Genomic DNA, 57,404 nt, shown 5'->3' on the forward strand with positions numbered 1-57,404 from the left:
ATATTGTCCGCAAAGTTCCCGCTATAAAACGGGTCTGGAAACGGAACGCCTGATGGAAGTGGAACAGGTACTGGACTCGGCGCGTAAAGCGAAGCAGGCCGGTTCAACGCGGTTTTGCATGGGGGCGGCGTGGAAGAATCCGCACGAGCGCGATATGCCTTACCTGGAACAGATGGTTCAGGGCGTGAAAGAGTTGGGGCTGGAAGCCTGCATGACGCTGGGCACGCTCAACGAAACCCAGGCCCAGCGTCTGGCTGATGCGGGTCTGGACTACTACAACCACAACCTCGACACCTCGCCGGAATTTTACGGCAATATCATCACCACCCGGTCTTATCAGGAACGTCTGGATACGCTGGATAAAGTGCGCGAAGCCGGGATTAAAGTCTGTTCAGGCGGTATTGTCGGATTAGGCGAAACGGTCACCGATCGCGCAGGTCTGCTGCTGCAATTAGCCAATCTGCCGACGCCGCCGGAAAGCGTGCCGATCAACATGCTGGTGAAAGTGAAGGGCACGCCGCTGGCGGATAACGACGACGTCGACGCGTTTGATTTCATCCGTACCATCGCCGTGGCGCGCATCATGATGCCAACCTCTTACGTGCGTCTTTCTGCCGGGCGCGAGCAGATGAACGAGCAAACCCAGGCGATGTGCTTTATGGCCGGGGCTAACTCGATTTTCTACGGCTGCAAACTGCTGACCACGCCGAACCCGAACGAAGATAAAGATTTGCTGTTGTTCCGCAAGCTGGGCCTCAACCCGCAGCAAACGGCGGTGCTGGCGGGGGATAACGAACAGCAACAACGTCTGGAGCAGGCGCTGCGTACCCCGGATACCGACGATTACTACAACGCGGCAACCGTATGACCTGGCAGCAAAAAATTGACGATGCGCTTACGGCGCGTCGTCGCGCTGATGCGTGGCGTCGGCGCTATGCGGTGACCCAGGGCGCCGGTCGCTGGCTGCAGGCCGACGGCCGCCAGTATCTTAACTTCTCCAGCAACGACTACCTTGGCTTAAGCCACCATCCGCAGATTATCTGCGCGTGGCAGCAGGGAGCTGAACGTTTTGGCGTCGGCAGCGGCGGGTCAGGTCATGTCAGCGGTTATTCCGTGGCTCACCAGGCGCTGGAAGAAGAGCTGGCGCAGTGGCTGGGCTATTCGCGGGCGCTGTTATTTATCTCCGGTTTTGCCGCTAATCAGGCGGTGATAGCCGCACTGATGGAAAAAGACGATCGCATTGTCGCCGACAGGCTTAGCCATGCCTCGCTGTTGGAGGCTGCCAGCCTTAACCCTGCTATTTTACGTCGCTTTACCCATAACGATCCGCAACATCTGGAGCGTCTGCTGACTTCCCCCTGTCCGGGGCAGCAGCTCGTGGTCACTGAAGGCGTTTTCAGCATGGATGGCGACAGCGCGCCGCTCGCTGAAATCCACGCGGCAGCGGAACGACACGGTGCGTGGCTGCTGGTGGACGATGCGCACGGCGTTGGCGTAACCGGTGCAGAAGGGCGCGGCTCCTGCTGGCGACAGCAGGTGAAACCCGAACTGTTAGTGGTAACGTTTGGCAAAGGATTTGGCGTCAGCGGCGCGGCAATCCTGTGTTCTGACAGCGTGGCCGACTATCTGTTGCAGTACGCCCGCCATCTGATCTACAGCACCAGTATGCCTCCGGCGCAGGCTCAGGCCCTGCGCGCCGCGCTGGCGGTGATCCGCAGCCGTGAAGGTGATGAACGCCGGGAAAAGTTAGCGATGCTGATCCAGCGTTTTCGCGCTGGGGTGAATACACCAGGCTTAACGCTGGCGAATTCTTCCAGTGCTATTCAGCCACTGATCGTTGGCGATAACCATAAAGCCCTGCAGCTGGCGGATGCGCTACGGCAACAAGGATGCTGGGTGACGGCAATTCGCCCACCGACGGTGCCCATCGGTACGGCCAGATTACGGCTGACGCTGACCCAGGCGCATGAGGTGCAGGATATCGATCGTCTACTGGAGGTGCTGCATGGCGCAGGTCAATAAACAGGCGATTGCCGCCGCATTTGGCCGCGCTGCCACCCACTATGAGCAACACGCAGAGCTACAGCGTCAGAGTGCCGATGCGTTACTGGCGCTCCTGGATGGCCGCACGTTCTCACAGGTATTGGATGCGGGCTGTGGGCCGGGGCGTATGAGTCGTTACTGGCGTGAGCAGGGGAGCGAGGTCTGCGCGCTGGATCTGTCGCCGCAAATGCTGGCTGAAGCGCAGCGTCATGAGGTCGCCCACCGCTATCTGCTGGCGGATATCGAAGCCATCCCACAGGCAACCGCGAGCTTTGATCTGGCCTGGAGTAATCTGGCCGTACAGTGGTGTGGCGATCTGCGCGGCGCGTTAAGCGAGCTTTACCGGGTAGTGCGTCCTGGCGGGACGGTGGCGTTTAGTACCCTGGCACAGGGTTCGATGCCGGAACTTCGTCAGGCCTGGCAGGCGGTTGACGATCGGGAGCATGCCAACCGTTTTTTACCCGTGGCGCAACTGGAAAACGCCCTGTATGGCTGGGATGTCGAATACCAGTCTCATGCCGTCACGCTGTGGTTTGACGATGCGCTGAGCGCCATGCGTTCGCTGAAAGGCATTGGCGCAACGCATTTGCATGATGGACGTGAGCAGCGTGTGCTGACGCGCTCACAGTTGCGCCAGCTACAGTTAGCCTGGCCGTGTCAGCAGGGGAAATATCCGCTGACCTACTATCTTTTTTTAGGAGTGATTCAACGTGACTAAAACGTATTTTGTCACCGGGACGGACACCGAAGTCGGTAAAACTATCGCCAGCTGTGCGCTGCTCCAGGCGGCGGGTCAATTGGGGTTGCGCGCCGTTGGCTATAAGCCGGTAGCGTCGGGCAGCGAAATGACGGCTGATGGCCTGCGAAACAGCGATGCGTTGGCATTACAGCGCAATAGCGTTGTGACGGTGGGCTATGCGGCGATTAATCCCTACACCTTCGCCGAACCCACCTCGCCGCATATCATCAGCGCCGACGAAGGTCGCCCCATTCTGGCCTCCGTGATGTCTGCGGGTTTACGCACGCTTGAAGCGCAAGCTGACTGGGTACTGGTGGAGGGGGCAGGGGGATGGTTTACGCCGCTTTCGCCAACGCTGAGTTTTTCCGACTGGGTCAAAACAGAACAGTTGCCGGTGATTCTGGTGGTTGGCGTTAAGCTCGGCTGCATCAATCACGCCATTCTGACCGCCCAGGCGGTGCAGCAGGCCGGACTGACGCTAGCCGGATGGGTAGCCAATGATGTGACGCCGCCTGGCAAACGTCATGCTGAATACATGGCGACGCTGAAGTGCGTGATTCCGGCTCCTATGCTAGGGGAAATTCCCTGGCTGGCAGAAGAGCCTGAGCGGGCACTGACAGGACGTTATCTCGATCTCAGCATTTTATCTTTGACGGCATCTGCCGATTGAATCGAGGCGGGAAATAGCGCTGGTCGCTATTGCGGTACGCGGACCAGAAAATGGTGAAAATGCGAGCAAGATCTCGGCTCTCCCTGACCGCCTCGTTAGCTGATAAATATCAAAAAATAGCGATAATTTTTTTTTATCCCCCCGGAAAAGAGAATCAGGGCGTTTTTGCCAGGCTACAGTCCACACGGGCTGGAGGCAGTTATCCACTATTCCTGTGGATAACCTTGTGCATTAGGGTTAGAAAACACAATGTAAGCGAGAGAAGACGCGGCTTGCGACTAAATTGATGCGAAAGACGTCTTGAGATAATAATTATTAAATTACAGATGGTTAGATAAAAGCAATGGCTGTCGCAGAAGTGTCATGTGTTGCCATAAAACTTTCATCGGCTGGCTTGACAAATGTTAAAAAAGGCATTGGTTTGGGGATAACACGTTTTTGCTGGTGTTTTATCTTGTCCGGGGGCAAATTTTGGCCTGCCGTCACGGCCATTTGACGGGGGTAACAGAAATATTCTGGCGCGTTACTGTTTTTTCATCCAGTATATTTTACTGGCAAAATATACGACTGCGAGTAAAATTACACACCTGCCCGCCCATTGCTTCAGGTAGCTGCTCATGAGTAAACCGTTCAAACTAAATTCCGCTTTTAAACCCTCTGGCGATCAGCCTGAGGCGATACGTCGCCTGGAAGAAGGTCTGGAGGACGGTCTGGCGCATCAGACGCTGCTGGGGGTGACGGGATCGGGGAAAACATTCACCATCGCGAATGTAATTGCGGACCTACAGCGTCCTACCATGGTGCTGGCTCCTAACAAGACGCTTGCCGCGCAGCTGTATGGCGAGATGAAAGAGTTCTTCCCGGAAAACGCGGTGGAATATTTTGTTTCCTACTACGACTATTATCAGCCGGAAGCTTACGTACCGAGTTCTGATACCTTCATCGAGAAGGATGCTTCGGTTAACGAACACATTGAGCAGATGCGTCTGTCGGCGACCAAAGCGCTGCTGGAACGTCGGGATGTCGTCGTGGTGGCGTCGGTTTCTGCCATTTATGGTTTGGGCGACCCGGACCTGTACCTGAAAATGATGCTGCATTTGACGGTGGGGATGATTATCGACCAGCGGGCGATCCTGCGTCGTCTGGCGGAGCTGCAATATACTCGTAACGATCAGGCATTCCAGCGCGGGACCTTCCGCGTACGCGGTGAAGTTATCGACATTTTTCCGGCTGAATCTGACGACATTGCGCTGCGCGTGGAACTGTTCGATGAAGAAGTCGAACGTTTGTCGCTGTTTGACCCGCTTACCGGGCAGGTTGAATCGACTATTTCCCGCTATACCATCTACCCGAAAACGCACTACGTCACGCCGCGCGAACGTATCGTACAGGCGATGGAAGAAATTAAAGTCGAGCTGGCAGACCGCCGTAAAAATCTGCTGGCGAATAACAAGTTGCTGGAAGAGCAGCGCTTAAGCCAGCGTACACAGTTCGATCTGGAAATGATGAACGAGCTGGGTTATTGCTCGGGGATTGAAAACTATTCCCGCTATCTTTCCGGACGCGGACCAGGCGAGCCGCCGCCGACGCTGTTTGATTACCTGCCGGCCGATGGTCTGCTGGTGGTGGATGAATCCCACGTCACTATCCCGCAAATTGGCGGCATGTATCGCGGCGACCGGGCGCGTAAAGAGACCCTGGTCGAGTACGGATTCCGTTTGCCGTCGGCGCTGGATAACCGTCCGCTTAAATTTGAAGAGTTCGAGGCGCTGGCTCCGCAGACCATCTACGTCTCGGCGACGCCGGGGAACTATGAGCTGGAGAAATCCGGTGATGACGTGGTTGATCAGGTGGTACGACCAACCGGCCTGCTGGATCCGGTGATAGAAGTGCGTCCGGTGGCGACGCAGGTTGACGATCTGCTGTCGGAGATCCGCACGCGTGCGGCGATTAACGAACGTGTGCTGGTCACCACACTTACCAAACGCATGGCGGAAGACCTCACCGAATACCTCGAAGAGCACGGCGAGCGGGTGCGCTATCTGCACTCCGACATCGATACCGTGGAACGCATGGAAATCATTCGTGACCTGCGCCTGGGCGAGTTTGACGTGCTGGTGGGTATCAACCTGTTACGCGAGGGTCTGGACATGCCTGAGGTCTCGCTGGTGGCGATTCTGGACGCAGACAAAGAAGGGTTCCTGCGCTCTGAACGCTCACTTATCCAGACCATTGGTCGCGCGGCGCGTAACATCAACGGCAAGGCGATTCTCTACGGCGATAAAATTACCGCCTCGATGGCCAAGGCGATTGGTGAAACTGAACGTCGTCGCGAGAAGCAGCAGCTTTACAACGAAGAGCACGGTATTACGCCGCAGGGGCTGAACAAGAAAGTGGTCGATATTCTGGCGCTGGGTCAGAATATTGCGAAGACCAAGGCGAAGGGCAAAGGGAAGTCACGTGCGGGTACGAAGTCTGACGTTGTCGAACTGGATATGACGCCAAAAGCCTTGCAGCAAAAGATTCACGAGCTGGAAGGGCAAATGATGCAGCATGCGCAGAATCTCGAATTTGAAGAGGCCGCGACGATCCGCGATCAGTTGCATCAGCTGCGCGAGTTATTTATTGCGGCATCGTAAGTTTATGCCGGATGCGGAGTTACCCCCTTATCCGGCCTACAGCTTTGGTAGGCCTGACAAGCGTAGCGCATCAGGCAAATCCGTTCAGCCTAATGCCTGTACCGCTTTTTCCAGCGCGCTGTGCAGCAACTGACGGTCATGACGGTATGGAATATCGCTGGCTTCCAGCACTTCCTGAATCACAATGCGGTCGGTAACGGCGGAAACATCTACTTTTGGGCCGACAACCACCGCATCAATCACTTTCTTGCCAACGTACTGTTCGATGATTGCCAGCTTATCGTTAAGCGTCAGGCTGGCTGCTGGCAGGCTTAATTCGCGACCCAGGTTGCCGATGTAGACCATCCTGGCGGGGGTACGCCGTAATGCCTGCGCCAGTTCGTCGAGCAGCAGGATCGGCATCAGGCTGGTATAAAAACTGCCTGGTCCTATCAGAATCAAATCCGCTTCGGCGATTGCCTCAACCGCTTCTCGCGTGGTGGGGACTTTTGGCGACAGCATCAGTTCCTGAGGAGGAATGGTGAGCTGATCGATATTCACTTCGCCATAGACTTCATGACCCTGATCATCAATAGCCATCAGATCCACCGGCAGCTCTGACATCGGAATTAAATGCGCATCCACCTTCAGCAGGTTGCGAATTAAATTAATGGCTTCGAGAGGCCGCACGCTGAGGTGATCGAGCGCCTTTAACATTAAATTTCCGAGGTTATGTCCGGAAAGCTCGCCATTACCGCCAAAACGGTATTCAAACATAGCAGATGCAACGCTGGGTTGGGTAATTAACTGGTTCAGGCAGTTACGCATGTCTCCCCAGGCGATACCGCCTTCAGAACGACGAATACGACCCGTAGAGCCGCCATTATCGGTGGTGGTGACGATACCCGTCAGTCGTGAACCTAAAGGGGAAAGTGAGGAGAGAACGCGTCCTAATCCATGCCCTCCGCCGAGAGCGACAACGCGATCTAAATCTGCCAGCGTGCGAGTGCGCATAGAATTTCCTGATATCAATTGATCGGCGGTACAGTAACGTAAATAGCGTGTTTTCAGCAATTATCCAGTTGGCATTTGCCGAAATTAATTTTCGGCGATCTACTCCTTTCTGACGATATGCACCTGACAGCAAGATGATGTATATCAATGCAAAACTGTGGTTTTTGCTTATTCTGTAGCGAAATTGCACGATCATGTCGCTATATACATATTTATACAGCGTAAGTGTGTTTGGCATTATCGCCATTTACACGCTAGTATCGGCATAACCACTACGTACTCAAAGTATGATGAGTATAAACACTCTAGCCTCTGCACCTGGGTCAAATGATACGGTGCTTTGGCCGTGGCAATGCTCGAACGAGATTGTCACCAGGGCGCAGGAAGAAATGACTGCGTCTCCCGTATTTGGAAAGGTGTACATGGGCTCTCAACTTACCGATGCTTTCGCGCGTAAGTTTTACTACTTACGTTTGTCGATTACCGATGTGTGTAACTTTCGTTGCACCTACTGCCTGCCGGATGGCTATAAGCCCGGTGGGGTCACCAATAACGGCTTTCTGACCGTTGATGAAATTCGCCGCGTCACCCGTGCGTTCGCCAGTCTGGGGACGGAAAAAGTGCGCCTGACAGGGGGCGAACCCTCATTACGTCGCGATTTTACCGACATTATTGCCGCCGTGCGTGAAAACGACGCCATCCGTCAGATTGCGGTAACGACCAATGGTTATCGTCTGGCGCGCGATGCTGCCGCCTGGCGCGATGCAGGCCTGACGGCACTCAACGTCAGCGTCGACAGTCTCGATGCCCGTCAGTTTCACGCCATTACCGGGCAGGACAAATTTCAGCAGGTGATGGCGGGCATTGACGCCGCGTTTGATGCCGGTTTTGAAAAAGTGAAGGTCAACACGGTGTTGATGCGCGATGTAAACCATCATCAACTGGACACCTTCCTGGCGTGGATCCAACCGCGTCCTATTCAACTGCGTTTTATTGAACTGATGGAAACGGGCGAGGGCAGTTCTCTCTTTCGTAAGCATCATATCTCAGGGCAAGTACTGCGCGATGAGCTTCTGCGTCGCGGCTGGATCCACCAGCTTCGCCAGCGCAGCGACGGTCCGGCTCAGGTTTTCTGTCATCCTGATTATGCTGGCGAAATAGGTCTGATCATGCCTTATGAGAAAGACTTTTGCGCCACCTGTAATCGTCTGCGCGTTTCCTCTGTCGGCAAGCTGCACCTGTGTTTATTTGGTGAAGGTGGCGTAAGCCTGCGTGACCTGCTGGAAGATGACGCTCAGCAATCCGCGCTGGAAGAACGCATTTCAACCGCGCTGCTGGAGAAAAAGCAGACCCATTTCCTGCATCAGAACAATACCGGTATTACGCAAAACTTATCTTACATTGGCGGCTGATCGCTAAAAGGAGTTTCCATGAGTCAGGTAAGCGCTGAATTTATCCCGACACGCATTGCTATTCTTACTGTTTCCAACCGTCGCGGCGAAGAGGACGACACCTCTGGTCACTACCTGCGTGACTCGGCGCTGGAAGCGGGCCATCAGATAGTTGACAAGGCGATTGTCAAAGAGAACCGTTATGCCATCCGCGCCCAGGTTTCCGCCTGGATTGCCAGTGACGATGTGCAGGTCGTGCTCATTACCGGCGGCACCGGACTGACCGAAGGTGACCAGGCGCCGGAAGCGTTGCAACCGCTGTTCGACAGAGAAGTTGAAGGTTTTGGCGAAGTATTCCGTATGCTCTCATTTGAAGAGATCGGCACCGCGACGCTGCAATCCCGGGCAATTGCCGGGGTCGCGAATAAAACGCTGATTTTCGCCATGCCGGGTTCGACGAAAGCGTGTCGTACCGCCTGGGAGAATATCATTGCGCCGCAGCTTGATGCCCGTACGCGTCCGTGTAATTTCCACCCACATTTGAAGAAATAAGTATGTCGCAACTGACTCATATTAACGCCGCTGGCGAAGCCCACATGGTGGATGTCTCAGGCAAAGCAGAAACGGTACGCGAGGCGCGTGCTGAAGCATTCGTGACAATGCGTAGCGAAACGCTGGCGATGATTATCGATGGTAGCCACCATAAAGGCGACGTTTTCGCCACGGCGCGCATTGCCGGTATTCAGGCGGCCAAACGGACCTGGGATCTTATCCCGCTGTGTCACCCGCTGATGCTGAGCAAGGTCGAAGTCAACCTGCACGCCGAACCGGAACACGACCGTGTACGCATTGAGACGCTGTGTCGGCTGACCGGGAAAACCGGTGTGGAAATGGAAGCGCTAACGGCGGCCTCCGTGGCGGCGTTGACCATCTACGACATGTGCAAAGCGGTGCAAAAGGACATGGTGATTGGTCCGGTGCGCCTGCTGGCAAAAAGCGGCGGCAAGTCGGGTGATTTTAAGGTGGATGCGCATGATTAAGGTTCTTTTCTTTGCCCAGGTCCGTGAACTGGTCAACACGGATGCGTTAGAGGTTACCGCCGAATTTGCAACGGTCGAAGCGCTGCGCCAGCATCTGGCGGCGAAAGGCGATCGTTGGGCGCTGGCGCTGGAAGACGGCAAGCTGCTGGCGGCGGTGAACCAGACGCTGGTCAGTTTTGACCACTCCCTTAACGCAGGTGATGAAGTGGCTTTCTTCCCACCGGTAACCGGAGGTTAAGATGGCTGAGACGCGAATTGTTGTTGGGCATGCGCCGTTCAGCGTTGGGGAAGAGTATCCCTGGCTTGCCGAGCGCGATGAAGATGGCGCCGTGGTGACTTTCACCGGTAAAGTGCGCAATCACAACCTCGGTGACAGCGTGCAGGCGTTAACACTGGAACACTATCCCGGCATGACCGAAAAAGCGCTGGCGGAGATTGTCGACGAGGCGCGTACGCGCTGGCCGCTGGGGCGGGTGACGGTGATTCATCGCATTGGCGAACTGTGGCCCGGCGACGAAATCGTTTTTGTCGGCGTAACCAGCGCGCATCGTAGTAGCGCGTTTGACGCCGGGCAGTTCATTATGGATTATCTGAAAACCCGCGCACCGTTCTGGAAGCGCGAGGCCACGCCGGAAGGTGAACGTTGGGTAGATGCTCGTGACAGCGATAAGCTAGCAGCAAAACGCTGGTAGAGTACAATTGTTGTAGGCTCATACTGATTCAGGAGATTGTCATGGACCGATTCCCACGATCCGATTCTATTGTGCAGGCGCGTTCCGGCCTGCAAACGTATATGGCGCAGGTTTATGGCTGGATGACCTGCGGGTTGTTGCTGACGGCGTTTATCGCCTGGTATGCGGCAAATACGCCCGCGGTAATGATGTTTGTCTTCTCCAGTAAAATCACCTTCTTTGGCCTGATTATCGCCCAACTGGCGCTGGTGTTCGTGTTGTCCGGCATGGTGCAAAAGCTGAGCGCCGGTATGGCAACCACGCTGTTTATGCTCTATTCGGCGTTAACCGGGTTAACGCTGTCGAGCATCTTTATCATCTACACCTACTCGTCTATCGCCAGTACCTTTGTGGTTACCGGCGGGATGTTTGGCATCATGAGCCTGTACGGTTATACCACTAAGCGCGACCTCAGCGGTTTCGGCAATATGCTGTTTATGGCGTTGATCGGAATCGTGCTGGCTTCGCTGGTTAACTTCTGGCTGAAGAGCGAAGCGTTGATGTGGGCGGTCACCTATATTGGGGTGATTGTGTTTGTCGGTCTGACCGCTTATGACACGCAGAAGCTGAAAAACATCGGTGAGCAGATCGACCTGCGTGACAGTTCAAATCTGCGCAAATACGCGATTCTTGGCGCACTCACGCTGTATCTGGACTTTATCAACCTGTTCCTGATGCTGCTGCGTATCTTCGGCAATCGTCGTTAATTGTCTGTTGCCGGATGGCGCAGCGCTTATCCGGCCTACAGTTGTGTATCGAAAGTAGGCCGGATAAGGCGTTAAGCCGCATCCGGCAAATCATTTGGCCATTGCCTTCTCGTTTTTCGCCCGCAGTTTTTTCGCCCGACTCTCCAGCAACAGGTAGCAAATAAGCGCCAGCAGCAATGGAATAAAATAATAGAGTACGCGATACGCAAGCAGGGCGGCGATAATCTTGCCTTGAGACGTATCTTCTCCCGCCAGCAATGCCATAAAGACTGCCTCCAACACGCCGATTCCCGCCGGAATATGTACGATAACCCCGGCAATACTGCTCACCAGCAGCACGCCCAGCACGAAGAAATAGTTGATATCCTGGCCCAGCAACAGCCAGATAATGGCTCCCATCACCATCCAGTTGGTACTGGATATCGCCATTTGCGCGATGGCGAATTTCCACGTGGGCAGCACCAGCTTTTGGCCCCTGATGGTGATGTGGCGATGTTTAGCGAAGGCGCAAAACCACAGATAAACGACAATAATCAGCAACAGCGCAATGCCTAAAATGCGCAGCGTACCTTCATCGATATACCAATGCGCGGGCAGTTCGACCACGCCAAAGGTAAAAATAAAACCGCCCAGCAAAATATAGCCCAGCCAGTTGGTGGTAATACTCAGTGAAAAAATCCGCGTAATCGTGCTCCCCGGCAACCCGAGGCGCGAGTAGAGCCGGTAACGCATCCCAATCCCGCCCACCCAGGTACTTAACGTCAGGTTGAAGGCGTAACAGATAAACGACACCAGCATGACCTGGCGTTTTGCCAGCTTGTGCCCACAGTAATGTCGGCCGAGCAGGTCATAGCAGCCGTAGAGTAAATAACTGACGATCACCAGCCCCACGGCGCTGAGCAGGGCAGTCCGATTGTAATCGCGGATGACCGTCCAGACCTCTTCCCAATTGACCTTACTGGCATAAATGACCAGCAACACGATGACGGCAATGAAAAATAGCCACGTGAGTATTTTTTTCGCTAACCGCCAGCGCGGATGTGCTTTGGCCATCAGGATTTTCCTCCGACATCCTCAGTTTGAATGCGATCCTGCGTTTCCATGGCAGGCTGTGCGGGCGGTTCAACTTCGGCCAGATGCGGCGTATGCGCGGGAAGCCAGCCGACCAGCGCCGGGAAATGGCGTAAAAAGTGGAACGCCAGCACGCTTTTGGTCAGATTCCACCAGGTGCGTTTGGGCAGCATGGATTCATCAACCCGCTTGCAGTCCTGCGCAATAATAGGGTTCAGGTTATCGCGCAGAGTCTGGTTAAACGCACGGTCATGAATAATGAGATTCGCTTCCAGATTCAGCGACAGGCTGAGCGGGTCAAGATTGCTGGAGCCTACCGTCGCCCAGTGATCGTCCATCAGCGCGACTTTGCCATGCAGAGGTTTACGGCGGTATTCATAGACATGAACGCCGCCTTTTACCAGATAGTTGTACAGCAGGCGGGCGCCCACTTTTACAATCGGCATATCCGGTTCACCCTGCACGATGAGTTTTACCCGAACGCCGCGTCTCGCCGCTTTACGCAGGGCATGCAGAAAGCGATAACCGGGAAAGAAGTAGGCATTGGCAATGATCACTTCCCGTCTGGCCTGGGTAAGCATTTTCAAATAATGGCGTTCAATATCATCGCGATGCTCTTCGTTGTCGCGCCAGACAAACAGTACCTGCGCTTCGCCAGGCCGATGATTTTCGACTGCGCGATGATGACGTCGCCACCAGCGGCGTACGGCGCTCTGGCCCGGCAGGTTTTCCAGTACGAATGTCAGGATGTCGGCCACGATGGGACCTTCAACGCGCACGGCGTAATCCTGCTTGGCCTCAGGGCCGTAATCAGACATATGTTCAGCGGAATAATTGATACCGCCGACGAAAGCGACACGGTCATCAATGACCACAATTTTACGATGCATACGGCGAAAGAGATTAGTGCGCATGCCGAACAGACGCGGGCGCGGATCGTAGTAGCGGAAAACAATGCCGGCTGCGGTTAGCTCATTAACGAAGCTGTCGCTGAGGTCCGGCGAGCCATAGCCATCCAGCAGCACTTCGGCTTTGACGCCGCGACGTGCAGCACTCAGCAGCGCGGAATGCAGCTGTTTTCCGACCGCATCCTCAAACCAGATGAAGGTTTCGAGGATAATTTTTTGTTGCGCCTGTTCAATGGCGTCAAACACGGCGGGGTAGAACTGATCGCCGTTTTCCAGCAGTTGAATTTGATTGCCTTCACGCCAGCCAAATTTCATAAATGAATCTCCGCACTCAGAGGGGCATGATCGGACAAATGTCGCCAGTGACGCAGCGCCAGCGCCGTTGGGGTGCTGGCATTCGCGTTTTTCACATAGATTCTGTCGAGACGCAGCAGGGGAAACTGCACCGGAAACGTCCGCGCGGGGCGGCCGTGGGCGCGGGTAAAGATCTCGTCAAGATCGGCATTGGCTTTCAACGGATGATTGGCTTTTTGTCGCCAGTCGTTGAAATCTCCGGCGACCACGACGGGCTCTCCCTCAGGTAAGGCATTTACCCAATCTGCCAGCATAGCGAGCTGGGCCTGACGGTGGGCTTCACGCAAACCGAGATGGACACACATCACGTGAACCGGGTGGGAGAGCATCGGCGGCACGATGCGGCAGTACAGGACCCCGCGTTTTTCACTCGCGCCGACCGACACATCGCGATTTTCATAATGTTCAATAGGATAGCGTGACAGCACGGCGTTACCGTGATGCCCCTGCGGATACACGGCGTTACGTCCATAAGCGAAGTCGCTCCACATGGTATCCGCCAGAAATTCGTAGTGCGTGGTGTCCGGCCAGTTTTCCACATGCAGAGGATGCACCTCGTGTGCGCCCATTACTTCTTGCAGGCACACAATATCCGCCCCGACCGTTCTGACGGCCTCCCGCAGCTCAGGCAAAATAAAACGCCGATTGAAGGCGGTAAACCCTTTGTGAGTATTAATGGTGAGCACATTGAATGAAAACCGTTCTGTTTGTCTGGCCATGATTCTCCCGTTGGCGTCACTTTCCTGATTAAAATAGTGTAGTCGTCGTCACAAAAAGATGCGGTGTTGCGGAATTTTCCGTAAAGTCCGGTACTCTGAACAATTAGTCGAAAATCCTTCAGGAGAAAAGCCATGAGGTGGCAACAACGTGTTCGTGTCGCAACGGGTCTAAGTTGCTGGCAGATTATGTTGCATTTACTGGTAGTGGCGTTGCTGGTAATGGGCTGGATGAGCGGCACGCTGGTGCACGTCGGCCTGGGATTATGCGTCGTTTACGGCGTAACGGTTTTATTAATGCTGGCCTTACAACGTCACCATGAACAGCGCTGGCGCGACGTGGCGGATGTGCTGGAAGAACTCACTACTACGTGGTATTTCGGTGCCGCGATGATCGTACTGTGGCTGCTGTCGCGCGTACTGCAAAACAACGTCTTGCTGGCCCTGGCGGGGCTGGTGATCCTTGCCGGACCCGCCGTGGTGTCGCTGCTGGCGAAAGACAAAAAGCTACATCACCTTGCGGCGAAACATCGCATACGCCGCTGAGCCGGTTGTGGCCGCTATCACCAACAGCGGCCACAAACTCCCCCAGACAATCTTCAGACTCGCATCCTTCAGGTAAATCTGTTTCGTGATGTCCGTAAAATGGCGGATCGGGTTTATCCACGTCAAATTCTGTAACCATACCGGCATGTTTTCGACCGGCGAGACGTAGCCTGAGAGCAATATCGCCGGCATCATAAAGACAAATACGCCGATAAACGCCTGCTGCTGGGTGGCGCACAGCGATGAAATCAGCAGACCAAAGCCGACCAGCGACAGTCCATAAATCACCATCGTGAAGTAGAACAGCCCCAGGGAACCGGCAAACGGAATGTGATAAGCCCAGATGCCGATCGCCAGCACAATGGTGGCCTGAAAAGTGGCCACAATCAGCGCAGGCACCGCCTTGCCGATGAAAATCTGCCAGGTGGTAAGCGGGGAGACCAGCAGTTGATCGAGCGTGCCCTGCTCGCGCTCGCGGGCAACCGACAGCGAGGTGACGATCATCACGCCAATGGTAGTGATCATGGCGATCAGCGACGGAACCACGAACCATTTATAGTCCAGATTCGGGTTATACCAGTTACGTACCACCAGTTCGCTGTTGTTCGGTTTTGGCTTGCCGTCCATCAGCACCTGCTGGTACTCCTTCACGATCTGCTGCAGGTAATTGGCGGCAATTTGCGCGCTGTTCGAGTTGCGTCCATCGAGGATAATTTGCATGGGCGCTTGCTGGAAGGTATCCAGATTCCGCGAAAAGTTGGCCGGGAAGCGCACCAGCAACAGCGCTTTTTGCGTGTCGATGGTGGGCTGGATCTCCTGCGGACTTTTCAGTAACAGGACATGCGTAAAAGCGCTGGCGCGGGCGAAGCGCTGGGTAAGCTCCACCGAATGTTTACCGTTATCTTCGTTATAGATAGCGATAGTGGCGTTGGTCACTTCCAGCGTCGCGGCGAACGGGAACAGAATGACCTGAATCAGCACCGGTAGAATCAAAATGGCTCGCGTCTGCGGCTCACGTAATAGTGATTGCAGCTCTTTACGAATTAATGTCCATAAGCGATGAAACATGCCCGTCCCCTTAATCCAGCCGACGTTTGGTTTTCAGCCACGTCAGGCCAATAAACATTACCGCCGAAGCGATTAAAAACAGCACGTTGATAATCAGCACCACCGGAATGTTTCCCGCCAAAAACAGGCTTTGCAGGGTGCTGACGAAATAGCGAGCCGGAATAATGTAAGTCACCGCGCGGATAATCGCCGGCATGCTGTCTATCTGGAAGATAAACCCCGACAACATAATCGAAGGCAGGAAGGCGGCGTTCAGCGCGACCTGCGCGGCGTTAAACTGATTTCGGGTGATGGTGGAGATAAGCAGGCCCATGCCGAGCGTGCTGAGCAGAAACAGGCTGGTGATAAAAAACAGAATGAGCAACGAGCCGCGATAGGGCACGCCAAGAATAAACACCGACACCAGCATACACAGCAGCATCGCCAGCATGCCTAAAAAGTAATAGGGGATCAGTTTGCACAGCAGCAGCTCGACGCGGGTAACTTCGGTAGATAACAGTGCTTCCATGGTGCCGCGCTCCCATTCACGCGCCACCACTAACGAGGTGAGGATCGCGCCAATCACCGTCATGATGATGGTTACCGCCCCGGGAATAATAAAGTGCTGGCTGATAGCCGCCGGGTTAAACCAGTAGCGGGTCTGCACATCGATTAACGGCTCGAATGATTCCCCGCGATCCTCTGCCCGCTGTTGCTGCCAAATCTGCCAGATACCTTCGACATAACCCTGCACAAAGTTAGCGGTATTCGGTTCGCTGCCGTCGGTGATCACCTGGATTGGGGCGGTGTCGCCGGGTCGCGCCATTTGTTGGGCAAAATCTACCGGGATCACCACCAGGCCGCGAATGCGCCCGGCCTGCATTTTCTCAATCAATTCCTGACGGTTATCGCTGATGGTGGCGTCAATGTACGGCGAACCGGTCATGGTGTGGGTAAAATCCAGCGCCTCTTCGCTCTGCTGTTCAAGCAAAATTCCCACTCGCAGCTTGCTGGAGTCGAGGTTGATGCCGTAGCCGAAGATAAACAGCAGCAACAACGGGATCACCACCGCGATCAGCCAACTGCTGGGATCGCGGACGATCTGGCGCGTCTCTTTTACGCATAGCGCGCGGACGCGTCGCCATGAGAGCGCGGAGTTACTCATGCGTATGCTCCTTATCCCAGTCATTGATTAGCGTAATAAACGCCTGCTCCATGGTGGGGTCCGGTGTGTCGCTATCGGCAGCCTTTGCTTTCAGGTCGTCCGGCGTGCCGCTGGCGATCAGTTTGCCGCGATACACCAGCCCGATGCGATCGCAATATTCCGCCTCATCCATAAAGTGGGTAGTCACCATCACCGTGACGCCTTTTTCTACCATACTGTTGATATGTAACCAGAACTCTCGACGGGTAAGGGGATCAACCCCGGAAGTGGGTTCATCGAGAAACAGGATATCTGGCTCATGCATCAGCGAGCAGGCCAGCGCCAGACGTTGTTTAAAGCCCAGCGGTAGCTCGTCGGTAGCATGGGAGGCGATGCTTTTCAGGCCAAATGCCTCACTCATACGATCGATTTTCTCTTTCTGCGCCCGACCGCGCAGGCCGTAGACGCCGGAGAAAAAACGCAGATTCTGTTCAACCGTCAGGTTGCCGTACAGGGAGAATTTCTGCGCCATATAGCCCAGATGCTGACGCGCTTTGCCGGAACTGACTTTGAGATCCATATCCAGCACCAGCGCTTTGCCGGAGGTAGGAACCAACAGACCGCACATCATTTTAAAGGTGGTGGATTTTCCGGCGCCGTTGGGGCCTAACAGGCCAAAAATCTCGCCGCGCTGGACGGCAAAGTCTACATGGTCGGTCGCGGCAAAATCGCCAAATTTTTTGGTCAACGCTTTGGCTTCGATCACCGTTTCGCCAGGCGTGCCTTCCACGGTATGCAGGATGGCGCCCAGCGGTGACTCTGATGTTCCGGCCCCGCCGAGTAAATCGATAAAAGCATCCTCGAAACGGGGAACGGTTTCGTTGATGGTTATCTCCGGCATACCGTTCGCGTTTTGAATCTGCTGGGCCGTGGCCTCTTTTTTCAGGATCAAACGGACGGATTTCCCCTGAATCATCCCGTCGCTGACCTGCGGCAGTTTTAACACGCGTTGCAACAGTCGGCGGTTATTTTCCTGCGGGCTGCTCATTAAAAAACTGCGTCCGGCCATCGTCTGCGTAAGTTGGGTCGGATCGCCCTGATACAACAATTCGCCTTCGTTCATCAGTAGCACGTCACGACACTGCTCGGCTTCGTCCAGATACGACGTACTCCAGAGGATCAGCATGCCATCCCCGGCCAGTTCATGGACCATTTGCCACAATTCGCGGCGGGATATCGGGTCCACGCCCACGCCTGGCTCATCCAGCAGCAACACTTTGGGTTCGCCGACCAGCGTACAGGCAAGCCCGAGCTTCTGTTTCATGCCTCCGGAAAGCTTGCCTGCCAGGCGTCCGGTAAACGGACCCAGCGAGGTAAATTCCAGCAACCGGGCAAAGGTTTTTTCTCGCACGTCGCCGGTGACGCTGCGCAAATCGGCATAGAGATTGAGGTTCTCCATGACCGTCAAATCTTCGTAAAGGCCAAATTTCTGCGGCATATAACCCAGTACGGCGTGCAGGGCGCTGTCGTCTTTGATGGGATCAAAGCCAATTACCGCCGCACTTCCGGCGTCAGGTTTTAACAACCCCGCCAGCATCCGCATCAGCGTGGTTTTGCCCGCGCCGTCCGGTCCGACAAGCCCGGTCACGTAGCCAGCATGAACGGTACAGTCGAGCGGGGCGACGGCCGGTTTTTCCATTCCGGCAAAGTTTTTCGTCAGCCCATTCAGCGTAATGACGGCGTCAGTCATGCCGTGCCTCATCGCCAAACTGTATTGTTACCGGCATCCCCTGGCGCAACGCATCGTCTGCATCGGTCACCACAATGCGCAGACGATAAACCAGGTCGGTGCGCAGGTCAGGGGTCTCGACCGTTTTCGGGGTAAACTCGGCGGTGGGCGACACGAAGCCAATTTTACCGTGATAAGGCTTGTCCGGGCGGCCATCGGTGTAGAGCAGGATTTCGCGTCCTGGCTGCGCCTGACTTAGATTACGTTCGTCAACGTAGGCGCGAACCCAGACCGGACGCGTGAGTGATAGCGTCAGTACCGTGCCTCCTTCGTTCAGCATGCTACCCGGTTCAACCGCCCGGGTGAGGATCGTGCCGTCAGACGGAGAGGTCAGCGTGGTGTCATGCAAATTCAGCTCAGCCTGCGCCAGCTCAGCTTGTGCTTGTTCGAGCGTGGCTTTCGCCTGTTCAATATCCTGCACACGATTACCGCTGCGATACTGGGCGAGTTTATCCTGCGCGGATTTCAGTGAGGCCAGCGCCTGGTCACGTGATGAACGGGCGTTTTCCAGATCGTTAGCGGAGATGGTGCGGCTTTTCCACAGCCCTACCTGTCGATTGTAAAAGTTCTGCGCATAATCATAGGCGGCCTGCGCCTGTTTGACCGCCGCTGCGGTTTGCGCAATCTCTTCTTCACGATAACCGGCCAGCATCAGATCGTATTGCGCCTGGGCGGCGGCAACATTCGCTTTTGCCTGCATCAGCGCGTTTTCATACGGCGCGTGGTCCAGTTCGCCCAGCACCTGACCGGCGGTAATCGCGTCGCCTTCGTCAACCGCCAGCGTGGCCAGCCTGCCGCCGACGCGAAAACTCAGATTGACGCTACGGATATCGACATTGCCGTAGAGCGTCAGACCGTTATCTTGCCGACTTTGATACCACCACGTTCCACCGGCAATCACGGCAACGAGGGCCGCGATAACCAGCCCGAGAACGACAGGTTTTTTCATGACTCCAGACTCCTTTGCGTTAAACCTTGCAGAATAAGATCGATGTGACAGGTAACGGTGTGCTCAATCAGCGCGGTTTTATCCTCATCAAATTTTGACCAGCCCGTACGCAACAGAATGGTCTCTTTCCCCAGACGAAAGGCCAGAACCTCGCCGAGTATGGCGTGGGTGTGCAGAATCATTTGGGTATCGTTGGCATCGCGACCAGTATAGGCAGCAATCAGGCGCGTCAGGTGGGTATGCAGCGGATTGATAACCTGGCCGTGCACCAGTTGATAAGCCGCGGTGGGTGAAAGCTGTTCGCGCGAGATAAATTTGCTCAGGTTAACGGTGTCGTCCTGGGTTAACAGCATGATCATATTTTTACAGGCGCGCAGGATAAGTTCGCGCATCGCGCCACGATCCGGCTCCGGCTGAGCAAACAGACGTTCGGCTTCTTCTGCATGCGGGCGAAACTGTGAGCCAATAAAATCCGCAATCCACTGTGCGCAGGCGAGGTATAAATCCTCTTTTGAGCCAAAATAGTAGGTGATGGCCGCAATATTTTGCCCGGCCTGCGCGGCGATATCGCGTGTTGTGGCGTGCAGACCATATTCGCCAAACTGCGCCAGCGCGGCGGCAATGAGCTGATTTTTCGCCTGTTCACCTTTGGTTGTCATGGTGGGTGTATTCATGGCACGACTCTGATCTTAATCAATCGATTGATTAAGATTATGACTGATGTGCAACCTTGTCCAGTCCGCGAGGTTATTTTCCGTTGAAGGGATAATTTATGCGGTACATCACAAAAACTGCTACACTCCGCCCCTTCATGACATTGTGGTTTTTGTCATCTCTATTGTGTGTATCTCCCTGAAAACGACACCGGTAACGGTCAGGGGGGTTCGGAGTTGTTATGTCTTTTGATTCCCTTGGTTTGAACCCTGAGATTTTACGTGCCGTTGCCGAGCAGGGTTACCGTGAACCTACCCCTATTCAGCAGCAGGCGATCCCCGCCGTGCTGGAAGGCCGCGATCTGATGGCCAGCGCCCAGACCGGTACGGGGAAAACAGCAGGTTTTACCCTGCCGTTGTTGCAGCACCTTGTGACCCATCAGCCGCATGGTAAAAGCCGTCGTCCGGTTCGTGCGCTGATCCTTACGCCGACTCGCGAGCTGGCAGCCCAGATTGGCGAAAACGTACGTGATTACAGTAAGTATCTCAATATTCGCTCGCTGGTGGTTTTCGGCGGTGTCAGCATTAATCCGCAGATGATGAAGCTGCGTGGCGGCGTAGATGTGCTGATTGCCACCCCGGGTCGTTTGCTCGATCTGGAACACCAGAATGCGGTGAAACTGGATCAGGTTGAGATTCTGGTGCTGGATGAAGCTGACCGCATGCTGGATATGGGCTTTATTCATGACATTCGTCGCGTTCTGGCGAAACTGCCGGCAAAACGCCAGAACCTGCTGTTCTCGGCAACGTTCTCTGACGATATTAAATCGCTGGCCGAAAAGCTGCTGCACAACCCGCTGGAAATCGAAGTGGCGCGACGTAATACTGCGTCCGAGCAGGTGACTCAGCATGTGCATTTCGTGGATAAAAAACGCAAGCGTGAACTGTTGTCACAGATGATTGGTCAGGGCAACTGGCAGCAGGTGCTGGTATTTACCCGTACCAAACACGGTGCGAACCATCTGGCGGAACAGCTGAATAAAGACGGTATTCGCAGCGCGGCGATCCACGGTAACAAATCTCAGGGCGCGCGTACGCGTGCGCTGGCTGATTTCAAATCGGGTGATATTCGCGTGCTGGTGGCAACCGATATTGCCGCGCGCGGCCTGGATATTGAAGAGCTACCGCACGTGGTGAACTACGAGTTGCCAAACGTCCCGGAAGATTACGTGCACCGTATTGGTCGTACCGGCCGTGCGGCCGCCACCGGCGAAGCGTTGTCTCTGGTGTGCGTCGATGAACACAAACTGTTGCGTGACATCGAGAAGCTGCTGAAAAAAGAGATCCCGCGTATTGCAACGCCAGGCTACGAGCCAGACCCGTCTATCAAAGCTGAGCCGATTCAGAACGGTCGCCAGCAGCGTGGTGGCGGTGGTGGTCGCGCTCAGGGTGGCGCAGGGCGTGGCCAGCAGCCGCGTCGTCAGGATGGCGGTGCGCCGAAAGCGAAACCGCGTAGCGGCGAAGGCAAACCGGCAGGCGATAAGCCTCGTCCACCGCGCCGTCAGCGCAGACCATCTTCAGCGCAGTAATTGCGAGCCCGGCCGAAAGGTCGGGCTTTTCTTTTTGCGACACGTTTCAGAAAGTGCCACAATAGTGGCTGTTTATACAGTATTTCAGGTTTTCTCATGGCACTTACGGCTGCGCTAAAAGCGCAAATCGCCGCCTGGTACAAGGCGCTTCAGGAACAGATCCCCGACTTTATCCCCCGCGCACCGCAGCGGCAGATGATTGCTGACGTCGCGAAAACGCTCTCCGGGGAAGAAGGGCGGCATCTGGCGATTGAAGCGCCGACTGGGGTGGGGAAAACCCTGTCCTATTTAATTCCGGGAATCGCCATTGCCCGTGAAGAACAAAAAACGCTGGTGGTGAGTACCGCCAACGTCGCCTTGCAGGATCAGATCTACAGCAAAGACCTGCCGTTACTGCGCAAAATTATACCTGACCTGCGTTTTACCGCCGCGTTCGGCCGTGGGCGCTATGTCTGCCCGCGTAACTTAGCGGCGCTTGCCAGTACTGAACCCAATCAGCAGGATCTGCTGGCTTTTCTCGACGACGATCTGACGCCAAATAACCAGGAAGAACAAAAGCGCTGCGCCAGGCTGAAAGGCGACCTCGACACCTATAAATGGGACGGGCTGCGCGATCACACGGATATCGCTATTGATGACGGACTCTGGCAACGCCTGAGCACCGATAAGGCCAGCTGTCTGAATCGGAATTGTCACTATTATCGTGAATGTCCTTTTTTTGTCGCCCGTCGTGAGATTCAGGAAGCCGAAGTGGTGGTAGCCAATCATGCGTTGGTGATGGCCGCCATGGAAAGTGAAGCTGTTTTGCCGGAGCCGAAAAACCTGTTGCTGGTGCTTGATGAAGGTCACCACTTGCCGGACGTTGCGCGCGATGCGCTGGAGATGAGTGCGGAAATCAGCGCCCCCTGGTATCGACTGCAGTTGGATCTGTTTTGTAAGTTAGTGGCAACCTGCCTGGAGCAGTTTCGCCCCAAAACCACGCCGCCGCTGGCCAATGCCGAGCGTCTGAACGGCCACTGCGAAGAACTGTATGAACTGATTTCTTCACTTAACAATATTCTTAATCTGTATATGCCCGCCACCCAGGAAGCAGAACATCGTTTTGCGATGGGGGAACTGCCAGCGGAAGTGATGGAGATTTGTCAGCGCCTGGCGAAGCTCACGGAAATGCTGCGCGGTCTGGCGGAACTGTTCCTCAACGATCTCAGCGAAAAAACCGGCACCCACGATATTGTGCGTCTGCATCGGGTAATTTTGCAGATGAACCGGGCGCTGGGTATGTTCGAGGCGCAAAGCAAGCTGTGGCGGCTGGCCTCGCTGGCGCAGTCGTCAGGCGCTCCGGTGAGTAAATGGGCGACGCGTGAAGTGCGTGACGGGCAGATCCACGTCTGGTTCCACTGCGTGGGGATCCGCGTGAGCGATCAACTGGAAAGACTGCTGTGGCGCAGCGTACCACATATTATCGTTACCTCCGCCACGTTGCGCTCGCTCAACAGCTTCTCACGTCTGCAGGAGATGAGCGGGCTGAAAGAAAAGGCCGGTGACCGCTTCGTCGCACTGGATTCTCCGTTTAATCATGTCGAGCAAGGCAAAATTGTTATTCCGCAGATGCGCTACGAACCGTTGATGGAGAACGAAGAACAGCATATCGCGGAAATGGCTGCCTATTTCCGCGAACAGCTGGAAAGCAAAAAGCATCAGGGCATGCTGGTGCTGTTTGCCAGCGGTCGGGCGATGCAGCGTTTTCTTGAGCACGTCACCGATCTACGTCTGCTGTTGCTGGTACAGGGCGATCAGCCGCGCTATCGTCTGGTGGAGCTACACCGTAAACGGGTCCAAAATGGTGAGCGCAGCGTGCTGGTGGGTCTGCAATCTTTTGCCGAAGGTCTGGATTTGAAAGGCGACCTGCTGACCCAGGTGCATATTCATAAAATTGCCTTTCCGCCAATCGACAGCCCGGTAGTGATCACCGAGGGCGAGTGGCTGAAAAGCCTAAATCGTTATCCTTTCGAAGTTCAGAGTTTACCGGCCGCATCGTTTAATTTAATCCAGCAGGTCGGGCGACTCATTCGTAGCCATGGCTGCTGGGGGGAAGTGGTTATTTATGACAAGCGTTTATTGACCAAAAACTACGGCAAGCGTTTACTGAATGCGTTACCCATATTTCCGATAGAGCAACCTGCTGTGCCAGACGTTATAGTAAAACCAAAAGAAAAAGCGAAACCCACGCGCCGCCGCAGGCGTTAACGATGTGAGCAACAGGCAAGGAGTTATCGATGGATTACCGCAAAATCATCAAAGAGATTGGGCGAGGGAAAAATCACGCGCGTGACCTGGATAAGGATACTGCTCGCGGACTGTATACCCATATGCTAAACGGCGATGTACCGGATCTAGAGATGGGCGGCGTACTGATTGCGCTACGCATTAAAGGCGAGGGTGAAGCGGAGATGCTGGGCTTTTACGAAGCGATGCAGAACCATACCCTTCGCCTGACGCCGCCGGTAGCCAAACCCATGCCGATTGTTATTCCCAGCTATAATGGCGCGCGTAAGCAGGCGAATCTGACCCCGTTGCTGGCAATTTTACTGCACAAGCTGGGCTTCCCGGTGGTGGTGCACGGCGTCAGTGAAGATCCTACCCGCGTGCTGACAGAAACCATTTTCGAACTGATGGGCATTACGCCAACGCTGCATGCGGGGCAGGCGCAGGCAAAACTCGATGGTCATGAGCCGGTGTTTATCCCGGTGAGCGCGCTGTGTCCTCCGCTGGAGAAACAGCTGGCGATGCGCTGGCGAATGGGCGTGCGTAACAGCGCGCATACGCTGGCTAAACTCGCCTCGCCGTTTGCTGACGATGCCGCGCTGCGTCTTTCCAGCGTGTCACATCCGGAATATGTATCGCGCGTGGCGAAATTCTTTGGCGACATCGGCGGCCGCGGTCTGTTGATGCACGGTACCGAGGGCGAGGTGTATGCCAACCCGCAGCGCTGCCCGCAGATAAGCCTGATCGATTCCTCCGGCGTGCGCGTATTGCACGACCGCCAGAGCGAGATGCCTGACGAACCGGTACCGCTGCCGGTGGCGAAAGATCCGGAAACGACCGCGCGCTGGATAGAACGTTGTCTGGCCGGTAGCGAGCCTGTTCCGGCATCGTTGAAAATCCAGATGGCGTGCTGCCTGGTGGCAACCGGCGAATCTTCCTCGCTGGCGGAAGGCCTGGCTCGCGTCGAGCAAAGCGTCTAATTCTCTGCTTTTCCCGACAGGCCATTTACCAGTCCTGTCGGTTCATCCTTTGCAACAACGTGAAATTTCTGCACGTTTATTGATCTCCTGACTGCCGTGGCGCAGCATAGTTTGTTGAAAAATAAGAAACACAACAAACACGCAATACAACAGGAGATAACAATGAACAGTGGACATCGCTTCCATGTGCCAACGCTGCACGCCTTTATTCAGGCCATTTTTCACCAGATGGGAAGTAACGAGCAGGAAGCGCGGCTGGTGGCCGATCATCTGATTGCCTCTAACCTCGTCGGGCACGACTCCCACGGTATCGGCATGATCCCAAGCTATATTCGCTCCTTCTCGCAGGGACATCTGCAGATCAACCGTCATGCCAAAGTGGTTAAAGATGCGGGAGCGGTGATTACGCTTGATGGTGATTGCGCATTTGGTCAGGTGGCGGCACATGAGGCCATTACGCTTGGGATTGAAAAAGCGCGCCAGTATGGTATCGCCGCCGTGGCGTTACACAATTCGCACCACATCGGACGCATTGGTTACTGGGCGGAACAATGTGCGGCGGCAGGTTTTGTCTCGGTACACTTTGTGAATGTGGTGGGCATCCCGATGGTCGCACCGTTCCACGGCCGCGATAGCCGTTTTGGCACCAACCCTTTCTGCGTCGTTTTTCCGCGTAAAGATACCTTCCCGCTGTTGCTGGACTATGCAACCAGCGCTATCGCCTTTGGCAAAACCCGCGTGGCATGGCATAAGGGGGAACCGGTGGCTCCGGGATGTCTGATTGATGCCGAGGGTGCACCGACCACCGATCCTGCGGTGATGCAGGTCTCTCCGCTGGGTTCGTTGCTGACCTTCGCCCAACACAAAGGTTATGCGCTGGCGGCGATGTGCGAAATTATGGGCGGCGCGCTTTCTGGCGGTAAAACCACACATGAAAAGAGCCTGCAGACCAGTGCGGACGCCATCATTAACTGTATGACCACCATCATTATGAACCCAGAACTGTTCGGCGCGCCGGATTGTGATAACCAGGTCGCGGCATTTGCTGAGTGGGTAAAAGCGTCCCCGCATGCCGATGACGCCCCAATCCTGTTGCCTGGTGAGTGGGAGGTAAATACGCGTGAGGAACGGCTGGAACAAGGTATTCCGCTGGATGCCGGAAGCTGGCAGGCAATTTGCGAGGCGGCGCTGCAAATAGGGATGCCCGACACCGTGTTACAGGAATTCCGTCAACGGCTGGAACAGTAGGCAAAAAAAAGCCCGTCCAGTGGCGGACGGGCAAACAAAGGGTAACAAACAGGGTCAATGAGGGTTGGAGCATTGGGTCGTACAGGTAATCTTTCGGTTATTTATAGATAACCGCGGTGCCGCTCATTTTGTCTTTGCCGATAGCGGAAGTGATGCTGTAACCCGTAGCACCGGCAGCGGCAGCTTTCTCAGCCAGTTTTGCTTCCAGGCCATCCAGCGTAGTGGCGCCATCAGCAGAGACCACACCTACTTTATTCATGCTTTGTGCCTGAGTGGAGGAAACCGGCTCGGCAGCGAAAACGCCAAATGACAGGGTAGAAAGGGCGATGGCAGCAACAGCAAATTTGATATTTTTCATGATTAATCTCTCGCAGGTTTGTTCTGTTAGTCAGTGTTCTGTTTAGAAGACGTTGTTCCGTCGATGTGAGAAGTATCACGTTTTTTTATGCGAGAGAAAATCGAATAGAATTGACGGCATCAATCAAAAAAATTGAATGACAAATAACTTATTGAATATTAATAAATTCGAAAGCGGGATTTACAGTTCTTGTCACTGCGCTTTACAGAGAAAGCGGCAACGGCACATTTTGCTACACAGTATGCGAAAAAGCGTGCTCGTAAAGGAAATCGTCTGCGCTGAAACTTTTGGTAAAGATGAGTCAACGTAGCTGGCTGTCTTTCGAACCTCTGCGATTATATCCTGAAAATGCTGCGCTATGTGAATCTTTATCCTGCTGACAGGCGATACATAAGCGTACGCCTGGCACTGCCTCACGTCTGGCTTGTGGGATAGGGTTGCCGCATTCTTCGCATTCATACAGACTTTCCCCGGTCGGTAATTCACCGCGGGCGCGGGCAACAGCATCTTCAATAGTATTGTTGATCTGCTCGTTAACAGCGTCGTCATTTGCCCATCCGGATGCCATATATACCTCCTGCCATTGTCTACAGGATAAGTATAGCGAATATGATGGCTGAAAAACGACCACGCATCAGCGGTATCAGCTTTCAGACCATTCGCGCAGGAAACTGCATTCGGGACGAATGCAGTTGGGCTGAAGTGAAGGGAGTTACTTATAGATAGTGGCGCTGCCGTACATCTGGTTTTTACCGCCCGCAGAGTTAACGACAAAGCCTTTTGCGCCTTGCTCTTTTGCTTTCTCTGCCAGCTTGTCTTCGAGATCGCTCAGGTTAGAGGCGCCGGTAGCAAATACTGTACCAGAGGCCTGAAGCTGACCGGTTGCTGGGCTGGTGTTGGGCTGTGCAGCAAAGGACGCAAACGTCATACCGGTTAGTATGGTAGCGGCAAGTAATGTGAGGCATTTCTTCATGGTGATATCCTCTGAGAAACAACAGATGGTGCCTGATAAGTTTAGGCCGCCTGCGGATGATATTTACCGCAAAAAATTGATGATCAGTCGTCTGTTTTTTGAACGATTCATTCGCCGTGAAACCGGCATAAAAAACCAAATTTCCTTCAGGAGTGTGTTTACCGCGTGGCGTTATGCGGGTATCTTACGCCGCTGTTAAAAGGAGAATACTATGTCCCCCCAGAAACCGGGATTACACCCACGCAACCGCCACAATGGCCGTTATGATCTTGCGACTTTATGCCAGGTTACGCCCGAGTTGACGCAATTTCTCACCCTCACGCCCGGCGGCGAGCAGAGCGTTGACTTCGCCAATCCGCAGGCAGTGAAGGCGCTCAATAAAGCACTGCTGGCGCATTTTTATGCGGTCAAAAACTGGGATATTCCAGACGGTTTTCTGTGCCCGCCGGTTCCTGGCCGTGCGGACTACATTCACCATCTGGCCGACCTGTTAGGTGAAACGACAGGAACCATTCCGACAAATGCGAGCGTACTGGACGTGGGAGTAGGGGCCAACTGTATTTATCCGCTGATTGGCGTGCATGAATATGGCTGGCGATTCACCGGCAGCGAAACCAGTAGCGAAGCGTTTAACAGCGCTCAGGCGATCGTTAATGCCAATCCGGGGTTAACTCGCGCAATTCGTTTGCGCCGTCAGAAAGATGTTGCCTCAATCTTCAACGGTATCATTCACAAAAATGAGCAGTATGAAGCCACAGTGTGTAACCCGCCATTCCATGATTCTGCGGCCTCTGCGCGTGCCGGAAGCGAACGTAAGCGTCGCAATCTGGGTCAGGATAAAGATGATGCGCTGAACTTTGGCGGACAGCAGCAGGAGCTGTGGTGTGAAGGCGGCGAAGTGGCGTTCATCAAGAAAATGATCGCCGAAAGCCAGGCCTTTGGCCGTCAGGTGATGTGGTTTACCACGCTGGTTTCGCGCGGTGAGAATTTACCTCCGCTGTACCACGCATTAACGGATGCGGGCGCGGTGAAGGTGGTTAAGAAAGAGATGGCCCAGGGGCAAAAGCAGAGCCGCTTTATTGCCTGGACCTTTATGGATAACGATCAGCGTCGTCGTTTTATGGCGCGTAAACGCTAAAGCGTTGGCTCCCCTGGCGGCAGTTGTTCGCTTGCCGCCGACGATGGGCCATTCACCGGTGCAGGCAAGACCTGATACGTCTGTACCGGGGCGCGTACGTTGGCCAGATCGAAGTGTTTCTTCACCTGGCTGTCGAGCGCGAAACGTACCGTCCACTGTTTCAGCGGCAGGGTAGTAAATGAGACCCTTAGCGTGAAAGCCGTATTGGTTAACCCGACGATCCCGGCAAACGACGGCTCGCCGATAATAAGCCCGCGAATATCTTCCTTTTCCATCAGCGCAGCAACAGCGTCTTTCAACGCCTGATTGGCTTTATCCGCATCCTCATGACGGTCAACATCGTAATTGGCGACAACCGATCCAATGCCACGCACAAAGTTGGCGAAGGTGGTTATCGATGACCAGGGAATGATATGGTACGCCCCGGTATCCTGACGCACACCTACAGAACGAATGGACATCCTTTCAACCGTACCGGTGAGCGGACCGATAGTGACTAAATCCCCGGTGTTCATACCATTTTCGAACTGGATGAAGATCCCGGTGATAATGTCTTTTACCAGCGTTTGCGAGCCGAAAGAGATCGCCAGACCCAGCGCCCCGGCCCCGGCCAGCAAGGGGGCGATATTGACGCCAATTTCGGACAGCACAATCATGATGGTGATGGTACTGATAATCACCGCCAGCGCATTGCGGAACAGCGTTAATAGCGTACGGGTACGGGCGCTGGGGAGCGGGCGGCCATGAATATCGGAAGCCAGACGATTCTCAATCAGGCTGGCAAGGATCGTCCAGCCAATGGCGGAGAAGAAAAGAATCAGCGCGATACGAATCAGGATATCCACCGTTTTCTCTCCGGCGCCGTAATGCAGCCAGTTCCAGAAGTCGAACAACCCCCAGGCATTGAGCAGCAGCATCACCGCCACGCACACCGTCAGGATCCGGGCCACGCTTAACGCCGTCGACAGCCAGCCATTCAGCCGTTTTTGTAATTCCGGATAGCTGCGCTGGGTATGTGGCGACAGGGTAATCGTTTTGGCTATCCAGCGCGAAAGCATGCCGGAAACAAAGGCGGCGATGCCGATAATCACCAGGCTGCGTAACGTTGCGCCCATCATGAATTTCAGACTGTTGCCAGGATCAAACAGCGAGAAGAAAAACAGCACAATGAAGTAAGCGCTGGCCAGCCAATGCCATACCAGCGCGAAGGCGCGGATAAACAGGCTGAAAAAGGCTAACGATCTTTCCGCCAAATTGAGCAAATGCTGCGTGATCTCTTTCTTATTTCTGAAAATCAGATACAGCGCCCACAGCGTGATACACAGCATGATGATGACGTTTGCCATTGCACCGACCTGCACGTTGACCTGATTTGAGATAATAGGAACGGCAACAATCAGTCCATAACCAATCAGGCTGCTCAATGAACTCAAACGGCGATTCCAGTAGCGCGCGCCAGCATCCTGAATGTTAAACGGGCGTAGCTCCGCTACCGTGGGGCAAAATATCAGACGTAAAATAGCCTTGAAGAACTCAATCAGCGCAAAGGCATTGAGGAACAGACTTTGCTGGAAAGCGATGGTGCGGCTCCCGGCGTTCATTCGGTCGCTCAGAATCTGCCCTATGAACAACGTCAGCGCCAGCAGCAATAGATCGATAATAAATGCGCCGACGATCATTGCCGGAAGCTGTAGCCAGTTGCTGCGCTCGCGATTTTTCCGTCGCGCCCATTGCCCCATTTTGCGATACAGCGGCAGCGCGCACAGGCGAATCAGCCAGTAAAACCCAAACACCGACGCTGCCAGCATTAAAAAATGGGTCAGGGCATTGGTGAAGGTTTGTGGGTTAAAGGTTTTATGCGGGGCGTCGGTGATGTTGCGGTAAAGCTGGGCAAAGCGGTCGGAAAGAACTTCACCGTAGTGACGACTGACGTCTGTCACGTTTTCCAACACCGTTTTTTCTTCAGTGAGCGTGGGGGGGACAATCACCGGCACGGGGTCGGGAGGGGGCGTTGCCGCGACTTTGCGTAGTTGACCAATCAACTCCTGGCGCGATGCTTCATTGTCCAGGACGTCAGCCAGCGCGGCGTAAGCGGCTTTCTTTTGCTCAACATCAGGCTCTTTTGCGGGTGTGGTTTGCGGGTCGGCTGAAGTCGAAGTTGTGACACCGGGTATCGTCACCGCGTGAGACGGTATGCTCAGCAGACAAAAGAAGACCAACAGGATCCAGCGCATGACTCCTCCCATGAGAAATAAATTCAAAAGGATAAGTATAGATGCCAGGGCGCAAGAGAATTGAAATGAGAGGATTCTGGTGAAAACCTCCCTTCGGGCGAAGGGAGGTCAACGCATCAGGAAACGTGCTGCAAGAATTCCTGTAAACGCTGGCTGGGTGGATTTTCAATCAGGGCTTGCGGATTACCGTCTTCGGCAATACGTCCCTTATCAATGAAAATCAGACGTGAAGCCACTTTTTCGGCAAAGCCGATTTCGTGGGTCACAATCACCATGGTCATCCCTTCTTCCGCCAGATCCTGCATGACTTTCAGAACTTCGTGGCGCAGTTCAGGGTCAAGCGCCGAGGTTGGCTCATCAAACAGCATCATTTTCGGCTTCACTGCCAACGCACGGGCGATAGCTACACGCTGTTGTTGACCGCCGGACAGTTCAGAAGGGTAGTGATGCGCGCGCTCGGCCAGGCCGACCTTCGCCAGCAATTCTTTAGCCAACTTCTCTGCCTGTTCTTTATTCGCCCCGCGTACGCGCTGCGGTCCAAACATGACGTTTTCCAGCGCCGTCAGGTGGGGAAACAGGTAGAACTGCTGAAACACCATCCCGGCTTCCTGGCGAATTAACCGCTCATCGACCTTGGGATCGTTGACTTTCAGACCGTCGACGATCAGATCGCCGGAGGTTATCTCTTCCAGCTTGTTAATGCAGCGCAGCAGAGTAGATTTACCGGAACCGGACGGCCCGATGATGACCACAACTTCGCCCTGCTTAATGTTCAGATCAATATTGTGCAGCACCTGGGTAGGGCCAAAGTGCTTAGAAACGTTTTTAAATTCAATCACAGGATTTTCATCCTTCTTTCCAGACGACGCAGAATGAAGCTCAGCACCAGGGTAATGATCAGATAGAACACCGCAACGGCGCTCCAGATTTCCAGTGCGCGGAAGTTACCGGCAATGATTTCCTGGCCCTGACGGGTCAGTTCAGCGACGCCAATGACGATAAACAGCGAGGTATCTTTAATGCTGATGATCCACTGGTTGCCCAGCGGCGGCAGCATACGACGCAGCGCGAGAGGCAAAATAACGTGACGGATAGTCTCTGTGCGTGAAAGTCCAAGCGCCAGTCCGGCTTCGCTGAATCCTTTATGGATTGAGAGCACCGCACCGCGGGTGATTTCCGCAATATAGGCACCGGAGTTGATCATGATGGTGACAACGGCGGCGCTAAAGGGGTCAATACGTAAATCGTTAAACGCCATTGGCAGGGCGAAGTAGATAAACATCACTTGCACAACGATTGGTGTACCGCGAATGACTTCGATAAACACCAGCGCTATGTGGTTGGCTATCCAACCGCCGAAAGTACGCGCAAACCCTGCTGCAAGCCCGATTACCAGACCGCCAGCCAGACCGAGGACCGAGATCCATAAGGTCATTTTGGCGCCTTCAATCAAAAGCGGGATGGCGGGCCAGATGGCACTCCAGTCAAACTGCATATGTCGTTCCTGTTACCGTGGTGTAAATATTCAAATGCCTGTTTTGCCAGATGTACTGTGCTTATCCGGCTTACAGGTCTCAAAAATCCTGGGGAAGGCCCGGTAGGCATCGTGCCACCGGGCATCACTGCCAGTTATTATTTAGGTTCAGTACCGAACCATTTTTTGTAGATCTCGTTATACGTGCCGTTCTCTTTCAGCGTTTTCAGCGCGCCGTTCACTTTCTCACGCAGGTCATTGCTGCCTTTCGGGAAGGCGATACCGTACTGCTGAGCTTCCAGCGAGTCACCTACGGCTTTGAACTGGCCGTTACCCGCCGTTTTGATGAAGTAAAGAATGTTTGGCGTGTCATGCAGCACGGCGTCTGCGCGATTGGTGCCCAGTTCCATATACGCGTTATCGATATTTGGGAACTGACGCAGGTCTTTGGTTTTGATATTAGCTTTTGCGTAATCAACGGAACCGGTGCCGCTCTTCACTGCAACGACTTTACCATCCAGGTCTTTCACGCTTTTGACGTCGTTATTATTCGCTTTAACCATCACTAACAGACCGCTTTTGTAGTAGCCGTCAGAGAAGTCGATCGCTTTTTTACGCTCGTCGGTGATGGTGATACCCGCCAGTGCCAGGTCGACGTTTTTGGTTTGCAGAGCCGGGATAATGCCGCTGAAATCCATTGGTTTCAGTTCATAATCCAGCTTCAATTCTTTGGCGACGGCAGCCCACAGATCCACATCAAATCCAACGTATTTGTCACCCTGTTTGAATTCGAACGGTACAAACGCGGTGTCAGTTGCGACAACCAGTTTCTTATCTGCGGCATGGGAGGACACCGCAAAAGCCAGGGTAAGTGCAGCCAGTGAAACTTTTAATACAGACTTCATAGGATTTCCTTTTATATCCACGGGGCGATCCCCTGCGAGAACATATGGCTTAATGAAAAAATCGTGCCACTTTTGCAACTCATTGTTTTAAAAAGAAGGTATCTCTTTTGTCTGCACAATAAGTGGGGCAAAGCGGGCAATCTGCACTATTTTGGGGCACTCATTTGGTGCGTACCTGACACGGTGCAAACGGTATGACTATTTAGCGTAAAAATTGTTGATAAAACAATCTTTCGTTAACGATTGTGTGAGGTGATTATTACAATTAATTTACTTTGGAGTGACGAACGATCAATGTTATGCACCATAGAAGTGCAAAACCCCCGCCGGGGCGAGGGTTTTATAGGTAATTCTTATATCTGCGGTTATTCAATGTTGGCTTCGATAAACCACAGGAATTTGTCGAGATCGCGTGACGCGGCGGTGAAGATATCCGCTGTGTCTTCGTCTTTTGCTTCGCTAATCGCTTTACGTACGCTGTTAGCGACCACTGCATAACGATCGGCCAGCTCTTTTAGGTGGTCCTGCACGCTATGGATATCCAGCGGATAGCTTTTCAGCGGCGTTTTGCTGTTAATGACCTGGGTTGTGCCCAATGCTACACCGCCTAACTGTACGGCGCGCTCAGCCATGGTATCGAGATGATCGGTCAGGGCAGTACGGAAGCCATCCAGCATTTCATGGACAGCAATAAAGTTCGCACCACGCATGTTCCAGTGAGCCTGTTTAGTGATCAACGACAGGTCGATGAACTGGATCACTTGCTGATTCAGCAGCTCTACTGTGGCTTTCTTTTCGCTGTCTGTCACATCGTTGCGAGTATAAACGAGGGCGGATGCTTTTGTTTTTACCAGTTTTGCGGTACTCATATTTTCATATCCTCTTGATATTTATGTCCCAACTCTTCAACGGGAATAAGTATAGCGCTAATTTTGGATTTATTTTTCCGGTGTTACCTATTGCTTTAATAGTGAAGAGAAGGGCGGATATAAAATAGTTAATAAAATCAATGGGGTGTGTGATTTTATTGCAGCGCAATGTTATTTTTATGTTAATGTAAAAAATTAAAATAAATATGTATATGGGTACAAGATATTTATTAGGATAATTATCACGCAGATTTACAAGTGGATATTCTGCATGATTATGCAAACCATGCAGAATATAAAGGGGTTAACTCACGTCAACTTGCTTAATTTGCGGTTCTTTGCGAATAGTGAGCGTAGAGCCCATTGATGCGGCAATAATAGCCCCCAGGGCCAGCGTCTGGATAAGCGTTAGCGTTTCACCGAGGAAGATCATTCCCGAAACCGCAGCCAACGCGGGTTCCATGCTCATCAACGTACCAAAAGTACGCGTCGGCAGTCGTGTGAGCGCGATCATCTCTAATGAGTAGGGGAGCGCGGTGGAGAGTACGGCCACCGCCAGACCCAACGGCAGTATTGACCAGTGCCACAGGGCATCGCCGGCCTGAATCGCGCCGATGGGTACAAAAACCAGCGCTGCGATTAATGAACCCACCGCTACGGTTGCCGGACCGTGTTCTGCTCCGGCACGCTGCCCGGTGAGAATATAAACGGCCCAACAGGCGCCAGCCCCCAGCGCCAGCGCTGCACCGGTTAAATCCACATGAGAAACGTCCTGGCCAAGCGGCAACAGGAACCAAAGCCCAAGAACGGCCAGCGCTACCCAAATAAAATCTACAGGGCGTCGGGATGAAAACAGCGCCACTGCGAGCGGGCCGGTAAACTCCAGCGCCACGGCAATTCCCAACGGGACGGTCTGAATAGACAGATAAAAGAGGTAGTTCATCCCGCCAAGAGACAGGCCATAAAACAGCAGCGGCAGGCGCTGTTCTTTAGCAAAACGTAAACGCCAGGGTTTAAAGAAGGCGATAAGGATGAGTGTGCCCAGCGCGAGGCGCAGCGCGGTAACGCCAGGCGCACCGACGAGAGGGAACAGCGATTTTGCCAGCGATGCTCCGCTTTGAATGGAGGACATAGCAATAAGCAAAACCAAAATAGGTAACCAAACTGGCGTTTTACGTAACGACCCCGGCATCCTTTCTCCTGACTAATGATGGTTACATGGCTTCATCAGCGCGGTGTTGCGACGCGGATGGCAATATGTATAGAAAAGTAAAACAGCGAGTGTAATGGAAATACACTCAACTGGTTGAGTATTCGTTGAAAAAAAAATTCTTCAGATCCGTACAATGATATGAAATTGATGGATTAATAATCTGTGTGATTAGGAATTATCTGGATGAATGTGCCGTATTGTGCGCGCAATAATGGCTTTTTCTGTTAGAAAAGTGATGTGAATTGAAAGAGATAGCGGGTTTGTGAAATGTTTTGTTACATGAAAAGGCCCGTTAGACATCGCGAATCGCAAAGAGTTTCCCATCAATTTTTGTTATATTTAAAACTTAGGATTTACTTGAAGCACATTTGAGGTGGTTATGAAAAAAATTGCATGTCTTTCAGCACTGGCCGCTGTTCTGGCTTTCTCCGCAGGTACTGCTGTAGCTGCTACTTCTACCGTTACCGGTGGTTACGCTCAGAGTGATGCTCAGGGCGCAGCGAACAAAATGAACGGTTTCAACCTGAAGTATCGCTACGAGCAGGACAACAACCCGCTGGGTGTAATCGGTTCCTTCACTTACACTGAAAAAGACCGTACCGATGCTTCTGGCGACTACAACAAAACCCAGTACTACGGCATCACTGCGGGTCCGGCTTACCGTCTGAACGACTGGGCAAGCATCTACGGTGTAGTGGGTGTTGGTTACGGTAAATTCCAGAACGCAGCATCTCCGGCTGACAACCACACCACCAGCGACTACGGTTTCTCTTACGGTGCTGGTCTGCAGTTCAACCCGATCGAAAACGTTGCTCTGGACTTCTCCTACGAGCAGAGCCGTATTCGTAGCGTTGACGTTGGCACCTGGATCGCTGGCGTGGGTTACCGCTTCTAATCACTTCGGTGATATAAAAAATCCGCCTTTTAGGCGGATTTTTTTTTGCGTGTAATGCAGGACAGAATATCGTTGTAGGCCTGATAAGACGCGCAGCGTCGCCATCAGGCAATTTGCCGGATGCGGCAAAATTCGTATCCGGCCTACAAAGGCTTACTTAGTTGAGAAAATATCGGTACCCAGATGGTTGTAATCCACCTTCTGCAGTTTGAAGTTGGTGATATACACCGGCCCGGCTTTCTTCTCTGAGATAAAACGGTAGCTGTTGGTAATTTCCTTCGCGCTGATCCCCGTCCATTGAGAGAAAAAGCTAAGAAAATCATTGGCAGAACGACGGGCTTTAATCACCCGATGTGCTTTATCATCGCTCGACAGCACCATAAAAGGCACCTGGAAATTCTGTTGGAACCGATCGTCATGCGCGAGGTATTGCACCTCTTTGCCCCGCTCTTTAAAAGCGAGGCCATGATCGGAGAAATAGACCATTGAGAAGCTGGTACCGCTGTTACGTAATTGCTCGTAAAGCTGGCGCAGCAGGTCATCCGTCTGCGTCATGGTGTACAGATAGCAAGATGTCTCCTTTGACTGGACGAAGGTCTCGTATTTTCCTTGCGTACGGTCGCAGGCCTGCGGATGTGAACCCATTAAATGCAGCACGATGAGCTGCGGCTGAGTACGCTCGGTTGCCAGCACCTGGGCGGTCATCTTCAACAGCGCTTCGTCACGGGTATTTTTATCCGCTTCGAAATCACCATTTTTGAGGAAGTGCACTTCATCAGCTCGTTTTGCGATACTGGCGATAGCCGTATCGTATTCGCCAATCTGTCCCTGATTGGAAAACCACCACGTCTGGAATCCCGCACGATTAGCCAGAGTGACAAAGTTATCCTGGAACTGGGGTTTATTATCAACGACCCGATTAAGCGTTAAGCCAAGCGATTTTTGCGTAGAACCGCTTGCGGCAATGTAATCTGCGAACAGATAGCCGTTAACGGAACTGGCAAACGGGGTGTTATCCCAGTGACCGCCAAACGCGCCTAATGCGTCACGGCGGGCGCTTTCACCAATGACCACGACATAGGTGTGATACTTTGGCTTCACGGCGGTTACCGTCCAGCTGTCTTTCACACTCGACAGCTTCGCCATGCGCTCCTGTTCATCGAGCACTTCGTTATTATTAACGATCACGTCTTTGGCAAAGCGGAAAACCGGATAACCGGTGTCCTTAAGCTTGAACACGCCGCCCCAGGCCAGATTTTGTACCGGGGTAACAAAAAACGCGACGACGCTAAACAACAAACACAGGCTGTCGTACTTATTCCAGATGCGCTTCTGTGCTTCTTTTTTACGGCGTACGGCGATAACGCCGAGGGCAAAAATAAATACCCCAACCAGATAATTGTACCAGGGGAAGATGGTCAGGATCTCGGTGGACTCTTCCATATTGGTTGAATGCAGCGCCAGCAACGTATTGAAGTTAGGCGAACCGTAAGCCTGACCAAACGGGAAGTACATTGCCGCAATAAGTGAGCAAATGCCAATCAGCACTTTCTGCGCGCGCGGGGCGCTGCGCCACAGCAGTATTAATATACAGGTGAAAGCAACGCTGTAGAGCAAGCTAAGCGGATAGCCCAACGCCAGGTTGATCAGCATAGACTGCAAGAAATAGAGGCCAGTCCACGGACTAATGGCCCGGCTACGAGCAATGATTGAATCTTTGAGGGTTAAATTCATACGCCACTAATGCAAAAACGCCATGTGCTTACCCTGGCGTTAAGGGTCATTGCCTGCCTGAGAGAGCGAGAAGAGGGATAGGGTCCGCATCCGCGAGCCGCAATATACGCAGGGCTGCGAAAAGATAGAGTGTGCATGAGAGAAGGTCAACTACTACAAGGAAATTGTTTTGCGAGAGAGGTGGCAAAACTGACAAAAAGCAGGGTTATTGGGACGAAAACCACTACTGTACCCAGCTGACAGCAGGGGAAGGGAGCGGCGTACCGCGACGCCGCATTATTTTCCTGAAGGTTTATCCTGCTCTGGTTTGCTGTTAATCATGTCGCACAGCATAGAGATCAGCATCAACCGTACTTTAAAGGGAGAGTGGCTAAACACGCGTATACACCTCTTAAATTCATTCATATAAACCTCCTGACTTCACGATCCCATCAGTCCTTGAGGGATGTCTTTATTATATACAGATATAGCACAGGCTATATTATATAGCTATTGCTAAAACGTTAATTTTTTGTGCCCAGGCAACTCTGGTTTACAATGAGCGCTCTCTAATCAGATGCCGTTAACGCGTCACAGTAACGAGGAAGCAGAATGAGTCGTCGCGCAGGTATGCCAACAACAAAAAAAGTGACGCAATTGGTGAATGTCGAAGAACACGTTGAAGGATTTCGTCAGGTCCGGGAGGCGCATCGCCGCGAGCTGATTGATGACTACGTAGAGCTGATTTCCGATCTCATTATTGAGGTGGGTGAAGCGCGCCAGGTGGATATGGCTGCCCGACTCGGGGTTTCCCAGCCGACGGTTGCCAAAATGTTGAAGCGCCTTGCTTCAGTCGGGTTGATTGAAATGATCCCCTGGCGCGGGGTGTTTTTAACCGCAGAAGGCGAACGCCTGGCCCAGGAGAGCCGAGAGCGGCATCAGATTGTGGAAAATTTCCTGTTGATGTTAGGTATCAGCCCGGAAATTGCCCGGCGTGACGCTGAGGGAATGGAGCACCACGTCAGTAAGGAAACGCTGGAGGCTTTTAGCCGTTTTACGCAACAGCAAGGAACTGGCTCTGAATGAGTTTTCCTTTACTACGCGCCTTGCAGCGCGATCGTTTTTTCCAGCTGTTAATCATCGTCGGGGTTGTACTGAGCGTGTTCACGCCATTTACGCCCCGGTCATGGCCTGGCGCGATTGACTGGCACACCATCATTACGCTTAGCGGCCTGATGCTACTGACCAAAGGTGTGGAGTTAAGCGGTTACTTCGACGTGTTAGGGCGCAAGATGACCCGCCGTTTTCACACAGAACGCCAACTGGCGATATTCATGGTGCTGGCGGCAGCGCTGCTGTCGACGTTTCTGACTAACGATGTTGCGTTATTTATTGTTGTCCCGCTGACCATCACCCTGAAAAAATTGTGCGCCATTCCGGTGAATCGCCTGATTATCTTTGAGGCGCTGGCGGTGAACGCCGGATCGTTGCTGACGCCAATAGGCAATCCGCAAAATATCCTGATGTGGGGACGCTCCGGGTTGTCATTTACCGCGTTTACCTGGCAGATGGCGCCGCTCGCGGGTGCCATGATGCTGACGCTGGTGGTGCTTTGCTGGTTCAGTTTCCCAAACAAAGCATTGCACTATCATACCGGTACGCGCGCGCCGGACTGGCAACCACGCCTGGTGTGGAGCTGTCTGGCGCTGTATCTCATCTTTCTGGCGGCACTGGAGTTAAAACAAGAGCTGTGGGGGCTGGCGATTGTGGCGGCGGGGTTCATGGTTCTGGCGCGTCGCGTCATTCTCAGCGTGGACTGGACGCTGCTGCTGGTGTTTATGGCGATGTTCATTGATGTGCATTTGCTGACGCAGCTACCGGCCTTGCAGGGGATAACCCACCAGATTGGCACGCTCTCTGCGCCGGGTCTTTGGTTGACGGCCATTGGCCTGTCGCAGTTTATCAGTAATGTGCCCAGTACAATTTTGTTGCTGAACTACGTTCCGCCGACGCTGCTGCTGGCCTGGGCAGTTAATGTGGGCGGCTTCGGGCTGCTGCCGGGATCGCTGGCAAATCTTATCGCTTTACGCATGGCAAACGACCGACGGATTTGGTGGCGTTTTCATTGGTATTCGCTGCCGATGCTGATATGGGCGGGACTGGTAGGGTATGGTTTGCTGCAGGTGATGTAATTGATGTGGGGCGCCGGATGGCGGCTGGCGCCTGATCCGGCCTACTGCGTTGGTAGGCCCGATAAGCGTAGCACCATCGGGCATGTATAGCAGATTAGTTCAGACGAACCGGCATACCAGAACGGTTCTGTACCGCCTGCTCAACGACGGACTGATCGACGTCAGACTGACCGGTGATGCTGGTAATGCTCTTGTTCAGCGTAATCGGTACGATTTCCCCGCCTTCAAACTGTGCTTCAGTGGTGGACAGTGGGTTATGCACCTCGATGTAACGGCTGCCGTCTGGTTCGGTAGTGGCTTTCACCGGCTCATCGATAAACTGTACGCGAGTGCCGACCGGCACATTTTCAAACAGGAATTTGATGTCGTCGTTACGCAGACGGACGCAACCGTGGCTGACACGTAAGCCAACGCCGAAGTTAGCATTGGTACCGTGAATAGCATACAGACGGCCAATATACAGTGCGTACAGGCCCATCGGGTTATCCGGACCTGCCGGAACCACGGCTGGCAGCGGTTCGCCCGCAGCGCGGTATTCCGCATGCATTTTCGCCGTTGGCGTCCAGGTTGGGCCCGCTTTCTTACGTTCTACTTTGGTGGTCCAGTTGATCGGCGTGTCTTTGCCTAACTGGCCGATACCGATCGGCAGAACGATAACGGTGTTGGTGCCTTTCGGGTAGTAGTACAGACGCATTTCAGCGCTGTTGATAACAATACCTTCATGCACGGTATCCGGCAGGATCAATTGCTGAGGAATGTTCAGTACGGTGCCGCCCTTCGGCAGGAAAGTATCCACGCCAGGGTTCGCTTCCAGCATGTTAGACAGACCCATCTGATATTCTGCCGCAAAATACTCCAGCGGTTGGGTATTGCCTTCAGGAATGGTGATGACCTGGTTTTGGCCAATCAAACGGCTACCATCGGTAGGCAGCGGGTACGTGACGGCTGAGGCAGTGTTGCAAAAACCAACTACCGCAAGTGCCGCCGCGAAAAGCGTTGTCAATTTCATATTCATCTTCATGTATGCGAGATTCAGTGCCAGGCAGGCCAGTGGGTTGAGATTTATGTAGTGTTGGGCACGCATTATATGTGCAATCTGAGCAACAAGGAATTCGGATGTGTACTAAATCACATTTTTTTCCTTTTGCTTTCACTTTAGCCCTTCAGCATGAAGGGGCGATCTTATCGTAGACTTATGGCATAATAAGCGGTTTGTCACATATTTCTTTCTCTTTCAGGATACGCCAGTGTTAGTTTCCAGCAACGTCACCATGCAGTTCGGCAGTAAGCCGCTGTTTGAAAATATTTCCGTCAAATTTGGCGGCGGCAACCGTTACGGCCTGATTGGCGCGAACGGTAGCGGTAAATCCACTTTTATGAAAATTCTCGGCGGTGATCTCGAACCGACGCTGGGTAACGTTTCCCTCGATCCGAATGAGCGCATCGGTAAGCTGCGTCAGGATCAGTTCGCCTTTGAAGAGTTCACCGTGCTTGACACCGTAATCATGGGTCATGGTGAACTGTGGGAAGTGAAGCAGGAGCGCGATCGTATATACGCGCTGGCCGAAATGAGCGAAGAAGACGGCTATAAAGTGGCTGACCTCGAAGTTCAGTACGGTGAAATGGACGGCTACTCTGCGGAAGCGCGTGCGGGCGAACTGCTGCTGGGCGTGGGTATCCCGGTAGAACAACATTACGGCCCGATGAGCGAAGTCGCACCCGGCTGGAAGCTGCGTGTGCTTCTGGCCCAGGCACTGTTCTCTAACCCGGATATTCTGCTGCTCGACGAACCAACGAACAACCTGGATATTGACACCATCCGCTGGCTGGAGCAGACGCTGAACGAACGTGACAGCACCATGATCATCATTTCGCACGACCGTCACTTCCTGAACATGGTCTGTACGCACATGGCGGATCTCGACTACGGCGAACTGCGTGTGTACCCAGGTAACTACGACGAATACATGACGGCGGCAACCCAGGCGCGTGAACGTCTGCTGGCCGATAACGCCAAGAAGAAAGCGCAGATTGCCGACCTGCAATCCTTCGTCAGCCGCTTTAGCGCTAACGCATCGAAATCTCGTCAGGCGACCTCTCGTGCGCGTCAGATTGACAAGATCAAGCTCGACGAAGTGAAAGCGTCCAGCCGTCAGAACCCGTTCATCCGCTTCGAGCAGGATAAGAAACTGTTCCGTAACGCGCTGGAAGTGGAAGCACTGGCGAAAGGCTTTGATGAAGGCCCGCTGTTTAAAAACTTCAACCTGCTGCTGGAAGTGGGGGAAAAGGTTGCCATCATTGGTGCTAACGGCGTGGGTAAATCTACCATGCTGAAAACGCTGGTTGGCGCTTTGCAGCCGGACAACGGTACCGTGAAGTGGTCCGAAAACGCGCAGGTCGGTTACTACGCGCAGGATCATGAATATGAGTTTGAAAACGATCTGACGGTTTTCGAATGGATGAGTCAGTGGAAACAAGAAGGCGATGATGAGCAGGTTGTGCGTAGCTTCCTCGGTCGTCTGCTGTTCAGCCAGGATGATATCAAGAAGCCTGCAAAAGTGCTTTCCGGTGGTGAAAAAGGACGCATGCTGTTTGGTAAACTGATGATGCAGAAACCAAATATTCTGGTAATGGATGAACCAACCAACCACCTGGACATGGAATCAATTGAGTCGCTGAACATGGCGCTGGAAATGTATCAGGGCACGTTGATCTTCGTCTCTCACGACCGTGAGTTCGTCAGTTCTCTGGCAACCCGTGTGATTGAAATTACGCCGGAGCGCGTGATCGACTTCACCGGTAACTACGAAGATTACCTGCGTAGTAAAGGCGTCGAATAAGTTTCTTGTTGTTTTTCGTGCTACAGGTGTGATGGTTGCACCTGTAACACGAGATACTTAGGGAAAAGGGTATAAGTTACAGATTAAATCATCCCCAGCGCACGCTTACCGTGGATATTCAAATCATCCAGCGTGAAGCGTCCCTCCCAGTCAGTTTCATAATCCTCGCGCGGGAAATCACCCGGTGACGTGCCTTTTTCCAGCGCGGCCTTCACTTTGTGGGCATAAGCCAGATTCTTTTCGCACATCGGTGCGGCAGGGATGTACATCACATTGCCCCAGCCCTGTTGATTTTCCACCGGCGCGACGGAGTGGATCACATCGCAATGCCACCAGACCGAATCCCCGGCTTCCAGTTGTGGGATGCTGGTTAACGCCTCGATCAGCAGCGGATGCCATTGTGCGGAAATCGGCAGGACTCTGCCAGGCGCTACGCCGCACAGTTCATCTTCCGGCACATCGTCCAGCAATGGACGTAGCAGCACATAGGCCATCGCCTCAGGGATTGGGACTACGTGCAACAATCCCTGACCAGGCAACATATCAGACAGTGCCGTCCAGCCCTGGAAGGTACGAAATACTGAACATTTGGTGGTGTTATCTACTGTGTACTCTTCAACTTCTGTGCGATGCGCCGCCTGCCATGGATCGTAATCTTCCAGCTTACCATTGAAAACATTCGCAAAGACCTGCTGATATGCCGGCAGAAGCCAGCGCTCCAGCGCGCCGGAATCCGTGTGCGCGCCCAGCCCTTTGGACGTTGTTCCCGGCGGACGACGGCGTATGCGGTCAGGATAGATAACGCTGACGTCCGGGTTAAACCATTGTTTCCCCTCGCTTGTAAACGTCCACAGGCGATTAAGGAATGACTGCGCATTGGCCATTTCTTCGCTCTGGCGGGCCTGCATCTGCGCCTGGGACCAGTAGATGGGGTAAATCTCCGGGCGGGATGCGCTGAGGGTGCCAAAAAAGTTATCACCGGGGCCTTTGTAGACCTCATCAAAATGGTTGCGATCCAGGTAATCGAGCATCGACTGATCCCATGCCAGCGCCTGCTCGCGGGGGAAATGCCCCTTGATGACCGCGCATCCGCGACGCTTAATCTCTTCACGCTGCTCGGCGCTTACGCGTCCCGCGTTGATATCTGCATAGGACAACGCAGGCCAGACCGGGGAGCCTTGTGCTTTGAGGGTATTGATTTCCGCCACGCGAGTGGCAATGGCATCGCTCAACTGATTGAAAATCAACTGAACATCCCCAAGCTGTGCCCGCAGTTGCTGTTTCATCTGACGGATTGCCGCTTTGTGATCGGCGGGCAATGTGTCGCTGGTAAACGTAAAAGCCATAACCACCTCGCATTAACTTTCATTCGAAACTTATTTAACTTACACATGCAATATAAGTTAAAAATAAGTTAATGCAAGTTTAAAAACTTGATGGTGTGCACGGAATGCATAAAGAGTGGAAACCGGAGCATGCCCCGGTTAGCAGGATCAGACGTTAAAAGGAGAGGTGTTATCCAGCACCGCCTGAATCACGTTCAGCGCGCCCTGATGGTTATTGTCGTCGGTCTGATAGCGGGCAATCGCTTTGATGCTCTCTGCCGCATTGGCCATGGCGAAAGAGTAATGCGCCATTTTCAGCATTTCTGCATCGTTGCCGCTATCGCCAATGGCGACGACGTTTTGTGGAGACAGGTTCCAGCGTTTCAGCAGGCGACTGATACCGTTGGCTTTATGTAAGCCCGGAATAATCAAATCGATAAACCCAAAGCCACTGGTGACGGGCTTCATTATGCCATCAAGAGCTGTATGCAGATGATCGATAACCAATGGGATTTGTTGGTCGGGTAAGTTCAGCGAAAACTTAAACAGCACATCATCAATGTCCTGATAATCCTTCACCGGTTTCAGGCGATGATAGTGTTTCGACATCAATGCCACGAAAGGCTCAGGGGCATTCTCACTGACGTAGGCACTTTGCAGACCACAGGCAACAAAATTGAGCTGCTTATCTTTGAGGAGTTCGCCAATAACAATGCGTGATTCGTGACGGGTAAGCTCGCCGTGAAACAGATGCTTGCCGTGCTCATAAACCAGCGCGCCATTCTCAGCGACAAACGATATTTCGTCTTTAAGCTCCGGGAAAAAGGAGATCAGCTGGTAATACTGGTTGCCGCTGGCCACGACAAATTCAATATCTCGTTTTTTCAGTTCCTGATACTGCGCCATAAAACGTGCACGATCGTATTTCTTGGCGTCGTCGAGAAAAGTTCCGTCCATATCGGTGACGATAACTTTGATGGTCATACTTGCTCCTGGCTGATAACTGCGACCAGAAACATTCTAATAACAATGTGACCTGAAGCACAAATTTAATTTCGAATGAAAGTAAAAGGCCGGGGGCCGCTTCGCTTTACCCGACCTACGGAGAGAGGAGTAGGCCCGGTAAGCGCAGCGCCACCGGGCGGGGGGAGTTACAACATGTGTTCAGTACGGGCGATGATATCGTCCTGCGCATCCGGAGACAGGGCGGTGAAGAAGGCGGAATAGCCTGCGACACGCACCACCAGGTCACGGTATTGATCCGGGTGTTTTTTTGCTTCCAGCAGCGTTTCACGGGACACAATGTTGTACTGAATATGCCAGCCTTTGTGCTCTTCAAAGAAGGTACGCAGCAGGATCATCAGTTTTTGCTTATCAGATTCATTCTCCAGCGTGGCCGGATTCAGCTTCTGGTTTAACAGTACACCGCCGAGAATGGAACCGGTAGGCAGTTTACCCACCGAGCCAATCACCGCCGTCGGGCCGAGATGGTCCGTCCCGGAAGCCGGGCTCGCACCTTCCGCCAGCGGAGTGTGCGCCTTACGGCCATCCGGCGTTGCCATGGTTGCTGCGCCAAACGGCACGTTTGCGGAGATCGAAGAGGTCCCGGCGTAGTAATTGCCGCCAACCGGACCACGACCGTAACGTGGATTATGATACTGTTTCAGTTCATCAATATAAGTCTGATAAGCGCGGGCCAGCAGCGTATCAACGGAATCATCATCGTTGCCGTACTTCGGCGCGCCGTTGATCAGTCGTTGGCGTAATTGCTCGTGAGTCAGACCGTCAAAATCATCAGCCAGTGCCGCAGCCAATTGCTGCTGGCCGATAGCACCTTGATCAAAGACCAGTTTCTTCACCGCCGCCAGGCTGTTGCCGAGGTTGGCGATACCCACCTGCAAACCTGATACCCAGTCATACTTCGCGCCGCCTTGCTTAATGCTTTTCGCACGTTCGATACAGTCGTCTACCAGCGCCGAACAGAGAATATCGTGTACGTTCTCTTCCAGCATGGTGTCGACGACATACTCGATTTCGATAGATTTACGCGTGTAGTAGCGAATCTGTGTATCCCAGGCGTCCATCACTTCATCGAAATTGTTGAAGTTGCCAGCCGAGAGTGCTTTTTCCTGCGGCAGGAAGACCTTACCGCTGGTGGCATCGCGTCCGCCTTCCAGCGCCGCCAGCATCACGCGGGCAAAGTTAATAAAGCTCATGCCGGTACAACGGTAGCCCCATTTGCCGCCAACGGCGGTTTCGATGCAACCAATAGCCGCATAGTCATAGGCGTCCTGCGGTTCAATGCCAAGCTTAATAAATTCAGGTATGACGATTTCATCGTTGTTAAAGGCTGGCATCCCGAAGCCGCAGCGAATGACCTGCACACAGGCATCAAGGAAATCGTTACTCATCCCCGCGTGATAGCGCACGCTCAGGTTAGGCTGAGTAGAGCGCAGGCGACCGCAGGATTCCAGAATGGCGTAAGAGAGCGGGTTGACGGCATCCATCGCCTGACCGTTAACCAGATTCTGTCCGCCAATGGTCACGTTCTGATACAGCGGGCTGCCTGCCGAGGCCTTTGAATGGGAGCCGGAGCGGATTTTGTTCACTTCCAGCAGCTTCAGCCAGCAGCTGTGCAGCAGCTCAATGGCGTGTTCGCGATCCAGCGTATGATTCAGCTCCACATCACGACGATAGAAAGGATAGAGATACTGGTCCATGCGACCAAACGACACTGAATGACCGTTCGATTCAATTTGCAGGATCAACTGGATGAAGTAGCACAACTGCAGCGCCTGCCAGAACGTTTTTGGCGGTTCATGGGCAATCACATCACAGTTTTCCGCCATGGTCAGCAGTTCCTCGCGGCGGCTGGCGCGGGTCTCCGTGGATGCCATTTTGCGTGCCAGCGTGGCAAAGCGCTCAATGTGCAGACTGACGGCCTCCAGCACGATATCTATCGCTTTCAGGAACTGATCGCCATGGAGGTCTTCCAGACAAGTCAGATTGATACGGGAGCGACGTTCATCGACTTTGTGACGCAGGCCGTCGAGACCTTTTTCCAGCAGCAGCGGGAAGTTCACCGCCAGGTGTGCGTCGCCGGAGGTCATGTTGCCTTCGGCTTTGATAATGCCGGTTTCCAGCAGACCTTTCTGCTCATCGGTGAACATCCCGTAGCAGCGATCCTGTACTGTCTGGCCGCGCCACCTCGGGCACACCTCGTGCAATACGCGTTTGTTCTCTTCACTTACTGAGAAGCCTGCGCCCGGCCTGTCGGCGAGGTCATCGATCTCTTTTTCAATCCAGGAGACGGTATATTCCGGGAAGATCGGCGCGGCGCGCACTTCGCTCGCCTGGTTACCGATAATCAGTTCGTCATGCTTGATCCAGATGGTGCGTTCCGCCAGATGATGGGCCAGCGCCAGCGCGCGGCGTACCGGGATCGGCTTATCCAGATGTTGCTGATACATCTCGGTATAGTGCTGGGCGCGCTCGGTACACACCGGTGGCTTCACGATGTGGATCAGGGCTGTTTTATGCGCTTTGATACGGTCGCTGAGTGTGTCCAGTTTCAGAGTGGTCATGGCGATTATCCTCGTAGGGTCGCGGTTAAACCTTTAAGGCGGGCATACTGCTGAGCAAATTCGAGCAGAGCTGGCGCCTCAAGCGGTTTATCCGGTGCGTTGTAGGGTTGACTGAGTAAGTGGTATTTATTGATGCCCAGAGTGTGATAGGGCAAAAAATGGATCTCACCGACGTGAAGCTCGTCGGCAGCAAAATCGGTAATCGCCTGGATGGCGGCTTCGTCAGCGTTGAAACCCTGAATCAGCGGTACGCGGATAATCATTTTTTTACCCGCAGCGGCCAATTTTTTCAGATTGTCTAATACACGCGAGGCGTTGCCATCGGTCCACTGTTTAAACGGCGCGTCGGCGACATGTTTTAAATCGGCCAGGAACAGATCAACATAAGGTAATGACGGCTCGATATACTTCCATGGCACATGCAGACAGGTTTCGACCGCCGTATGAATGCCCGCGTCGTGGCTGGCTTGGAATAATTCTGCCGCCAGTTCTGGCTGCATAAACGGTTCGCCACCAGAGAGGGTGAGACCTCCACCGCTACGATCGTAAAACGGTTTATCACGCAATACGGTCGCCATGATGTCGTCCACGCTTTTTACCTCTCCGCAGACGGTCAGCGCCTGGGTTGGACAGCAGTCCGTCAGCGCGGCGAAAGCGTCATTGGTCAGTTTTTCGCGATGAATAAGCAGACCGCTCAGCGCCCGCTCAATCACCGCAGGTGCCGCCTGAGCACAGAGATCGCAACCGTCGAGACACAAACGTGCGTCGTACAGCAGGTCCTGTGTGCGGGCGCGGCTTTCCGGGTTCTGACACCAACGACAGCCCAGGGAGCATCCCTTAAGGAACACCACGGTACGGATACCGGGGCCATCATGCGTGGAATAGCGCTGGATATTGAAAATCATAAGCGACCTCTTTTCTTTCGTATAAAGATTAAATTACTTTCGAATGAAAGTTATATTGACGTGCGTCAACTAACCGTGAGGTTTCGCCGTGCTACCTTTTGTTCATGCTAATTATTCGTTTGAGGAAAGGTTATGGAACTCTATTTAGATACGTCTGATGTTGCCGCTGTCAAAGCGCTGGCGCGTGTTTTGCCGTTGGCTGGGGTGACCACTAACCCAAGCATTGTGGCAACGGGTAAAGAGACGCTGGAAGTGTTGCTGCCGCAACTGCAGGAAGCGATGGGAGGACAAGGCCGACTGTTTGCGCAGGTGATGGCGACGACCGCTGAAGGCATGGTCAGTGATGCGCGTAAACTGCGGACAATCATTGCGGATATCGTGGTCAAAGTGCCGGTAACGGCAGAAGGTCTGGCGGCAATTAAGCTACTGAAAGAAGAAGGGATCCCGACCCTGGGTACTGCGGTATACGGTGCTGCTCAAGGGCTGTTAGCTGCGCTGGCAGGAGCGGAATATGTTGCGCCATACGTAAACCGCGTGGATGCGCAGGGGGGAGACGGTATTCAGACAGTTACCGATCTGCAAACCTTACTGACCATGCATGCGCCGCACACCAAAGTACTGGCTGCCAGTTTTAAAACGCCGCGTCAGGCGCTGGATTGCCTGCTGGCAGGCTGTGAATCCATCACGCTGCCGCTGGACGTGGCGCAGCAGTTTATTACCTCTCCGGCTGTGGATGCGGCTGTAGCAAAGTTCGAGCACGACTGGCAGAGCGCATTCGGTCGCACGTCGATATAGTGTTATGCCGGATTACTCCGGCATATTTGCGTATGTGATTCCGTTAAAATGAATCTGTTGCAGTTAAGCGCAATTAACTGCGAATCGCCCTCGTAAAACCGGCAAGGCCTGCATGCGACCCGTCATCGCGACGGGTACAGTCACGTCATCATGTTTATCAGGTGACGGACCGCCATGAAAAAAACACCTACAGCCACACCGCACGATGCGTTGTTTAAAACATTTTTAAAATACCCTGCCACAGCCCGCGATTTTATTGACATTCATCTTCCTCCCACGCTAAAGGCGCTTTGCGATCTGGCGACGTTAGAACTGCAACCCGCCAGTTTTATTGAAGAAAACTTACGCGCATATTATTCCGATGTGCTTTGGTCGATGAAAACCAGTGAAGGGGAGGGTTATATCTATGTCGTGATTGAACATCAAAGTCGTCCAGATGCGCATATGTCGTTTCGCCTGATGCGTTATGCGATAGCGGCAATGCAAAGCCACCTTGACGCCGGGCATACCCGCTTACCGTTAGTCGTGCCGATGTTGTTTTATCATGGCGTCGATACGCCTTATCCCTTTTCTTTGTGCTGGCTGGATGAGTTTGATAATCCGCTCCTGGCGCGCCAGCTTTATCTGTCGGCATTTCCGTTGGTGGATATTACTGTGATCCCGGATGAAGAAATTATGCAGCACCGGCGTATTGCACTGCTGGAACTGATTCAAAAGCATATTCGTCAGCGCGATTTGTTGGGATTGGTGGACAATCTGGCTACGCTGCTGGTTACAGGAAGTGCTAATGACAGCCAGCTAAAAGCGTTGTTTAATTATCTGCTAATCCAGCAGGGTCACAAACCGCGCTTTGGGCGATTTATGCGTAAGCTGGCGCAGCAGATACCCGAACACAAGGAGCGTACAATGAATATTGTTGAAAAAATACGTAGAGCAGGAGAGCGAAAGGGGCTACGGAAAGGCATGCAGCGCGGTCATGAAAAAGGTTTAGCTGAAGGTCGTCGTGAGGAAGCGCTGCGCATTGCCCACTCAATGCTGGCCGATGGTCTCCCACGGGAGCTTATCGTGAGAATCACCGGACTGTCAGAGGAAGATATTAAATCTTTGACGCATTGAATGTATGTTAATACAGCCCCGGAAAATAAATGCCGCCGGGGCTTACCGTTACTGCCCGCAGACCTCACAGCCCGGATTACGCATCAGTTTCATTTCGCGAAACTGGCAGGTCATGGCGTCGTACATGACGATTTTTCCAGATGCGGGTTTACCGTAGTTTGCCAGCAGCTTAATGGCTTCCATAGCCTGTAACGAGCCGATCACGCCGATTAGGGGAGCCATTACGCCAGCTTCCACGCAGGTCAGGGCATTTTCACCGAACAGGCGGCTCAGGCAACGGTAGCAAGGTTCGCCTTCATGATAGGTAAAGACGGTAATTTGTCCTTCCATGCGGATTGCCGCACCGGAAACCAGCGGAACCTTTGCGCTAAAGCATCCGGCATTAAGCTGATTACGGATGCTGACGTTATCCGTACAGTCCAGCACCAAATCGTGTTTGGCGATCAGCGCGTGAATTTCGCTATCATCCAGCAGCGCATTCACTGGGGTAATGGTGATATAAGGGTTAATCCGCGCCAGCGCATCGCGGGCGGATAGCACTTTCGGTTGCCCTACGGTTGCATCGCTGTGCAGCGTCTGGCGCTGGAGGTTCGACACGGAAACGGTGTCAAAGTCGAGCAGCGTTAAATGCCCGACACCAGCGCCTGCCAGGTATTGGGTTGCGGCGCAGCCAAGTCCCCCCAGACCAACGACCAGTACCCGTGCCTCCTTGAGCGCTTCCTGACCTTCAAAATCGAAGCCGCGCAGAATGATTTGCCGGTTATAGCGCATCATCTCCTGGTCGCTGAGTTCCGCCATTACAGGCCTCCAAACAGCGCGTTAAACGGCTCGACTTCAACCCACTCTCCGGCTTCAACGTTACCGCGATCGCGTTCTAATACGATAAAACAGTTGCCGAGGCTAAAGGAGCTAAAAATATGCGAACCCTGGTGTCCGGTGGTGGTGACTTCCAGTTCGCCTTCTGCGGTGCGCTGCAATACGCCACGTTGAAAATCCAGACGACCTGGCGTCTTCTTCAGACGTGACGCAGTGCGCACGCGTTGGCGAGGTGGCAACCCACAGCCTGTGTTGCCGCTGAGCTTCGCCAGCAGCGGTTGCACCAGTTGATAAAAGGTAAGGGCCGCTGACACCGGGTTACCCGGCAGGCCGCAAAACCAACTGTTGCTCAGTTTGCCAAAGGCGAACGGTTTGCCCGGTTTGATGGCCAGCTTCCAGAAGGCAATTTCTCCCAGCTCCTCCAGAATGGTTTTGGTGTAATCCGCTTCACCGACTGAAACGCCGCCGGAACTGATAACGACATCGGCCTGGCTGTCGGCTTCAATAAACGCCGCGCGCAGCGCGTTGGGATCGTCGCGAATAATACCCAGATTGATCACCTCGCAGCCCAACTGTTGCAGCATCAGGTGAACGGCCAGACGGTTGGTGTCATAAATCTGTCCGTCGCCCAGCGGTTGACCCGGCAGTTGCAGTTCATCACCAGTGGAAAACAACGCCACGCGGACTTTGCGCACGACAGGCGCATCAGCAATACCGAGCGAGGCCAGAACCGGGAGCTCGGCGGTTGTCAGGCGAGTCCCGGCGGGGAAGACGACTGCACCGTTTGCAATATCTTCCCCGCGCAGACGAATATTTTGTCCACTGCGGACTTCGGCGGTAAAACGCACACCGTCGTCTGTTTGTTCCGTTTGTTCCTGCATGACCACCGCTTCACAACCGGCAGGCACCGGGGCGCCAGTCATAATGCGGATACAGGTCCCCGCGGGCCATTCGCCGTGAAAAGGCTGTCCGGCAAAGGCTTTGCCTGCTATCGCAAGCGGCAGACCCGAGCGTAAATCGTCTAATCGCACCGCATAGCCATCCATTGCCGAGTTATCGAATCCCGGTACATCAATGGGGGAGACGACGTCAGTGGCCAGAATGCGACCAAAACATTGAACCAGCGGCAGCGTTTCGACGGCGGTGAGCGGGGTAATACGCGACAGCATCTGAGAGAGAGCCGTTTCAAGCGGCATCAGTCCGGCGGTAAATTCCATGAGAAGACTCCTGCGGGGCAAAATCGAATCCGGCCATTATGTCAGAAAATGGCCGCGGACAGTATGCTACCTCAGGCTTAGAATCAGATCTGATCAAGGTTTTATGTCAGAGGATAGCGCCACAGGAAAAATGCAGTATAGACTCAATATTTCCGCTCTTTTCCCCAGGGGGCTAAATGGCTACTACTATCCCGGACGCAATTCGACGACAGGTGCATGCCGCCAGCACGCTCATCCGCCAGCTTTTCGAGGAGAATCTCGTTGCTATTCATCTGTATGGTTCTGCTGTCGACAGCGGTTTAAAACCTCAAAGCGACATCGATTTGTTGGTCACCCTATGGGAACCAATGGATGCCCGATTAAGAGAAACCGTGATGCGGGAATTGCTGACTATTTCAGCACCGCCCGGCACCTCAGAACGTTACCGCGCGCTGGAAGTCACCGTTGTTTTGTTCTCGCAGATCGTACCGTGGCGATTCCCTCCCGTCAGAGAAATGCAGTTTGGTGAGTGGTTGCGTGATGATATCGGTGCCGGCGTATTTGAACCGGCGCTGGCGGATCCTGATCTTGCCATTTTGCTGACCCAGGCCCGGCGCGCCAGCGTACCGTTGTTCGGTAAACCCGCTGATATATTATTCAACGCCATTCCTGCCAATGATGTATTGGCAACGTTTCGACATACTCTTGAACAGTGGCAAAAACCGGCAGATTTAGAGGGTGATGAGCGCAATATCATTCTGGCTCTGGCGCGTATCTGGTACAGCGTCGTGACCGGCGATATTGTCGCTAAGGATGAGGCCGCGTCGTGGCTAATGCCACAATTGCCCGTTGAGCATGCTGACACGCTGCAAGCTGCATGTGCGGAATATCTGGGGGTAACCAAAACGAACTGGGCTGAATCTATGCCGTCAGTACAACGATTTGTATGGTATGCAAAAAAACAGATTACCGATCTGCTTGAATAGGTTATTCACGGTCGTCGGGACTCATTTCTGTTTACTCTATCTGAATGACCTGATGGTATCGGCTATGAGGGGCAGGCCTTTACCTTTACATGACGTCTGCATCTTTCTATATTCAAAAATCGAATCAATAAGTCACCGAAATTCTGATATTTATAACCCCCGGAACCTGTCACCTTAATGGACGAAAAAATGGGTAAAGCAGTTATTGCAATTCATGGCGGCGCCGGGGCTATTACCCATGCGCAGCTGAGTCAGGAGCAGGAGTTGCGTTATATACAGGCGCTGTCAGATATCGTCGAAACCGGCCAACGGATGCTCGAAGAGGGTCGGAGCGCACTGGATGTGGTGACCGAGGCCGTGCGTCTGCTGGAAGAGTGCCCGCTGTTTAATGCCGGAATTGGCGCGGTATATACCCGTGATGAAACCCATGAGCTGGACGCCTGCGTGATGGACGGTAATACCCTGCAAGCGGGAGCCGTCGCGGGCGTTCGCCATCTGCGAAACCCCATTCTTGCCGCACGCCTGGTGATGGAACACAGCCCACACGTCATGATGATTGGTGAGGGGGCAGAGAATTTTGCCATTGCGCAGGGTATGGAGCGCGTTTCGGCGGATATTTTCTCGACGCCAGACCGCTACGCTCAACTGCTGGCGGCGCGAACGGCGGGTGAAACGGTGCTGGATCATAACGCTACCCCACTGGATGAGAACAACAAAATGGGTACCGTGGGGGCGGTTGCGTTGGACATGTTTGGCAATCTGGCGGCGGCGACATCGACCGGCGGGATGACCAATAAATTGCCGGGCCGGGTGGGTGACAGTCCGCTGGTCGGCGCAGGCTGTTATGCCAATAACGCCAACGTGGCGGTTTCCTGCACCGGCACCGGAGAAGTCTTTATTCGTGCGCTGGCGGCTTATGACATTGCGGCGTTAATGGATTATGGCGGCCTGAGTTTATCTGAGGCCTGCGAACGTGTGGTGATGGAAAAATTACCGGCGCTGGGCGGCAGTGGTGGCTTAATTGCTATCGATCATGAGGGCAACGTCGCCTTACCGTTTAACAGTGAAGGCATGTACCGTGCCTGGGGATACGCGGGCGATACGCCAACCACCGGTATTTATCGGGAAAAAGGAGATACCGTTGCCACACAGTGATGAGCTTGACGTCAGTGACGTATTGGCGGTGAGTAATCTGAACATTGCCTTTGAACAGGAACAACAGCGCGTCAGTGCGGTGCGTAATCTGTCATTTCGCCTGAAGCGTGGCGAAACGCTGGCGATAGTTGGCGAGTCCGGTTCAGGAAAGTCGGTCACGGCTTTGTCGCTGATGCGTCTGATTGAACAGGCTGGCGGCGAGGTGAGCTGTGATGAAATGCTACTCCGACGCCGCAACCGACAGGTTATTGAGCTGAGTGAACAGAGCGCATCACAGATGCGCCACGTGCGCGGCGCGGATATCGCGATGATCTTCCAGGAGCCAATGACGTCGCTTAATCCTGTGTTTACCGTGGGTGAGCAGATCGCCGAGTCGATCCGTTTACACCAGGGGGCCAGTCATGAAGAGGCGATGCTGGAAGCTAAACGGATGCTCGATCAGGTCCGTATTCCCGAGGCGAAGGCGATTTTATCGCGCTATCCGCACCAGCTTTCCGGCGGCATGCGCCAGCGCGTGATGATCGCCATGGCGCTGTCGTGCCGCCCTGCGGTGCTGATTGCCGATGAGCCGACCACCGCGCTGGATGTCACTATTCAGGCGCAGATCCTGCAATTGATAAAAGTGTTGCAGCAGGATATGTCGATGGGGGTGATCTTTATTACCCACGATATGGGTGTGGTGGCGGATATTGCCGACCGTGTGCTGGTGATGTATCAGGGGGAGGCGGTAGAAACCGGCAGCGTTGAGCAGATCTTTCATGCTCCCCAGCATCCCTATACTAAAGCGCTGCTGGCAGCCGTGCCGCAGCTTGGTGCCATGAGCGGACAAGAATATCCGCGTCGTTTCCCACTTATTTCTTTACACGATCCCAGTCATGTCGAACCGCAAACCGAGCAGGACACCGTAGTTGAAGGCGATCCTATCCTACGTGTGCGCAATCTGGTGACGCGTTTTCCTCTGCGCAGCGGCATCCTGAACCGGGTGACCCGCGAGGTGCACGCGGTGGAAAACGTCAGCTTTGACCTGTGGCCGGGAGAAACGCTCTCGCTGGTGGGCGAGTCGGGCTGCGGCAAATCCACCACCGGACGGGCGTTGCTGCGCCTGGTTGAGTCTCAGCGTGGAGAGATCATCTTCAACGGACAGCGTATTGATACCCTGGCCGCCAGTAAACTGCAGCCGCTGCGTCGGGACATTCAGTTCATCTTCCAGGACCCTTATGCCTCGCTCGATCCCCGCCAGACGGTGGGATATTCCATTTTAGAGCCGCTACGGGTGCATGGATTACTGCAAGGTGATGCGGCGGCAAAACGGGTTGCCTGGCTGCTGGAACGCGTAGGATTGCTCCCTGAGCATGCCTGGCGCTATCCGCACGAGTTTTCCGGCGGTCAGCGTCAGCGTATCTGCATTGCCCGGGCGCTGGCGCTCAATCCCAAGGTGATCATTGCCGATGAGTCGGTCTCGGCGCTGGATGTCTCGATTCGTGGACAAATTATCAACCTGTTGCTCGACCTGCAGCGTGAAATGGGGATCGCATATCTGTTTATTTCCCATGATATGGCGGTGGTGGAGCGGATCAGTCACCGTGTGGCGGTGATGTATCTGGGGCAGATCGTCGAGATCGGCACCCGGCGGGCGGTATTTGAAAATCCGCAGCATCCGTATACGCGCAAACTGATGGCGGCAGTACCGGTTGCCGATCCATCACATCAACGGCCCCAGCGCGTGCTGTTGTCGGATGATATCCCCAGCAATATTCGCAAGCGCGGCGAAGAGATTTCCCCCGTTTCGTTACAGTTAGTTGGTCCGGGGCATTATGTCGCGCGTTCACAACCAGAAAATGCGCTTTCGCGTTTATAACAGGCAGACAGGGTTTAAGGAGAATAACATGACAAAAATTGTTGCTCGAAAATGGCTGGTTGCTGTGGGAGTGGCGTCTGCGCTGGCCGCCGCACCGGGCTGGGCCGCCAAAGACGTGGTGGTGGCGGTGGGATCTAACTTCACCACGCTCGACCCCTATGACGCGAACGACACGTTGTCGCAGGCGGTAGCAAAGTCGTTTTATCAAGGGCTGTTTGGCCTTGATAAAGAGATGAAGCTGAAAAATGTGTTGGCGGAGAGTTATACGATTTCTGATGATGGCCTGACTTACACCCTTAAGCTGCGTCAGGGCGTGAAGTTTCAGGATGGGACTGACTTCAACGCCGATGCGGTCAAAGCTAACCTCGATCGGGCCAGTAATCCGGAAAACCATCTGAAACGCTACAACCTGTATAAGAATATTGATAAAACCGAGGTTGTCGACCCGTCGACGGTGAAGATTACGCTAAAACAGCCGTTCTCGGCATTCATCAATATTCTGGCGCACCCGGCAACGGCAATGATTTCGCCTGCCGCGCTGGAGAAATACGGTAAGGAGATCGGCTTTCATCCTGTCGGCACTGGGCCGTATCAGCTTGAAACCTGGAATCAGACGGATTTTGTGAAGGTTAAGAAGTTCGCGGGCTACTGG

At 53.6% G+C, this 57,404-nt stretch carries 54 protein-coding genes and 1 riboswitch (2 of these 55 cut by a window edge); of the genes, 27 read left to right on the plus strand and 27 right to left on the minus strand.

What is annotated here, in order from left to right; all coding sequences use genetic code 11:
* The 5 genes from bioB to uvrB all read left to right on the plus strand — a co-directional run.
* Positions 1–868, plus strand: partial view of a biotin synthase BioB gene (bioB, locus tag ACVXHP_RS00585; RefSeq protein WP_042309634.1) — the 3' portion only. It extends 173 nt beyond the left edge of the window; the window shows 868 of its 1,041 coding nt (coding positions 174–1,041); the start codon falls outside the window, past its left edge; its stop codon occupies positions 866–868.
* A complete protein-coding gene (bioF, locus tag ACVXHP_RS00590) occupies positions 865–2,022 on the plus strand; it encodes an 8-amino-7-oxononanoate synthase (RefSeq protein ID WP_316128694.1) in 1,158 nt (385 codons plus the stop codon). Before bioB ends, bioF begins: the two co-directional genes overlap by 4 nt.
* Positions 2,006–2,761, plus strand: coding sequence for a malonyl-ACP O-methyltransferase BioC (gene bioC / locus ACVXHP_RS00595; protein ID WP_447570663.1), 756 nt, complete (start codon positions 2,006–2,008; stop codon positions 2,759–2,761). The genes bioF and bioC overlap by 17 nt, the downstream gene beginning before the upstream one ends.
* The gene (gene bioD / locus ACVXHP_RS00600; protein ID WP_447570664.1) at positions 2,754–3,452 is read left to right on the plus strand and encodes a dethiobiotin synthase; all 699 of its coding nucleotides are present in this window, start codon (positions 2,754–2,756) and stop codon (positions 3,450–3,452) included. The genes bioC and bioD overlap by 8 nt, the downstream gene beginning before the upstream one ends.
* Positions 3,453–4,069: 617 nt before the next feature.
* Positions 4,070–6,091, plus strand: a complete 2,022-nt coding sequence (uvrB, locus tag ACVXHP_RS00605) for an excinuclease ABC subunit UvrB (RefSeq protein WP_200007148.1) — start codon at positions 4,070–4,072, stop codon at positions 6,089–6,091.
* Between the two features lie 84 nt (positions 6,092–6,175).
* Here the strand turns inward: uvrB and yvcK are convergent, their stop codons facing one another.
* Positions 6,176–7,084 (minus strand): uridine diphosphate-N-acetylglucosamine-binding protein YvcK, encoded by a 909-nt coding sequence (gene yvcK, locus ACVXHP_RS00610; RefSeq protein WP_038639050.1) that lies wholly within the window; start codon positions 7,082–7,084, stop codon positions 6,176–6,178.
* 289 nt (positions 7,085–7,373) lie between these two features.
* Positions 7,374–7,519: riboswitch (molybdenum cofactor riboswitch) on the plus strand.
* On the opposite strand from yvcK, the gene moaA reads away from it, so the two are divergent.
* The 6 genes from moaA (at position 7,507) to ACVXHP_RS00640 (ending at position 10,953) form a co-directional block, all read left to right on the plus strand.
* Positions 7,507–8,496: a GTP 3',8-cyclase MoaA gene (moaA, locus tag ACVXHP_RS00615; protein WP_047025511.1), complete on the plus strand. Its 990-nt coding sequence runs from the start codon at positions 7,507–7,509 to the stop codon at positions 8,494–8,496. It overlaps the preceding riboswitch by 13 nt.
* Before the next feature lie 18 nt (positions 8,497–8,514).
* Positions 8,515–9,027, plus strand: a complete 513-nt coding sequence (moaB, locus tag ACVXHP_RS00620; RefSeq protein ID WP_042309623.1) for a molybdenum cofactor biosynthesis protein B — start codon at positions 8,515–8,517, stop codon at positions 9,025–9,027.
* A gap of 2 nt (positions 9,028–9,029) precedes the next feature.
* A complete protein-coding gene (gene moaC / locus ACVXHP_RS00625; RefSeq protein ID WP_006685391.1) occupies positions 9,030–9,515 on the plus strand; it encodes a cyclic pyranopterin monophosphate synthase MoaC in 486 nt (161 codons plus the stop codon).
* The gene (moaD, locus tag ACVXHP_RS00630) at positions 9,508–9,753 is read left to right on the plus strand and encodes a molybdopterin synthase sulfur carrier subunit (protein WP_137361548.1); all 246 of its coding nucleotides are present in this window, start codon (positions 9,508–9,510) and stop codon (positions 9,751–9,753) included. The genes moaC and moaD overlap by 8 nt, the downstream gene beginning before the upstream one ends.
* 1 nt (position 9,754) lies before the next feature.
* Complete coding sequence (gene moaE / locus ACVXHP_RS00635) at positions 9,755–10,207, plus strand: molybdopterin synthase catalytic subunit MoaE (RefSeq protein ID WP_047025512.1); 453 nt, start codon at positions 9,755–9,757, stop codon at positions 10,205–10,207.
* 41 nt (positions 10,208–10,248) lie between these two features.
* Positions 10,249–10,953 carry a Bax inhibitor-1/YccA family protein gene (locus ACVXHP_RS00640; RefSeq protein ID WP_447570665.1) on the plus strand — a complete coding sequence of 235 codons (705 nt, stop codon included), beginning with the start codon at positions 10,249–10,251 and terminating at the stop codon, positions 10,951–10,953.
* A gap of 90 nt (positions 10,954–11,043) precedes the next feature.
* Here ACVXHP_RS00640 and ACVXHP_RS00645 read toward each other — a convergent pair whose 3' ends face one another.
* The 3 genes from ACVXHP_RS00645 to ACVXHP_RS00655 are packed head-to-tail and all read right to left on the minus strand — an operon-like array spanning position 11,044 to position 14,005.
* Positions 11,044–12,006 (minus strand): YbhN family protein, encoded by a 963-nt coding sequence (locus ACVXHP_RS00645; RefSeq protein WP_316128690.1) that lies wholly within the window; start codon positions 12,004–12,006, stop codon positions 11,044–11,046.
* Positions 12,006–13,247, minus strand: coding sequence for a cardiolipin synthase ClsB (gene clsB, locus ACVXHP_RS00650; RefSeq protein ID WP_316128689.1), 1,242 nt, complete (start codon positions 13,245–13,247; stop codon positions 12,006–12,008). Before clsB ends, ACVXHP_RS00645 begins: the two co-directional genes overlap by 1 nt.
* A complete protein-coding gene (locus tag ACVXHP_RS00655) occupies positions 13,244–14,005 on the minus strand; it encodes an endonuclease/exonuclease/phosphatase family protein (RefSeq protein ID WP_042309615.1) in 762 nt (253 codons plus the stop codon). Before ACVXHP_RS00655 ends, clsB begins: the two co-directional genes overlap by 4 nt.
* A 132-nt stretch (positions 14,006–14,137) precedes the next feature.
* Between ACVXHP_RS00655 and ACVXHP_RS00660 the strand changes: the two genes are divergently transcribed.
* A complete protein-coding gene (locus ACVXHP_RS00660; RefSeq protein ID WP_447570666.1) occupies positions 14,138–14,548 on the plus strand; it encodes a YbhQ family protein in 411 nt (136 codons plus the stop codon).
* On the opposite strand, the gene ACVXHP_RS00665 is transcribed toward ACVXHP_RS00660, so the two are convergent.
* The 5 genes from ACVXHP_RS00665 to cecR are packed head-to-tail and all read right to left on the minus strand — an operon-like array spanning position 14,510 to position 20,151.
* A complete protein-coding gene (locus ACVXHP_RS00665; protein ID WP_447570667.1) occupies positions 14,510–15,616 on the minus strand; it encodes an ABC transporter permease in 1,107 nt (368 codons plus the stop codon). The two genes, ACVXHP_RS00660 and ACVXHP_RS00665, sit on opposite strands and share 39 nt — an antisense overlap.
* 10 nt (positions 15,617–15,626) lie before the next feature.
* On the minus strand, positions 15,627–16,760 hold the full coding sequence (locus tag ACVXHP_RS00670; protein ID WP_200007140.1) for an ABC transporter permease: 1,134 nt from the start codon (positions 16,758–16,760) through the stop codon (positions 15,627–15,629).
* The gene (locus ACVXHP_RS00675) at positions 16,753–18,489 is read right to left on the minus strand and encodes an ATP-binding cassette domain-containing protein (protein WP_047025519.1); all 1,737 of its coding nucleotides are present in this window, start codon (positions 18,487–18,489) and stop codon (positions 16,753–16,755) included. Before ACVXHP_RS00675 ends, ACVXHP_RS00670 begins: the two co-directional genes overlap by 8 nt.
* On the minus strand, positions 18,482–19,477 hold the full coding sequence (hlyD, locus tag ACVXHP_RS00680) for a secretion protein HlyD (RefSeq protein ID WP_447570668.1): 996 nt from the start codon (positions 19,475–19,477) through the stop codon (positions 18,482–18,484). The genes ACVXHP_RS00675 and hlyD overlap by 8 nt, the downstream gene beginning before the upstream one ends.
* A complete protein-coding gene (cecR, locus tag ACVXHP_RS00685; protein ID WP_447570669.1) occupies positions 19,474–20,151 on the minus strand; it encodes a transcriptional regulator CecR in 678 nt (225 codons plus the stop codon). The genes hlyD and cecR overlap by 4 nt, the downstream gene beginning before the upstream one ends.
* Before the next feature lie 221 nt (positions 20,152–20,372).
* Here cecR and rhlE point away from each other — a divergent pair, with 221 nt between their 5' ends.
* The 4 genes from rhlE to ACVXHP_RS00705 all read left to right on the plus strand — a co-directional run bounded on the left by rhlE (position 20,373) and on the right by ACVXHP_RS00705 (position 26,212).
* A complete protein-coding gene (rhlE, locus tag ACVXHP_RS00690; RefSeq protein ID WP_447570670.1) occupies positions 20,373–21,719 on the plus strand; it encodes an ATP-dependent RNA helicase RhlE in 1,347 nt (448 codons plus the stop codon).
* Between the two features lie 96 nt (positions 21,720–21,815).
* Positions 21,816–23,966, plus strand: coding sequence for an ATP-dependent DNA helicase DinG (gene dinG / locus ACVXHP_RS00695; protein ID WP_047025523.1), 2,151 nt, complete (start codon positions 21,816–21,818; stop codon positions 23,964–23,966).
* A 29-nt stretch (positions 23,967–23,995) separates the two neighbouring features.
* Positions 23,996–24,964, plus strand: a complete 969-nt coding sequence (gene ybiB, locus ACVXHP_RS00700; protein ID WP_447570671.1) for a DNA-binding protein YbiB — start codon at positions 23,996–23,998, stop codon at positions 24,962–24,964.
* A 162-nt stretch (positions 24,965–25,126) separates the two neighbouring features.
* Positions 25,127–26,212: a malate/lactate/ureidoglycolate dehydrogenase gene (locus ACVXHP_RS00705; protein WP_447570672.1), complete on the plus strand. Its 1,086-nt coding sequence runs from the start codon at positions 25,127–25,129 to the stop codon at positions 26,210–26,212.
* A 97-nt stretch (positions 26,213–26,309) separates the two neighbouring features.
* On the opposite strand, the gene ybiJ is transcribed toward ACVXHP_RS00705, so the two are convergent.
* The 3 genes from ybiJ to mcbA all read right to left on the minus strand — a co-directional run bounded on the left by ybiJ (position 26,310) and on the right by mcbA (position 27,543).
* On the minus strand, positions 26,310–26,570 hold the full coding sequence (gene ybiJ / locus ACVXHP_RS00710) for a DUF1471 family protein YbiJ (protein ID WP_047025526.1): 261 nt from the start codon (positions 26,568–26,570) through the stop codon (positions 26,310–26,312).
* 301 nt (positions 26,571–26,871) lie between these two features.
* A complete protein-coding gene (locus ACVXHP_RS00715) occupies positions 26,872–27,138 on the minus strand; it encodes a DksA/TraR family C4-type zinc finger protein (RefSeq protein ID WP_072055778.1) in 267 nt (88 codons plus the stop codon).
* Between the two features lie 144 nt (positions 27,139–27,282).
* On the minus strand, positions 27,283–27,543 hold the full coding sequence (gene mcbA / locus ACVXHP_RS00720; RefSeq protein WP_047025527.1) for a DUF1471 family periplasmic protein McbA: 261 nt from the start codon (positions 27,541–27,543) through the stop codon (positions 27,283–27,285).
* Between the two features lie 211 nt (positions 27,544–27,754).
* Between mcbA and rlmF the strand changes: the two genes are divergently transcribed.
* Complete coding sequence (gene rlmF, locus ACVXHP_RS00725; RefSeq protein ID WP_047025529.1) at positions 27,755–28,681, plus strand: 23S rRNA (adenine(1618)-N(6))-methyltransferase RlmF; 927 nt, start codon at positions 27,755–27,757, stop codon at positions 28,679–28,681.
* Here rlmF and ybiO read toward each other — a convergent pair.
* The 6 genes from ybiO to rhtA form a co-directional block, all read right to left on the minus strand.
* A complete protein-coding gene (gene ybiO / locus ACVXHP_RS00730; protein ID WP_447570673.1) occupies positions 28,678–30,915 on the minus strand; it encodes a mechanosensitive channel protein in 2,238 nt (745 codons plus the stop codon). The genes rlmF and ybiO overlap by 4 nt on opposite strands.
* A 116-nt stretch (positions 30,916–31,031) precedes the next feature.
* Positions 31,032–31,754 (minus strand): glutamine ABC transporter ATP-binding protein GlnQ, encoded by a 723-nt coding sequence (glnQ, locus tag ACVXHP_RS00735; protein ID WP_042309588.1) that lies wholly within the window; start codon positions 31,752–31,754, stop codon positions 31,032–31,034.
* Positions 31,751–32,410, minus strand: a complete 660-nt coding sequence (gene glnP / locus ACVXHP_RS00740; protein WP_047025531.1) for a glutamine ABC transporter permease GlnP — start codon at positions 32,408–32,410, stop codon at positions 31,751–31,753. Before glnP ends, glnQ begins: the two co-directional genes overlap by 4 nt.
* A 137-nt stretch (positions 32,411–32,547) precedes the next feature.
* The gene (glnH, locus tag ACVXHP_RS00745; RefSeq protein ID WP_038639115.1) at positions 32,548–33,294 is read right to left on the minus strand and encodes a glutamine ABC transporter substrate-binding protein GlnH; all 747 of its coding nucleotides are present in this window, start codon (positions 33,292–33,294) and stop codon (positions 32,548–32,550) included.
* Positions 33,295–33,659: 365 nt separating this feature from the next.
* Positions 33,660–34,163 (minus strand): DNA starvation/stationary phase protection protein Dps, encoded by a 504-nt coding sequence (gene dps / locus ACVXHP_RS00750; RefSeq protein ID WP_038639118.1) that lies wholly within the window; start codon positions 34,161–34,163, stop codon positions 33,660–33,662.
* A gap of 304 nt (positions 34,164–34,467) precedes the next feature.
* Entirely contained in the window at positions 34,468–35,355 is an 888-nt protein-coding gene (gene rhtA, locus ACVXHP_RS00755) for a threonine/homoserine exporter RhtA (RefSeq protein ID WP_047025532.1), read from the minus strand.
* A 400-nt stretch (positions 35,356–35,755) separates the two neighbouring features.
* Between rhtA and ompX the strand changes: the two genes are divergently transcribed.
* Positions 35,756–36,271 carry an outer membrane protein OmpX gene (gene ompX / locus ACVXHP_RS00760; RefSeq protein ID WP_003035257.1) on the plus strand — a complete coding sequence of 172 codons (516 nt, stop codon included), beginning with the start codon at positions 35,756–35,758 and terminating at the stop codon, positions 36,269–36,271.
* A gap of 153 nt (positions 36,272–36,424) precedes the next feature.
* Here the strand turns inward: ompX and ACVXHP_RS00765 are convergent, their stop codons facing one another.
* Together ACVXHP_RS00765 and mntS are read right to left on the minus strand one after the other, a co-directional pair.
* A complete protein-coding gene (locus tag ACVXHP_RS00765; protein WP_447570674.1) occupies positions 36,425–38,005 on the minus strand; it encodes a phosphoethanolamine transferase in 1,581 nt (526 codons plus the stop codon).
* A 276-nt stretch (positions 38,006–38,281) separates the two neighbouring features.
* The gene (gene mntS, locus ACVXHP_RS00770; protein ID WP_042309581.1) at positions 38,282–38,410 is read right to left on the minus strand and encodes a manganase accumulation protein MntS; all 129 of its coding nucleotides are present in this window, start codon (positions 38,408–38,410) and stop codon (positions 38,282–38,284) included.
* A gap of 186 nt (positions 38,411–38,596) precedes the next feature.
* On the opposite strand from mntS, the gene mntR reads away from it, so the two are divergent.
* Together mntR and ACVXHP_RS00780 are read left to right on the plus strand one after the other, a co-directional pair.
* A complete protein-coding gene (mntR, locus tag ACVXHP_RS00775; protein WP_003831586.1) occupies positions 38,597–39,070 on the plus strand; it encodes a manganese-binding transcriptional regulator MntR in 474 nt (157 codons plus the stop codon).
* Complete coding sequence (locus ACVXHP_RS00780; RefSeq protein WP_316128681.1) at positions 39,067–40,176, plus strand: anion transporter; 1,110 nt, start codon at positions 39,067–39,069, stop codon at positions 40,174–40,176. Before mntR ends, ACVXHP_RS00780 begins: the two co-directional genes overlap by 4 nt.
* Before the next feature lie 94 nt (positions 40,177–40,270).
* On the opposite strand, the gene ldtB is transcribed toward ACVXHP_RS00780, so the two are convergent.
* Positions 40,271–41,191, minus strand: coding sequence for a L,D-transpeptidase (ldtB, locus tag ACVXHP_RS00785; RefSeq protein ID WP_047025543.1), 921 nt, complete (start codon positions 41,189–41,191; stop codon positions 40,271–40,273).
* Positions 41,192–41,423: 232 nt separating this feature from the next.
* Between ldtB and ACVXHP_RS00790 the strand changes: the two genes are divergently transcribed.
* Positions 41,424–43,016 carry an ABC-F family ATPase gene (locus tag ACVXHP_RS00790; RefSeq protein WP_047025535.1) on the plus strand — a complete coding sequence of 531 codons (1,593 nt, stop codon included), beginning with the start codon at positions 41,424–41,426 and terminating at the stop codon, positions 43,014–43,016.
* Positions 43,017–43,099: 83 nt separating this feature from the next.
* Here ACVXHP_RS00790 and ACVXHP_RS00795 read toward each other — a convergent pair whose 3' ends face one another.
* The 4 genes from ACVXHP_RS00795 to ACVXHP_RS00810 form a co-directional block, all read right to left on the minus strand.
* On the minus strand, positions 43,100–44,362 hold the full coding sequence (locus tag ACVXHP_RS00795; protein ID WP_447570675.1) for a DUF1479 domain-containing protein: 1,263 nt from the start codon (positions 44,360–44,362) through the stop codon (positions 43,100–43,102).
* 147 nt (positions 44,363–44,509) lie between these two features.
* Positions 44,510–45,325 (minus strand): Cof-type HAD-IIB family hydrolase, encoded by an 816-nt coding sequence (locus ACVXHP_RS00800; protein WP_447570676.1) that lies wholly within the window; start codon positions 45,323–45,325, stop codon positions 44,510–44,512.
* Between the two features lie 167 nt (positions 45,326–45,492).
* Complete coding sequence (locus ACVXHP_RS00805) at positions 45,493–47,925, minus strand: glycyl radical protein (protein ID WP_447570677.1); 2,433 nt, start codon at positions 47,923–47,925, stop codon at positions 45,493–45,495.
* A 5-nt stretch (positions 47,926–47,930) separates the two neighbouring features.
* Positions 47,931–48,830, minus strand: coding sequence for a glycyl-radical enzyme activating protein (locus ACVXHP_RS00810; protein WP_447570678.1), 900 nt, complete (start codon positions 48,828–48,830; stop codon positions 47,931–47,933).
* Between the two features lie 132 nt (positions 48,831–48,962).
* On the opposite strand from ACVXHP_RS00810, the gene fsa reads away from it, so the two are divergent.
* Positions 48,963–49,625: a fructose-6-phosphate aldolase gene (gene fsa, locus ACVXHP_RS00815; RefSeq protein WP_447570679.1), complete on the plus strand. Its 663-nt coding sequence runs from the start codon at positions 48,963–48,965 to the stop codon at positions 49,623–49,625.
* Positions 49,626–49,799: 174 nt separating this feature from the next.
* Positions 49,800–50,741 (plus strand): Rpn family recombination-promoting nuclease/putative transposase, encoded by a 942-nt coding sequence (locus tag ACVXHP_RS00820; RefSeq protein WP_447570680.1) that lies wholly within the window; start codon positions 49,800–49,802, stop codon positions 50,739–50,741.
* Positions 50,742–50,789: 48 nt separating this feature from the next.
* On the opposite strand, the gene moeB is transcribed toward ACVXHP_RS00820, so the two are convergent.
* Positions 50,790–51,539, minus strand: a complete 750-nt coding sequence (gene moeB / locus ACVXHP_RS00825) for a molybdopterin-synthase adenylyltransferase MoeB (RefSeq protein WP_447570681.1) — start codon at positions 51,537–51,539, stop codon at positions 50,790–50,792.
* On the minus strand, positions 51,539–52,774 hold the full coding sequence (gene moeA / locus ACVXHP_RS00830) for a molybdopterin molybdotransferase MoeA (RefSeq protein ID WP_200007100.1): 1,236 nt from the start codon (positions 52,772–52,774) through the stop codon (positions 51,539–51,541). Before moeA ends, moeB begins: the two co-directional genes overlap by 1 nt.
* 176 nt (positions 52,775–52,950) lie before the next feature.
* Here moeA and ACVXHP_RS00835 point away from each other — a divergent pair, with 176 nt between their 5' ends.
* From ACVXHP_RS00835 to gsiB, 4 genes are all read left to right on the plus strand, one after another.
* A complete protein-coding gene (locus ACVXHP_RS00835) occupies positions 52,951–53,739 on the plus strand; it encodes an aminoglycoside adenylyltransferase family protein (RefSeq protein WP_447570682.1) in 789 nt (262 codons plus the stop codon).
* Positions 53,740–53,928: 189 nt separating this feature from the next.
* Entirely contained in the window at positions 53,929–54,894 is a 966-nt protein-coding gene (iaaA, locus tag ACVXHP_RS00840) for a beta-aspartyl-peptidase (protein WP_447570683.1), read from the plus strand.
* Positions 54,881–56,752, plus strand: a complete 1,872-nt coding sequence (gene gsiA / locus ACVXHP_RS00845) for a glutathione ABC transporter ATP-binding protein GsiA (RefSeq protein ID WP_447570684.1) — start codon at positions 54,881–54,883, stop codon at positions 56,750–56,752. Before iaaA ends, gsiA begins: the two co-directional genes overlap by 14 nt.
* Before the next feature lie 28 nt (positions 56,753–56,780).
* Positions 56,781–57,404: the 5' portion of a glutathione ABC transporter substrate-binding protein GsiB gene (gsiB, locus tag ACVXHP_RS00850; RefSeq protein WP_447570685.1), read on the plus strand. Its footprint extends 915 nt past the window's final position; the window shows 624 of its 1,539 coding nt (coding positions 1–624); it begins with the start codon at positions 56,781–56,783; its stop codon lies off the right edge, out of view.

This window comes from Citrobacter freundii complex sp. 2025EL-00176, from assembly GCF_053309355.1.

Bases quoted from the DNA above. Each gene is read 5' to 3' on its own strand.
- bioF (WP_316128694.1), top strand. From the start codon at position 865: ATGACCTGGCAGCAAAAAATTGACGATGCGCTTACGGCGCGTCGTCGC.
- moaB (WP_042309623.1), top strand. From the start codon at position 8,515: ATGAGTCAGGTAAGCGCTGAATTTATCCCGACACGCATTGCTATTCTT.
- ACVXHP_RS00645 (WP_316128690.1), bottom strand. From the start codon at position 12,006: ATGGCCAAAGCACATCCGCGCTGGCGGTTAGCGAAAAAAATACTCACG.
- ACVXHP_RS00800 (WP_447570676.1), bottom strand. From the start codon at position 45,325: ATGACCATCAAAGTTATCGTCACCGATATGGACGGAACTTTTCTCGAC.
- ACVXHP_RS00670 (WP_200007140.1), bottom strand. From the start codon at position 16,760: ATGAGTAACTCCGCGCTCTCATGGCGACGCGTCCGCGCGCTATGCGTA.
- ybiO (WP_447570673.1), bottom strand. From the start codon at position 30,915: ATGCGCTGGATCCTGTTGGTCTTCTTTTGTCTGCTGAGCATACCGTCT.
- fsa (WP_447570679.1), top strand. From the start codon at position 48,963: ATGGAACTCTATTTAGATACGTCTGATGTTGCCGCTGTCAAAGCGCTG.
- ACVXHP_RS00765 (WP_447570674.1), bottom strand. From the start codon at position 38,005: ATGAATTTAACCCTCAAAGATTCAATCATTGCTCGTAGCCGGGCCATT.
- dps (WP_038639118.1), bottom strand. From the start codon at position 34,163: ATGAGTACCGCAAAACTGGTAAAAACAAAAGCATCCGCCCTCGTTTAT.
- moaE (WP_047025512.1), top strand. From the start codon at position 9,755: ATGGCTGAGACGCGAATTGTTGTTGGGCATGCGCCGTTCAGCGTTGGG.
- glnH (WP_038639115.1), bottom strand. From the start codon at position 33,294: ATGAAGTCTGTATTAAAAGTTTCACTGGCTGCACTTACCCTGGCTTTT.
- moaC (WP_006685391.1), top strand. From the start codon at position 9,030: ATGTCGCAACTGACTCATATTAACGCCGCTGGCGAAGCCCACATGGTG.
- ACVXHP_RS00705 (WP_447570672.1), top strand. From the start codon at position 25,127: ATGAACAGTGGACATCGCTTCCATGTGCCAACGCTGCACGCCTTTATT.
- yvcK (WP_038639050.1), bottom strand. From the start codon at position 7,084: ATGCGCACTCGCACGCTGGCAGATTTAGATCGCGTTGTCGCTCTCGGC.
- ACVXHP_RS00665 (WP_447570667.1), bottom strand. From the start codon at position 15,616: ATGTTTCATCGCTTATGGACATTAATTCGTAAAGAGCTGCAATCACTA.
- moeA (WP_200007100.1), bottom strand. From the start codon at position 52,774: ATGGAATTTACCGCCGGACTGATGCCGCTTGAAACGGCTCTCTCTCAG.
- cecR (WP_447570669.1), bottom strand. From the start codon at position 20,151: ATGAATACACCCACCATGACAACCAAAGGTGAACAGGCGAAAAATCAG.
- rlmF (WP_047025529.1), top strand. From the start codon at position 27,755: ATGTCCCCCCAGAAACCGGGATTACACCCACGCAACCGCCACAATGGC.
- ybiB (WP_447570671.1), top strand. From the start codon at position 23,996: ATGGATTACCGCAAAATCATCAAAGAGATTGGGCGAGGGAAAAATCAC.
- ACVXHP_RS00640 (WP_447570665.1), top strand. From the start codon at position 10,249: ATGGACCGATTCCCACGATCCGATTCTATTGTGCAGGCGCGTTCCGGC.
- ACVXHP_RS00805 (WP_447570677.1), bottom strand. From the start codon at position 47,925: ATGACCACTCTGAAACTGGACACACTCAGCGACCGTATCAAAGCGCAT.
- ACVXHP_RS00810 (WP_447570678.1), bottom strand. From the start codon at position 48,830: ATGATTTTCAATATCCAGCGCTATTCCACGCATGATGGCCCCGGTATC.
- uvrB (WP_200007148.1), top strand. From the start codon at position 4,070: ATGAGTAAACCGTTCAAACTAAATTCCGCTTTTAAACCCTCTGGCGAT.
- ompX (WP_003035257.1), top strand. From the start codon at position 35,756: ATGAAAAAAATTGCATGTCTTTCAGCACTGGCCGCTGTTCTGGCTTTC.
- moaD (WP_137361548.1), top strand. From the start codon at position 9,508: ATGATTAAGGTTCTTTTCTTTGCCCAGGTCCGTGAACTGGTCAACACG.
- glnP (WP_047025531.1), bottom strand. From the start codon at position 32,410: ATGCAGTTTGACTGGAGTGCCATCTGGCCCGCCATCCCGCTTTTGATT.
- hlyD (WP_447570668.1), bottom strand. From the start codon at position 19,477: ATGAAAAAACCTGTCGTTCTCGGGCTGGTTATCGCGGCCCTCGTTGCC.
- moaA (WP_047025511.1), top strand. From the start codon at position 7,507: ATGGGCTCTCAACTTACCGATGCTTTCGCGCGTAAGTTTTACTACTTA.
- ACVXHP_RS00835 (WP_447570682.1), top strand. From the start codon at position 52,951: ATGGCTACTACTATCCCGGACGCAATTCGACGACAGGTGCATGCCGCC.
- ACVXHP_RS00820 (WP_447570680.1), top strand. From the start codon at position 49,800: ATGAAAAAAACACCTACAGCCACACCGCACGATGCGTTGTTTAAAACA.
- clsB (WP_316128689.1), bottom strand. From the start codon at position 13,247: ATGAAATTTGGCTGGCGTGAAGGCAATCAAATTCAACTGCTGGAAAAC.
- ACVXHP_RS00795 (WP_447570675.1), bottom strand. From the start codon at position 44,362: ATGGCTTTTACGTTTACCAGCGACACATTGCCCGCCGATCACAAAGCG.
- mcbA (WP_047025527.1), bottom strand. From the start codon at position 27,543: ATGAAGAAATGCCTCACATTACTTGCCGCTACCATACTAACCGGTATG.
- ACVXHP_RS00675 (WP_047025519.1), bottom strand. From the start codon at position 18,489: ATGACTGACGCCGTCATTACGCTGAATGGGCTGACGAAAAACTTTGCC.
- bioC (WP_447570663.1), top strand. From the start codon at position 2,006: ATGGCGCAGGTCAATAAACAGGCGATTGCCGCCGCATTTGGCCGCGCT.
- ACVXHP_RS00655 (WP_042309615.1), bottom strand. From the start codon at position 14,005: ATGGCCAGACAAACAGAACGGTTTTCATTCAATGTGCTCACCATTAAT.
- mntR (WP_003831586.1), top strand. From the start codon at position 38,597: ATGAGTCGTCGCGCAGGTATGCCAACAACAAAAAAAGTGACGCAATTG.
- moeB (WP_447570681.1), bottom strand. From the start codon at position 51,539: ATGGCGGAACTCAGCGACCAGGAGATGATGCGCTATAACCGGCAAATC.
- ldtB (WP_047025543.1), bottom strand. From the start codon at position 41,191: ATGAATATGAAATTGACAACGCTTTTCGCGGCGGCACTTGCGGTAGTT.
- iaaA (WP_447570683.1), top strand. From the start codon at position 53,929: ATGGGTAAAGCAGTTATTGCAATTCATGGCGGCGCCGGGGCTATTACC.
- ACVXHP_RS00715 (WP_072055778.1), bottom strand. From the start codon at position 27,138: ATGGCATCCGGATGGGCAAATGACGACGCTGTTAACGAGCAGATCAAC.
- rhtA (WP_047025532.1), bottom strand. From the start codon at position 35,355: ATGCCGGGGTCGTTACGTAAAACGCCAGTTTGGTTACCTATTTTGGTT.
- ybiJ (WP_047025526.1), bottom strand. From the start codon at position 26,570: ATGAAAAATATCAAATTTGCTGTTGCTGCCATCGCCCTTTCTACCCTG.
- ACVXHP_RS00660 (WP_447570666.1), top strand. From the start codon at position 14,138: ATGAGGTGGCAACAACGTGTTCGTGTCGCAACGGGTCTAAGTTGCTGG.
- mntS (WP_042309581.1), bottom strand. From the start codon at position 38,410: ATGAATGAATTTAAGAGGTGTATACGCGTGTTTAGCCACTCTCCCTTT.
- ACVXHP_RS00780 (WP_316128681.1), top strand. From the start codon at position 39,067: ATGAGTTTTCCTTTACTACGCGCCTTGCAGCGCGATCGTTTTTTCCAG.
- rhlE (WP_447570670.1), top strand. From the start codon at position 20,373: ATGTCTTTTGATTCCCTTGGTTTGAACCCTGAGATTTTACGTGCCGTT.
- dinG (WP_047025523.1), top strand. From the start codon at position 21,816: ATGGCACTTACGGCTGCGCTAAAAGCGCAAATCGCCGCCTGGTACAAG.